Genomic DNA, 57671 nt, shown 5'->3' on the forward strand with positions numbered 1-57671 from the left:
CCTGAAAACTGGTGTCGCACCGAGGCAGGCGCGACCCCGGAGCCTGCCTCCAATTTTGGGACGGTCATGGTGGCAGCTTCGATGCTGCTGCCTGACGCTTCTACGGCGATTGCAATGGCCATCGGCGCCGATGCTGGGCTAGGTCGAATGGCCGGTGGTGGCATCATGCAAAACCGCATGAATTGGGTGTTGCGCGGGGCGGCTGGGCCAGCCAGCATTTTTGTTATGGGGATGCTCCCCAGCAAAATGGGGGACGGTACGCTGCACACTGATGAGCAACTGCGCACCATGACTCAAGCCACCACCCGTGTACGTTTCCAGTTCCGTCGTGATGCCGAGGGCGTGCTACAGGTGTATGGCATCCACACTGGCGCATCAGGTGATGATTCCGTGCGTACCGTGCAGGTCAAATGGAACGCCACCAAAACCGCAATGGAAGCCACGCTCAATGGCCTCACCATTCTCTGGACGCCTCAGCGCGGGCCATTGGGTTTGATGCCGCCGTTGACCTATCCCGACAACAGCGGCGCGCACCTGGGCACGATCCTGGTACACCCGATTGCCGATGGTATCGACAGTCAGATTGAAGGCTTGCCAGGCGAGAACATCACCACTGATGACTGCATTCTAGTGTTCCCTGTTGATACAGGCCTGAAGTCGCTGTATGTGGTGTTCGCACGACCTATTGGCGGCGACCACAGCTATCACCCAGCCCCCAAAGGGCTGACGGCTTTCCCAGATGCAGTGAGGGACAAGTCAAAAAACTCGGTAAAGGGCGGCGGCGGCCTGCGCAGACGCTGGAGAGATCGCAAGGGCCGGATCTATGAATGGGACTCCGAGAATGGAAGGGTTGAGCTATACGACAAGCAAGGCAAGCATCTCGGAGAGTTCAACCCTGAAACGGGAGAGCGAACAAAAGACGCCGAGCCTGGCCGAAAAACACCGAAGTAATTAAAGGGGAAAATCATGCATCTATGCATCACTGGTTTTTTGAAGGGCGACAGCGACGACACCGCGCTGAAGTATGAGTTAGACGTAGGGCTAGGCTCTGAACAAGCTGTACTGGAGGTAATGGGGTGGAAAAGCCTTGCAGAAAGCCCTGATGGCGAGTGGCTGCTAACGGACGAGCAATCTCAAAGAATTGCGGTTGCGGTTGATGAGCTGCTACCAAGCGATCTAGATCTATTCATCGCTGTAGAGGCTTAAGTCGCATTGCGGGCGCCTGTTGAGACCTGGATCAGTACCTCAAACAACTGCACTGATGTGCATTGAACCGGGATGAAGTGCACTGCTGTGCTCCGGCGTTCGTATGGTACTGGCGGCTGTCAAAGTGGGATGAGCCGGGATAAAACGGGATGAGGCGGGATGGCGCCTGGTGTTAATCGCTTGGCGCCACCCCAAGGATTACCCAAACCTGACGGTCAGCCAAGGAAGATTGGCGCGTCCGAAAGCACGCACCGACCAAGTTTTTGCGAAGTCCTGCACCTCTGAAAACTGGTGTCGCACCGAGGCAGGCGCGACCCCGGAGCCTGCCTCCAATTTTGGGACGGTCATGGTGGCAGCTTCGATGCTGCTGCCTGATGCTTCTACGGCGATTGCAATGGCCATCGGCGCCGACGCCGGGCTAGGTCGAATGGCCGGTGGTGGCATCATGCAAAACCGCATGAATTGGGTGTTGCGCGGGGCAGCCGGTCCGGCCAGTGTTTTTATTTTGGGCATGCTCCCCAGCAAAATGGGAGACGGCACGCTGCACACTGATGAGCAGCTGCGCACCATGACTCAAGCCACCACCCGTGTACGTTTCCAGTTCCGTCGTGATGCCGAGGGCGTGCTACAGGTGTATGGCATCCACACTGGCGCATCAGGTGATGATTCCGTGCGTACCGTGCAGGTCAAATGGAACGCCACCAAAACCGCAATGGAAGCCACGCTCAATGGCCTCACCATTCTCTGGACGCCTCAGCGCGGGCCATTGGGTTTGATGCCGCCGTTGACCTATCCCGACAACAGCGGCGCGCACCTGGGCACCATCCTAGTACACCCGATTGCTGATGGTGTTGACAGTCAGGTTGAAGGCTTGCCAGGCGAGAACATCACCACTGATGACTGCATTCTGGTGTTCCCTGTTGAGACCGGCCTGAAGTCGCTGTATGTGGTATTCGCTCGACCTATTGGCGGCGATCACAGCTATCACCCCGCGCCCAAGGGACTGACTGCGTTTCCAGACGCAACACGCGCAAAACAGATGTCGAGCGTCCAAGGTGGAGGCAAAAAACGAAGTCGTTGGAAAGATCGTAAGGGCAAAATTTATGAATGGGATTATGAAAACGGCAGGGTTGAGCTATACGACAAGCAAGGTAAGCATTTGGGAGAATTCGACCCTGACACGGGGGTGCAAACCAAAGATGCTGAACCGGGGCGCACTACATCAAAGTGATATCGGAGAGCAAAAATGTTTTTAGAGATTACGGGTTTTCTGGCGGAACACGACGAAGATGATTCCATCAAATTTGAACTCGATATAAGTCCTGAGTTTGAGCAAGCAGTTATGGCGGTGCTGGGCTGGCAGGATTTAGCGGCAGAGGCTGATGGCGAGCTTCCGCTAACCAGAACGCAAGTGCAGCAGATTGCCGTAGCAATCAATGAGCAATTGCCGACGAGTCTGGACCTATTCATCGGAGTACGAGCATAGCAACGCCGATCATGAGCGGGCATCAAGCACACTAAATGCGCTGGCCGGGATGAAATGCACCGGCTTCTGTAGTGTATTTACGGTTTTTAAAGTGGGGGGAGGCGGGATGGCTTCGGGTTGTTAGTCGCTTGGCGCCGTCCCCAGGATTACCCAAACTTGACGCTCAGACAGGGCGTACTCGAGCGCTATTCCCGTCACGATTGAACCAATTGAACGCCCCTGGGCAACGCCGTTTTCGACGGCCAGACATATGGACCTATTGCGTAACAGCTTTCTGGCAGCGGTGCGCGACGAGAGATACAGCGACGTGCCGCCGTAATGCTGCACCAGCAGCTTTGCCAGATGCATGTTTCCAACGGTCTTTGCGAATTGTTCCAGCGGGCGCTGCTGTAATCCCACGGGCACCCTGATGTGGTCCCACCCAGCCTCTCAACCAATCCAAGCGCTTTGTCGGCCCCAAGCCTGTGCACCAACCCATCAAAGCCGCTGAGTGGTTTTTGGCTGGCGTCGCTTGTCGCGTTCGGGCGATGCTCTGTATTTGTGTCGGTCATGATTGTTATCCGCGCTGATCGGAACTATTGTCGTGATGGCTGGGAGGCGTCTGTTTTTTTGCAACTGAGTTCCCAAGTGAGTACCCATTTTGTAATTGAACGATTCTGTTGTCAGCAAATATAGGGTGTTGAGTGGGTTGGTTTGGTTCCTGTCTCGGCACCAGCAACACTTGTTTTCAGATGATCCCGAATGGTTCTGAAGGCCAGACAACCGCGCTTCATACGGTTTTTTGCGTCAGAGAGATCCTTGATGATCCAGATCCATCTTCCATTCCCCAGATCAGCGAGAACGCCATGACCGTTAAAGAATTGACCCAAGAAGCCCGTCACGAAGAAGCGCTGAAAAAGTATGTGCTGGACGCGCCCGAGTTGATGGAAGAGATCAAGGACTTGCCTGCCGACGATCAGAAAGACCAGATCCAGTGGGCGTTCGAGGACGAAGCGGAGGCTCAGGGCTTGCAGCCGTGGGAGCTGACACTCAAGTACACCTCAACCCCTGAAGAGTTCGAAGCCAAACGCCTTGCTCTGCACAAGGAAGCGGCCGAAGTCCTGGGTGTCGCGTGGGAAGAGTACTGCGAGATGAACAATCTGGTGGTCTGACAAAAACGCCAGCCTCGAAAGGGCTGGCGTTTTTCATTTCGCAAGAAGCATTCAGATACTCAGGCGCATCGACAGGTCTACCGCCTTCACGTCCTTGGTCATCGCACCAATCGAGATGTAGTCCACCCCGGTCTGCGCAATCGGCAGCAACGTGCTTTCGTTGATTCCGCCGCTGGCCTCCAGTTTTGCCTTGCCTGCGTTCAAGCGTACGGCTTCGCGCATGTCATCCAGGCTCAGTTCGTCGAGCATGATGATGTCGGCACCGGCCGCCAGCGCTTCCTTCAGTTCGTCCAGGCTTTCAACTTCAATCTCTACCGGTTTGCCCGGTGCGATCTTGTGTGCGGCAGCGATGGCTTCAGGGATGCCACCGCTGGCAGCAATATGGTTTTCCTTGATCAGGAAGGCGTCATACAGGCCGATGCGGTGGTTGTGGCACCCGCCGCAGGTCACGGCGTACTTTTGCGCCAGGCGCAGCCCCGGCAGGGTCTTGCGGGTATCGAGCAGCTTGACCTGGGTTTCGGCGACGAAATCCGCCAGGTATTGCGCGCGAGTGGCCACGCCCGAGAGCATTTGCAGGAAGTTCAGGGCACTGCGTTCGCCCGTCAGCAGTGAGCGCGCCGGACCTTCGAGGTGGAACAGCACCTGATTGGGTACCACCCGTTCGCCATCAGCGACTTGCCAGTGCACCGCCACCCGAGGGTCCAGTTGCCGAAACACGGTATCTACCCAGGCAGTACCGCTGATGACGGCCGCGTCCCGGGTAATGATGGTGGCTTTAGCCAGGCGTTCGGCCGGGATCAACTGCGCGGTGATGTCGCCGCTGCCGATGTCTTCACGCAACGCACGGCGTACGTTGGCTTCGATTTCGGCGGTCAGATCGGCGAGACGTAGATTCGGCATAACGGACTCCACAAACAAAGTGGCTCGATTATAGGGGCATGGCGGGCCTCGACCCAAGACACCCGATGGGCTCAAGTTCTGCATTTGGTCGAATGCGTGACCAATCGCTTGTGGTGACAGGCCTCTCAAACACCTCAATCGCGGCAAGTGATCGCGCCCGGAGGGTCTATCGCGGCATACTGTTGCCAACACTGTCGTCGTAGAAGGAACCGGTATGCAGTTGGACCCCGCGAGCGGTTGGTGTCAGGGCGCGAAGTTATGCCCCTCGCCCAACTTCAATGCGCGCCCTGAGGGCGAAGTTTCCCTGTTGGTGATCCATAACATCAGCCTGCCGCCAGCGCAGTTCGCCACCGGCAAGGTGCAGGAGTTTTTCCAGAATCGTCTGGATGTCACGGAACATCCCTACTTTGAGGGGATTGCTGACCTGCGTGTGTCTGCGCACTTTTTGATCGAGCGTGATGGGGCCGTCACCCAGTTTGTCTCTTGCCTTGAGCGGGCATGGCACGCGGGTATCTCGTGTTTCGAAGGGCGGGAAACCTGTAACGATTTTTCGGTGGGCATCGAGCTTGAAGGCACGGATGATCTGCCATTCACCGATGCGCAATACCGCGCATTGACCGCCCTGACCCGACAACTGCAAAAGACCTACACGGCCATTACGACACAGCGCATCTGCGGGCATAGCGACATTGCACCCGGGCGCAAAACCGATCCGGGGCCGGCGTTCGACTGGGCACGCTATCGTACCGCCCTGGCACAAGAGGAAGGACAATGAGTTTTCTGGTGTTGCTGTTGGCGGTCTGGATCGAGAAGTTCTCGGCCCTGCGCCACAGGATTCAGCACGATGGTGGCTGGGTACGCGAGCTGAACAAGCTTGAAACCAACCCGCGACTGGAGAACCGCCCGTGGCTGGTATTGACGGTCTTGGTGCTGCTGCCGGTCGCGTTGCTGGGCTTGTTGCTGGTGGTACTGGAACCGGTGGCCTATGGATTGCTGGCGTTGCCGATTCACCTGCTGGTGGTTATCTACAGCCTGGGGCGGGGTGATTTGCTGGCGGATCTTGGACCGTTTCGCGATGCCTGGCGTCGAGAGGATCTGCAAGGCGCGGCTCATGTGGCCAATCGAGATCTCGGCATTTGCGCAGACAGTGCCGAGCAACTGCTGGAAAAGGTCGAGGGGCATTTGCTCTGGGAGGCGTACCAGAGCTTCTTTGCGGTGATTTTCTGGTATTTCCTGCTCGGCCCGGTGGCGGCGCTGAGTTATCGATTGCTGGCACTGGCGCAAGAGCATTCCCGGAACCCGGCCGTCGTCGAGCGTGCGGCCCAGCTGCGTCATGCGTTCGATTGGGTGCCGGTACGCCTGCTGGCGGCGAGCGTTGCCCTGGTCGGCAATTTCGTGGCGGTCAGCCGGGTGATGTTGCATGAGTTGCTGAACTGGAACATCAGCGCCGCGCAGCTGATCGAAAAGGTTGGGCTGGTAGCGGGTGAAATCCCGGCTCCGGTGGTGGGGCCTGAGGGCATCAACAACCTGGACCGGCTCTGGGAACTGCTGCTGCGTGCCGCCGTGCTGTGGTATGCCGGATTTGCGCTATGGACTGTTTTTCGGCCCTGATTTGCGCCTGGAAATAAAAGATCGCATTCATCTGGCGCTGCCGGTGTCTGCGATCTTTTGCCGTTTACCTTAAGTTACAAAACCTTCCGCCGATTTAAGTTATACAGAGATAGCGCCGCATAGTGGCTATCTGCTGTCGTTCTGCGCCTGCTTATAAAAAAAATAAGAAATCGAAGGGAGACACCCAGTGAAGAGCTTGCTCTATCCCGCTGTCGCGCTGATGAATCGGCTGAGTTTCGGCATGAAGTTCAGTCTGATCAGCGTACTGTTCCTGGTGCCGATGCTGGTGACCAACTTTTATCTGGTGCGTGACTCCTATCGCGAATTCCAGGGTACGCAGGTCGAACTGCAAAGCCTGGACCTGTTGGGCAGCAGCCTGACATTGCGTCGCGATCTGGAAACCCTGAACAATCTGGTGCAGATCAACGTCACGCTGGGTCAGTCCGGCAAGGCCAGTAACGTCGAGTCGAAAATCAGTGCCCTTGAACAAAATATTCTGACGCGCCTGCAAGGGCTGACGGCGATGACCACCGACCCCGAGCAGGTCGCGGTGTTTGATGGCAAACGCGATGAAATGATCGCCGCATTCAAGACCCAGCAAGCGGAAAGCTCCCTGCAAAGCAAAAGTGCGCTGATCGGCAAACTGGTGAGCAATGCCCAGGTTTTCAGCCAGGTCATCACCGGTCAGGCCGGTCTGAGCCGCGATAACCAGAGCGACATTCGTCAACTCAGCGAACTCGTTACCCTCGTCACCCCGCGCGTCACTCAGATTCTGGGAGAAGGTCGGGCGATGGGTTCTTATTCGCTGGGGCAGGGGTTTATCAACTCGGCTTCGAGTACCCGTTTCGATGAGTTACTGGCGCAGATTGAAAAGCTCCAGGCCGAGTATGGCCTGAAGTTGCAGGACGCTTTGAGCTCCAGCCCGGCGGCGCGCGCGACCCTGGCCGCCCAGGCCGATAGCAGCCGGGCATCCTTGAAGAAGGCCAGTGAGCTGTTCGAAGAACAGGTGGTCATGGCCGACACCCTCGATACGCCATGGCAGGGCTTTTACGATCAAGTGACGGTCTTGATCGATCAGACCTACCAGCTCAACGAAGCGACCCTGAAGTTTCTCGGCCCTCAATTGCAGCAACGGCTGGAGCAGAACCGCACGCACATGATCCTGCAGGCCGTGGCGCTGTCGGTGGTGTTCGTGTTGATTTTTTATCTCTACGGCGCGTTCTATGCCTCGACCCGCACCACGCTCAAACGCTTGGGGGCGGTGATGGACAAAGTGGCGGCGGGCGACATGACCGTGACCTTCAGTGCCAACAGTCGCGATGAACTGGGCGAGTTGGGCGAGGTGTTCAACGGCACGGTGAAAAAAATCCATGACCTGATCGAGCGGGTCGGACACACCGTCAGCGAAGTCGAGCGTCAGGCCGGGCAGGTGGAAAACGTATCCGCGCAGAGCAACCAGGCCGTCGCCGGCCAGCGCACGCAGATCGAGCAAGTAGCGACGGCGATGAACCAGATGTCGGCGACCTCCCAAGAGGTTGCGCGCAGTGCCGCCGCGGCGGTGAGCAGCGCCCACAGCGTCAATGACGAGACCATCAGCGGGCGCGGCCTGGTCGAGTCCCAGCAAGGCAGTATTGCGGCGCTCGCCAGTGAAATCGATCAATCGGTGGTGGTGATCAATCAACTGGCCAGTGACAGTCAGTCCATCAGCCGCGTGCTGGAAGTGATCAAGAGCATCGCCGAGCAGACCAACCTGTTGGCGCTCAACGCGGCGATTGAAGCCGCACGGGCCGGTGAGCAGGGCCGTGGTTTTGCGGTGGTGGCGGACGAAGTCCGGACCCTGGCCAAACGCACCCAGCAATCGACCGAAGAAATCGAGCAGATGATCACCAAGCTCCACGGTGGCGTCGGCGCAGCAGTCAAGGCCATGGGCACCAGCCATCAGATGGCCAATGGCACGGTGAGCCATTCAGAGAAGGTCCAGCAGGCGCTTGAAAATATCCTCGGTGCAGTCGGCATGATCGTCGACCAGAACCAGCAAATCGCAGCGGCGGTGGAACAGCAAACCGCTGTGGCTCACGACATCGACCAGAACATCGTCGAGATCAACCGCGCCGGCGAGCGTACTGCTGAAGGCGCGCACCAGACCGAAGATGCCAGCCGAGCGTTATCGGCGCAGGTGGTGGAGTTGAAGCAGTTGATCAGCGCGTTTAGGGTTTGAAAAGTGTCCCGGGACCCTGTGGGAGCTGGCTTGCCAGCGATGGTGGCGTGTCAGGCGACGAAGGACATGGTTAAGACAGTTGCTCCCACAGTTGGCTGGTGCTGGCAGTTATGACCAGTTAAACAACTCGCAAGCATTGGCCGTACTGGCTACGGCCAATTGCTCGGGGGTGATCGCCATGATGTCGGCCAGTGCCGCGCAGATCGCCGGCAAATGCGCCGGGCTGTTGCGTTGGCCGGGGAACATGGCGGGCGCCATGTCCGGGGCATCGGTTTCCAATACCACAGCATCCAGCGGCAGCTCGGCGAGCACGCGGTGCATGCGCAGTGCTTGAGGCCAGGTCGCGGCACCGCCGAGCCCCAGCTTGAAACCCAGCTTGATGTATTCCCGGGCTTCTTCCTTGCTGCCGGCAAAGGCGTGGATGATGCCGGCGCGTTTGAGCTTGAAGCGTTTGAGCGTGGCAATCACCGCGGCATGACTGCGCCGTACATGGATCAGTGCTGGAAGATTGAAGTCCGCCGCCAGTTGTAGCTGTGCGTCGAACAATGCCTGCTGGCGTTCGCGGTCGAGGGTTTCGATGAAATAGTCCAGACCGATTTCGCCCACAGCGCACAGTTGCCGATGGCCGGCCAGACGGGTCAGCCAATCGCCGAGTTCGCTCAAGTCTTCAGGGCGATGATCGTTCAGATACACCGGATGCAAACCGAACGCCGCATACAGGTCGGGATCGCTTTGCACCCGCTCCCAGACCCGTTGCCAATTGCCTTGATAAACCCCCAGCACCACCATTCGCCGCACCCCGAGTGCGCGGCTTTCGGCCATCAGCGCCTGGCGGTCAGCGTCAAAATCCGGAAAATCCAGATGGGTGTGGGTGTCGATCAGTTCCACGGCTCAGTCCTGACGAATCCGCTGCTTGAACGTCCGCCCGATGGCTTGCACGCCAGGCTGGTAATCGGACTGTTCGATGGCGGCCAGTGCCAGCGCGAGGGCCTTGTCGGCAATCAGCTGATGTTGTTGGGACATGGCGTTGACCGGCAGCGGCAGGAAGTCCAGCAGTTGCGTGTCACCGAACGTGCCGAGGCGTAGCGGACGGTTTTTCAGCGGGAAGTCGTGCAAGGCGTCGAACACACCCTGGAGCAGCACGTAGGAAGTCGTCACCAACGCATCGGGCAAGTGCCCCAGGCGCTGCAGCAGATCTTCCATCAGTTGCTTGCCGCACTCGCGGCTGAAGGACTCGCCTTCTTCGATCAGCACCTCACCGTTGAAACCGGCCAGAGCCTCTTTGAACCCGGCGGCGCGTTCCTGACTGATGCTCAGCTCAGGGCGGGCACCGATCAGCACGATCTGTTTGGGCAAAGGATCGAGCAGGCTGCGGGTCAATTGCAGGCTGGCCTCGCGGTCGTCGCTGATCACCGAGCAAAAGTGCTCAGGATCCATGACCCGGTCGATGGCGATGATCGGAATGCCCTTGGCTTGCAACTGACGATAGCTGTCGTCACCGGCCGGCAGGCAACTGGCGACAATCAAGGCATCGCAGCGCCGGGCACGGAACAGTTGCAGTAATTGCCGTTCGCTGTCTGGTGCATCATCGGAACTGGCGATCAGCAACTGATAGCCCCGAGCCCGTGCACCTTGTTCCAGCAATTTGGCGATGCGCGCGTAACTGGGGTTTTCCAGATCCGGCAGAATGAAGCCCAATGTTCGGGTGTGTCGGCTGCGCAAACCGGCCGCTTGAGGATTGGGCGTGAAGCCGTGTTGTTCGACGACGGCGCGCACGCGATCAACGGTGGCACGGCTGATGCGCTGCTGTTCGGCCTTGCCATTGATGACGTAGCTGGCGGTGGTAACGGACACACCGGCCAACTGGGCAATATCACTGAGTTTCAACCCGCTGTTTCCTTGTTTTTTCGAGCTAGCCTCGAGATTTTCGTCAATCCTAACCGATTCAGCCAGGCGACCCGGTTGCAATGCATCCGACAAGTTGAGCTTCAAGGATGGGTCATTATCGAGTAACGTGCCATTTATTCTAGATTAAACGTTTCAGCAAGCGTATTTTCTACGCTTTAAGCGCCTTTGGCCGGTGCTGCCGTAAAACCGCCAAATGTAACGACCAAGCGCCTAAGCTGATCCATTCAAAACAATACCTGGTGCCCCAAGGCGCCAAAAAGGAGAACGCATGCTCGAGCTCACTGTAGAGCAGATATCCATGGGCCAATCGGCTGTGGATAAGTCCGCAGCGTTGCAGTTGCTGGCCGGGCATCTGGTCGCCGACGGCCTGGTTGCCGAAGGTTATCTCGCCGGATTGCAGGCGCGGGAGGCCCAGGGCTCGACCTTTCTCGGTCAAGGCATTGCCATCCCCCACGGCACGCCACAAACCCGCGATCAGGTGTTCACCACAGGCGTGCGGCTGATGCAGTTCCCTGAAGGGGTGGATTGGGGCGATGGTCATATCGTCTATCTGGCGATTGGAATTGCCGCCAAGTCCGACGAGCACCTGCGTCTCTTGCAACTGCTGACCCGCGCGCTCGGTGAGACGGATCTGGGCCAGGCCCTGCGCCGCGCCAGCTCTGCTGAAGCGTTGCTGAAATTGCTCCAGGGCGCGCCGCAGGAACTGGCGCTGGATGCGCAGATGATCGGCCTCGGTGTGGCCGCTGAAGACTTCGAAGAGTTGGTCTGGCGTGGCGCACGTCTGTTGCGCCACGCCGACTGCGTGAGCAACGGTTTTGCCGCCGTGTTGCAGCAGGTCGAAGCGCTGCCGCTGGGCGAGGGGCTGTGGTGGTTGCACAGCGAGCAAACGGTGAAGCGTCCGGGCCTGGCTTTCGTGACGCCGGACAAACCGCTGCGCTATCTCGGCCAGCCGCTCAATGGTTTGTTCTGCCTGGCCAGCCTGGGTGAAGCCCATCAGGCGTTGCTCGAGCGTTTGTGCGCGTTGCTGATTGAAGGCCGTGGCCACGAACTGGGCCGCGCCACCAGCAGTCGCAAGGTGTTGGAAGTGCTCGGCGGTGAATTGCCGGCCGATTGGCCGAGCGCACGCATCGCGCTGGCCAACGCCCACGGTCTGCATGCACGCCCGGCGAAGATCCTCGCGCAACTGGCGAAAAGTTTTGACGGTGAAATCCGCGTGCGCATTGTCGATGGTCAGGACAGCGCCGTGTCGGTGAAGAGTTTGAGCAAGTTGCTCAGCCTCGGCGCCCGCCGCGGTCAGGTGCTGGAAATCATCGCCGAGCCGAGCATCGCTGCCGATGCATTGCCCGCATTGCTGGCCGCCATCGAAGAAGGCCTGGGTGAAGAGGTCGAGCCATTGCCGGCAGTGATTGCGCCCTCCGAAGTGCCGGCCGATATCGCCGAGGTACTGCTCGCACCGGCCTCCGGCAGCCAGGTCCAGGCCATCGCCGCCGCGCCGGGCATCGCCATCGGCCCGGCTCACATCCAAGTGCTGCAAACCATCGATTACCCGCTGCGCGGTGAGTCCGCCGCCATCGAGCGCGAGCGACTCAAGCACGCATTGGCGCAAGTACGCCAGGACATTCAGGGCTTGATCGAGCGCAGCCAGGCCAAGGCGATCCGCGAGATCTTCATCACCCACCAGGAAATGCTCGACGATCCGGAACTGACCGACGAAGTCGACACCCGTCTCAAGCAGGGCGAAAGCGCCGAAGCTGCGTGGATGGCCGTGATTGAAGCGGCCGCCAGGCAACAGGAAGCGCTGCACGATGCGTTGCTCGCCGAGCGCGCCGCTGATTTGCGCGACATCGGTCGCCGCGTGCTGGCGCAACTGTGCGGCATCGAAACTCCGAGCGAACCCGATCAGCCCTACATTCTGGTGATGGATGAAGTCGGCCCGTCCGATGTGGCACGTCTGGATCCGGCGCGTGTGGCCGGGATTCTCACGGCCCGCGGCGGTGCGACAGCGCACAGCGCGATTGTTGCCCGGGCGCTGGGGATTCCGGCGCTGGTGGGCGCCGGGCCGGCGGTGTTGCTACTGGCGCCGGGCACGCCGTTGTTGCTCGATGGACAGCGCGGTCGCCTGCATGTGGATGCCGATGCCGCGACCTTGCAACGCGCCACCGCCGAACGTGACTCACGTGAACAACGCCTGACGGCCGCCGCCGAACAACGTCATCTACCGGCGCTGACCAGCGATGGCCACGCTGTCGAAGTGTTCGCCAATCTCGGTGAAAGCGCCGGTGTCACCCGCGCGGTGGAGCAGGGCGCCGAAGGTATCGGCCTGCTGCGCACCGAACTGATTTTCATGGCGCATCCGCAAGCGCCGGACGAAGCGACCCAGGAAGCCGAGTACCGCCGTGTTCTCGATGGTTTGGCCGGGCGCCCGCTGGTGGTGCGCACCCTCGACGTCGGCGGTGACAAACCGCTGCCGTACTGGCCGATCGCCAAGGAAGAAAACCCGTTCCTCGGCGTGCGCGGCATTCGCCTGACCTTGCAGCGCCCGAAGATCATGGAAGCGCAGTTGCGCGCCTTGCTGCGGTCGGCCGACAACCGTCCATTGCGGATCATGTTCCCGATGGTCGGCAGCGTTGACGAGTGGCGGCAGGCCCGAGACATGACGGAGCGCCTGCGCCTGGAAATCCCGGTCGCCGACCTGCAACTGGGGATCATGATCGAAGTTCCGTCCGCCGCATTGCTGGCGCCTGTTTTGGCCAAAGAGGTCGACTTCTTCAGCGTCGGCACCAACGACCTGACGCAATACACCCTGGCCATCGATCGCGGCCATCCGACCCTGTCAGGCCAGGCGGATGGCTTGCATCCAGCCGTGCTGCAACTGATCGACATCACCGTGCGAGCAGCCCATGCCAATGGCAAATGGGTGGGTGTGTGCGGTGAGTTGGCGGCTGATCCGCTGGCGGTGCCGGTGCTGGTCGGGCTGGGTGTGGATGAACTCAGTGTCGGCGGTCGCAGCATCGCCGAGGTCAAGGCGCGGATTCGCGAACTCAGCTTCACTCAGACTCAAACCCTCGCCCAACAGGCCCTGGCCGTGGGCAGCGCCGATGAAGTGCGCGCATTAGTGGAGGCCCTGTAATGGCCCGGATTCTCACCCTGACCCTCAACCCGGCGCTGGACCTCACCGTCCAGCTGCCACGCCTGGACGCTGGTCAGGTCAACCGCAGCGACGTCATGCACACCCACGCGGCCGGTAAAGGCGTGAACGTGGCACAGGTGTTGGCCGACCTCGGGCATCAACTGACCGTCAGCGGTTTTCTCGGCGAAGACAACCTGCAAGCGTTCGAAACCCTGTTCGCCAAACGCGGCTTTGTCGATGCTTTCATCCGTGTTCCCGGCGAGATTCGCAGCAACATCAAACTGGCGGAAAGCGATGGACGCATCACTGACATCAACGGCCCCGGCCCACACGTCGATGCAGCGGCGCAGCAGGCGTTGATCGAAAGACTGGAGCAGATCGCACCGGGGCATGACGCGGTCGTTGTCGCCGGTAGCCTGCCGCAGGGTGTCAGCCCTGAATGGTTGCAGGCGCTGATTGTGCGATTGAAAAGCCTGGGTTTGAACGTTGCCCTCGACACCAGCGGCGATGCGCTGCGTGCCGGGCTCAACGCGGCGCCGTGGCTGATCAAGCCCAACACTGAAGAACTGGCAGAAGTGTTGGGCTGCGACGTGGTGTCGGTCGTTGCCCAGGCTGAAGCGGCGGAGCGTTTGCACGCCCAGGGCATCGAGCATGTGGTGATTTCCCACGGTGCCGAAGGTGTGAACTGGTTCAGTGTTGGCTCGGCGCTGCATGCCACGCCGCCCAAGGTCCGCGTCGCCAGCACGGTGGGCGCAGGCGATTCGTTGCTCGCGGGGATGCTTCACGGTTTGCTCAGTGCCGACACGCCCGAGCAAACCTTGCGCACGGCCACGGCGATTGCCGCGATGGCGGTGACCCAGATCGGTTTCGGCATTGACGATGCGGCGCAGCTGGCGCGGCTCGAACAGGGTGTGCGCGTGCGTCCCCTGACAGAACAATAAGAGGGTTTGTCATGAAATTAGCCATTGTTACGGCCTGCCCGAACGGCATGGTCACCAGTGTGCTGTGCGCCCGGTTGCTGGATGCCGCGGCCCAGCGTCAGGGCTGGAGCACCAGCGTCGAAGTCAGCGATGCCGCACACCCTGAACGCCAATTGTCGGCCGCGACTATCGACGATGCCGAGTGGGTATTGCTGGTGACCAGCGCGCCAGTGGACATGTCCCGATTTGTTGGCAAGCGGGTGTTCCAGAGCGCGCCGGCCCAGGCCCTGCAAGATGTTGATGCGCTGCTGCGACGCGGAGCCCAGGAAGCGCAGGTGTACGCGGCGCCCGAAGCAATTGTCGAATCCGTTGCCGTTGCCCACAGCATCCCGCGACTGGTCGCGGTCACCGCCTGCCCAACCGGCGTGGCGCACACCTTCATGGCCGCCGAAGCCTTGCAGCAAGCGGCCAAACGCTTGGGTTATGACCTGCAAGTGGAAACCCAGGGCTCGGTCGGTGCGCGCAATCCGCTGAGCGCCGCGGCGATTGCCGAGGCGGATGTGGTGTTGCTGGCGGCGGACATCGAAGTCGCCACCGAGCGATTCGCCGGCAAAAAGATTTACCGTTGCGGCACCGGGATTGCACTTAAGCAAGCCGAAGCGACCCTGAAAAAAGCCTTGGCCGAAGGCAAGCAGGAAAGCGCGTCCACTGGGACCAGCGCGCCGGCCAAGTCTGAGAAAACCGGCGTCTACAAACACCTGTTGACCGGTGTGTCGTTCATGCTGCCGATGGTGGTGGCGGGCGGTCTTATGATTGCGCTGTCGTTCGTGTTCGGCATCACGGCGTTCAAAGAGGAGGGCACGCTGGCGGCGGCGCTGATGCAGATTGGCGGCGACACCGCGTTCAAATTGATGGTGCCGTTGCTGGCGGGTTACATCGCCTATTCCATTGCCGACCGTCCGGGCCTGGCGCCGGGGATGATCGGCGGCTTGCTAGCGAGTACCCTGGGCGCCGGTTTTATCGGCGGGATCATTGCCGGTTTTCTCGCCGGTTATGCAGCCAAGGCGATCAACCGTTATGCACGGTTGCCGCAAAGCCTTGAGGCGCTGAAACCGATCCTGATCATCCCGTTGCTGGCGAGCCTGTTCACCGGTCTGGTGATGATTTACGTGGTCGGCAAACCGGTGGCCGGAATGCTCGCCGGGCTGACGCATTTTCTCGACAGCATGGGCACCACCAACGCGATCCTGCTCGGTGTGTTGCTGGGCGGCATGATGTGCGTCGACCTCGGCGGACCGATCAACAAAGCCGCGTATGCGTTTTCGGTCGGGCTGCTGGCGTCGCAGAGTTATGCACCGATGGCGGCGACCATGGCCGCTGGCATGGTGCCGCCGATTGGCCTGGGCATCGCCACCTTCATCGCCCGGCACAAGTTCGCCCAGACCGAGCGCGAGGCCGGTAAAGCGGCGTTTGTGTTGGGGCTGTGTTTCATCTCCGAAGGGGCTATTCCGTTCGCGGCGAAAGACCCGCTGCGAGTGATTCCCGCGAGCATTGCCGGCGGTGCGCTGACCGGTGCGTTGTCGATGTATTTCGGCTGCAAACTGATGGCGCCCCACGGCGGTTTGTTTGTGCTGGCGATTCCGAATGCGATCAATCATGCCTTGTTGTATTTGCTGGCGATTGTCGCGGGGAGTCTGTTGACGGCGGTGGCGTATGCCGTGGTCAAACGGCCGGAGACGGTGGAGCTGGCGCTGGAGCCTGTCAAAGCCTGATCTCTCAGGTGGAGTGATCTGTGGCGAGGGAGCTTGCTCCCGTTGGGTCGCGAAGCGGCCCCTCTTTATCAAAAGAATGGGACTGCTGCGCAGTCCAACGGGAGCAAGCTCCCTCGCCACAGAGTTCGGTTCCTGTCACCTCTACTTCATCCAGCCATGCTTTAGTTTTTCCATTTCAGGGAGAACACCATGAGCGAATTCGATCCCGGGCGTCGCCGGGTCATGCAAGCGGTTGGTGCCGGATTGCTGTTGCCGGGGCTGGCGCCGGCGGTGATTGCGTCGGTCAAGGATCGGCCGCAACTCACGGATGGCGTGCAGTCCGGTGACCTTTTGGGCGACCGGGCGATTATCTGGAGTCGCAGCGACCGTCCTGCGCGGATGGTGGTCGAGTGGGACACCCGCAGCGTGTTCACCAACCCCCGACGATTCGTCTCTCCCCTGGCCGATGCCCGCACTGATTTCACCGCCCGGGTCGAACTCACCGGGCTGCCCGCCGATCAGGCGATTTTCTATCGTGTGCAGTTTGAAGATGCCCAGACCGGCGTGACCAGTGAGCCCTGGTTCGGTCACTTGCGCAGTGTGCCGCAGACCCGCCGCGACATCCGTTTTGTCTGGAGCGGCGATACCGTCGGCCAAGGCTTCGGCATCAACCCGGACATTGGCGGCATGCGCATTTATGAAGCCATGCGTCGGCGCCTGCCGGACTTTTTTATCCACAGCGGTGACAGCATTTACGCCGACGGTCCCGTGCCAGCTCAGCTCACCACCGAAAGCGGCCGGGTGTGGCGCAACATCACCACCGAGGCCAAGAGCAAAGTGGCTGAGACCGTGGATGATTACCGTGGCAATTATCGCTACAACCTGATGGACGAAAACATCCGTCGTTTCAACGCCGAGGTCCCGCAGATCTGGCAGTGGGATGACCATGAAGTGGTGAACAACTGGTCGCCGGGAAAACAACTGGACGCGCGCTACCTGAGTAAAGATATCCACAGCCTGGTGGGCCGTGCACGTCAGGCCTGGCTCGAATATGCACCGATGCGGTTGCAGAGTGCTGATGGTGGCGGGCGGATGTATCGTCAGCTCGGTTACGGGCCGCTGCTTGATGTGTTCGTGCTCGACATGCGCAGTTATCGCGGTGCCAATGACGACAATCTCGGTGCTGCAAAACCGTTCCTTGGGCGCGAGCAACTGGACTGGCTGAAGACGTCGCTCAAAGCGTCGAAAGCCCAATGGAAAATCATCGCCGCCGACATGCCGATTGGCCTGGGTGTGGGCGACGGAGAAGTCAGCCCCGGTGTGCCGCGCTGGGAAGCGGTGGCCAATGGTGATCCCGGACCGGCCCAGGGACGAGAGCTGGAGGTCGCTGAACTGCTCGGTTTTCTGCGGGCGCAGCAAGTGCGCAATTTTGTGTTCATTACGGCGGATGTGCATTACTGCGCGGCGCATCATTACCATCCGGACAGGGCCGCGTTTCAGGATTTCGAACCGTTCTGGGAGTTCGTTGCCGGACCGCTGAATGCCGGCAGTTTCGGGCCTGATGCGCTGGATAAAACCTTCGGCCCGGAGGTCGTGTTCGAGAAGGCGGCGCCAGTGCAAAACGCCTCGCCGTTTGCCGGGTTTCAGTTTTTTGGCGAGGTGAACATTGACGGGCAAACAGGGGAGTTGAGTGTGGTGTTGCGGGATCTGGATGGGGTGTCGGTGTTCGAGCAGAAGCTACAACCGGTTTGATTAACCCTTGAATCCCTGTAGGCGCGAGCCTGCTCGCGAAGGCGTCGTGTCAGTCAACATCATCGTTGCTGACATTCCGCTTTCGCGAGCAGGCTCGCTCCTACAGTGGGATGCGGTGAATCAGTAGACGTCGCGGCGGTAGCGGCCTTGTTCTATCAGCCGTTCGACTTCGGCGGCGCCAAGTAGGTCGTTGAGCACCTGATCCACGCCTGACGCCATGCCCTGAAGGCTGCCGCAGATGTAGATCACCGCACCGTCCGCCAGCCATTGTTTCAACTCGTCGGCCGACTCGCGCAGGCGATCCTGTACGTAGATTTTTTCGGCCTGGTCGCGGGAAAACGCCAGGTCGAGGCGTTCGATGTCCCCGGCAATCAACCATTCTTCCAGCTCATCGCGGCACAGGTAATCGTGTTCGCGATGGCGCTCTCCAAACAGCAGCCACTGGCGCTGCTGACCATCGGCAATCCGCGCCTTGAGCAGGCTGCGCAACCCGGCGAGTCCGGTGCCATTGCCCAGCAGAATCATCGGCACCGGTTCGGCCGGCAGATGGAAGCCGCTGTTGCGGCGCACGCGCAGGCTGATCGCGCTGCCTACCGGAGCGTGTTCGGTCAGCCAGCCCGAGCCGACGCCGAGGTTGCCATCGGCATGCACTTCCTGACGCACGATCAACTCCAGCACACCATCGGCCGGGATCGAGGCGATTGAGTATTCGCGCATGGCCAGCGGCACCAGGGCATCGGCCAGCGCTTGCGCGTGCAGGCCGACCAGATGGGTGCGGTTTTCCGGCAGTTGGCGACTGGCCAGAGCCTGTTCGAGGGTTTCCTCCAGGCCGTTGATCCGCACCTTGGTTTCACCGTGAATGCCCAGACCATCAAGGAAGTGCTCGATGGCCCACAGGCAATTGCGCGGCATCACTTCGACGAGGTCGCCCGCCAGCCAGCTGCTGGTGGAGGGCGGTTTGAGGCCCAGCAGGTACACCGGCGAACCACTGCTGTCCGGGTTGAGCAGATCGCGGCGGGTCAGGGTCCAGTTGTCGTAGCTTGGCGCTTGCCAGGTATCCACCGGTGCCTGACCGGTCAGTTGGCCCAGTTGCTGCTGCCAGTGACGCAGGGCGTAAGGATCGCCGCTGTCGACTTCCACCGGGGCGAACAGCGTCTTGCCGCCGTGTTCACCGAGCCAGCTGTGCAAGCGTTTGGCGAAACCGCAGAAGTGCTGATATTGACGGTCGCCCAGTCCGAGGACGGCATAGTTAAGGCGGCCAAGGCTAGGCGTGCGGCCCAGCACTTTGCGTTCGAACCCGCGGGCGCTGTCCGGTGCTTCGCCGTCGCCGAAGGTGCTGACCACGAACAGCGCATTGTCCGAATCATGCAAATCCTGCTCGCTGATGTCGGCCAGTGGCTGCACCTTCACCGGTAAACCGGCGGCCTGCAATTGCCCGGCGGTTTGCCACGCCAGTTGTTCGGCAAAACCGCTCTGGCTGGCGAAACCGATCAGCCAGGCCGACCCATCGCTGCCCGTTTGCACGAGACCGCTGCGAGCGTCCTTGATCTGGCGTTTCTTGCGGCGGCGATCGAGGTACAACAGCCAGCCAGTGACGAAGAACAGCGGCATGGTCAGGGAGGTGATCATCAGGAGGATGCGCCCGACAATGCCGAAGTAGCTGCCGACGTGCAGCGCGTAGATGCTGGTCAGCAGTTGTGCCTTGAAACTCTTGTCGCTGTAGCGCTCCACTCGCTTGACCACGCCGGTGGCCGGGTCGAGGGTGATCTGGTTGAGCGCACGGTCATGAGGCGAAGTGCTCAGCAGGTAGTAAACCGTCGCAGGTTGGCCGGCCACGGGTGGCATGCGCACGTTGTAGGAACTGAGTTGCGGACCGGCGGCGCTGTAGATGCTGCTCCACATTGCTGCGTAATCGGCGGTCGGTGCCGGACCGCTTGGCCCGGGACCGCGTCCGCCGCGAACGCGTTCGTTCTGCGGCGAATCGGAGAGCAAGCGGGTCAGGCCCTTGTTGTACCACTCATAAGACCAGGTCAACCCGGTCAGCGCCGCCAGAAGGTAAAACACCAGGCACCACGTACCGGCGACCGAGTGCAGGTCCCAGTTGAAGCTGCGGCCCTTTTTCTTCCAGTCCAGGGTCAGCCAGGTGCGCCAGCTTTTCCACTGGCGCGGCCAGCGCAGGTAGAGACCGGACAGGCAGAAAAACACCAGAATCAGCGTGCAGGCACCGGTGATCTGCCGCCCGGTGTCACCCATGGCGAGGAAGCGGTGCAGGCGCAGCATCAGGCCGAAGAAGTCCTGGCCGGTGGCATCGCCCAGGAACTCGGCGGTGTACGGGTTGAAGTAGCGCATCTCGCCGCGGCGTTCACCCGGTGGCGGGGTGAAGAACACTTTGGCGGCATTGCCACTGTCGGTTTCCACCGTGAGCATCGAGACTTTCTTGCCGGAGGCGGCTTCGATTCTCTCTACCAGTTCGGCGGGCGGCAGTACGCCAGCCACCGTTTTTTCGACCTGCAACACAGAGGGGTTGAGTACGCTCAGGATTTCATCCTGAAACGACACGCTCGCCCCGGTGATACCCATCAGGGCCAGGACCAACCCGGCGCTGATGCCGAAAAACCAGTGCAACTGGAACAGGGTTTTCTTCAACACGTCACTCGCCTTGTTCGTTCGAAATTGTCATCACGGCGCGCATTATGCCGTGGGGTTGTCGAGAAGCATTCTTTTTTACGTACAAAAGCCCCGCTCATCTGGATGAACGGGGCCTGGTCCAACACCAACTATGTAGGAGCGAGCTTGCTCGCGAAAAACTCGAGAACGACGCGGGGTGTCAGGCTAGGCGCGTTATCGTTGACGACCATCGCGAGCAGGCTCGCTCCTACATTGATCAGAAGTGGAAGTTGGTGCTCAGCAGCGCGGTACGACCGGCCGCCTGGTTGGCGAAGTGAGTCGAGAACGCCTTGTCGTAGTAGGTTTCGTCGGTCAGGTTCTGCACGTTCAGTTGCAGGTCGACGTTTTTGGTCAGCTTGTAAGCCGCCATCGCGTCGTAGCGAACGTAGGATTCGACCATGGTGGTGTTGGCGGCACTGCCGAATACGTCGTCGACATAGAACGCACCGCCACCGAGGGTCAGCTTCGGCGTGACTTGATAAGTCGTCCACAGGCTGGCGCTGTTTTTCGGTGTGTTCGGCAGTTCGTTACCGTCGTTGGCTTTGTTGGCCGGCATGTCGCCGCCGTCAACTTGCTCGCTGTCCATGTAGGCGTAACCGGCGAAGACCTGCCATTTGTCGGTGAGCTTGCCGCTGGCCGACAGTTCGAAACCTTGAACGCGGGTTTTGCCGACGTTTTCGTACGTGGTGGTGTTGGTTTGCACACGAGCGTTGTCTTTCTCGGTGCGGAAGATGTCAGCGGTCAGCGACAGACGATCATTCAGCAGATCCCACTTGGTACCGATTTCGTAGTTCTTGGTGGTTTCCGGCTCCATGTCGCTGCCCAGCAAGTTGCCGTTGCGATCAGGGGTGCCGCCCAGCGGGTTGCCGTCCTGGCCTTCGCCGAGGGTTGCGCCCGGTGGCGTTGCCGACGTCGCGTAGGACGCATAGATGCTGCCGTTTTCGGCTGGTTTGTAGACCACACCGAATTGACCGGTGACGAACTCGCTGACGTCATCGCCCTTGGAGGTCGTGGTGCCTGCGGCGTTGTAGGTCTTGTAGTCGGTGTCGAAATGGTCGTAGCGCAGGCCCATGTTCACCAGCCACTGTTCGGACAAGGTCAGGGTGTCGAACACGTACAGCGCGTAGGTTTTACCCGTGGTGTCGGTGCCGGCGTAGTTGCGTGTAATCGAACCGTTCCATGGGTCGTTCGGGTTCGGGTTGGACAGCGAGGTGCAGTTGTAACCGCTTGGCGCACCGATCTGCGCCGGATTGCAGGTATTGGTCGCCGCAGCGGTTCTTGGCGTGGTGTCGGTGTTGACGGTGTACGAAGACTTCTGGCTTTCCTCGCGGCTCAACTCGATACCGGTGGCGAAGCTGTTCTTGAACCCGGCGATGTAGACGTCACCAAACAGGTCGGTCTGGTTGGTCGTCGTTTCGGTGTTGCTGACACGGGTGTTGGCCCGGCGCCAGACGCTGCCGTTGTTGACGTTGCCCTTGCTGTCGTCCGGCTGGGTCAGGATGTAGTCCTGCATGCTGTTGCCGTGACGCAGGGTGTTCTTGACGGTCAGCGCGTCGTTCAGGTCGTGCTCGACGGCGATGGTCGCGGTGTCGGTGCGGCCCTTGCGGAAATCGCGGTCGTTCAAGCCGTAGAAGTTGCTGCTGTCGCCACCGTCGTTCGGCTTGTCCGGGTTGGACTTGGTGCGCGCTGCCGAACCTGCAGTCGGGATCGAGTACGGAATGCCCGAGTCCGGGGTGTCGTTGCTCTCGAGATGGTAGTAATCGAGGTTGACGCGGGTGGCGGTGCCCAGGCCGAAGGCCAGGGATGGCGCGATGCCCCAGCGGTCGTAATCGACGCTTTCACGGCCGGCGACGTTGCTTTCGTGGCTCATCAGGTTCAGACGGCCAGCGGCGGTGTCGGTGAACTGGTAGTTGCCGTCGAAGGTGTAGCGCTGGGTCTGGTCGGAACCCCAGGTGAAGCCACCGTCAAGCGAATCGCCCAGGTGCGCTTTTTTGCTCACCAGGTTGATGCTGCCGCCAGCAGCGCCACGACCGCCGATAGCGGAGTTCGGGCCTTTGCTGACTTCGATCGATTCCACGGCGAAGATCTCGCGGCTCTGCGAACCGGTATCGCGCACGCCGTCCAGATAAGTATCGCCCTGGGCGTCGAAGCCGCGAATGAACGGACGGTCGCCCTGTGGGTTACCGCCTTCACCGGCGCCGAAGGTGATGCCTGGAATGGTGCGCAGGGCGTCCTGCATGTTCATGGCGCCGGTGTCTTTCAACACTTGTTGCGGAATGACAGTGACCGAGCGCGGTGTGTCCACCAGCGGTGCGGTGTACTTGGGCGAGGAGGCTTTCTCAACGTTGTAGGAAGTCTCGTCCTGAGCTTCGCCGGTGATGGCGGTAGCGCCCAGGGAAATCACGTTATCCGGAGCTTTTTCGTCGGCCTTTTCCGCCGCGAAAACCATGTGTCCCGCCGAACCGGCAGTAATTGCCATGCCGATGGCCGATGCGAGCAAACGTGGTGAACTGACCGGTACTTGTGGTTGTGAACGTGACATTTGGACTTCCCCTCCCCAAGGATTTGAGGCGGCGGAATATAGGGTAAACACGTATTTGTATCAATTGCGAAACATTACTATTCGTACTGAATTTACATTCTTTACAATTTACCCTTACGGTTTTTACTACTTCATTCGTCTGGCGGGTTTTACACGGGCAATAAGAATCAATACCATTGCCGTCCCTTTGCCATCTGGTGTCGTTGTCATGTTGCTGCACATACCCGGCCTGTTCGAAAAAGACGAAGTACAGCGCATTCGCGAAGCGCTGGAGCAGGCTGATTGGGCGGATGGCAAGATCACGGCGGGCTTTCAGTCGGCCAAGGCCAAGCACAATCTCCAGTTGCCGGAAAACCACCCTCTGGCCAAGGAAATCGGTGCGGCCATGCTGGAGCGGCTGTGGAAAAGTCCGCTGTTCATGTCAGCGGCGCTGCCACACAAAGTCTTTCCTCCGTTGCTGAACTGTTACACAGCCGGCGGCAGTTTCGACTTCCACATCGATAACGCCGTGCGTCAGCCCAAGGGCAGTATGGAGCGGGTGCGCACCGACCTCTCGGCCACGTTGTTCTTCAGCGAGCCCGAGGACTACGACGGCGGCGAACTGGAAATCCAGGACACTTTCGGCACCCAGCGGGTGAAGTTGCCGGCGGGTGACATGGTTCTGTACCCCGGCACCAGTCTGCACAAGGTCAATGCCGTCACGCACGGAACGCGATACGCCTCGTTCTTCTGGACCCAAAGCCTGGTGCGTGAAGACAGCCAGCGTGCACTGTTGTTCGAGATGGACGGCGCGATCCAGCAACTGACCCGGGACCTGCCGGATCACCCCTCGCTGATCCGCCTCACCGGCACTTATCACAACCTGTTGCGTCGCTGGGTCGAGGTGTAAGTGGCGGACTTTCGGTTACGCCGCGAGGAAGTGCTCGACGGTGAGCGGCTCAAATCCATGCTCGACGAAAGCCCGGCGCGTGCAGCCCAGGCGATTCTGATCGCGGCTCGCGAAGACGTCCTCGATGCCCAGGCGCTGCTCGGGCAGATTCTGCTGGACGGGCAGGGCATCGCTCAGGATCAGCCGCTGGCGGTGCGCTGGTTCGACATCGCTGCGCGTCGTGGGCATGTGATGGCGCGCAACATGCTCGGCCGTTGTCATGAGCATGGTTGGGGCTGTGCGGCTGATGTATCGTCAGCGGCCAGGCATTATCGACTGGCCGTCACCGCCGGGCTGGATTGGGCGATGTACAACTACGCCAATCTGCTGGCGACCGGGCGCGGGGTGGTTGAGGATCAGCTTCAAGCGCTGAGTCTCTATCGCCGCGCTGCCGAGTTGGGCCATGCAAAATCGATGAATCTGTTGGGACGGTATCTGGAAGAAGGGCGGGTCTGCCCGAAGGATTTGAAAGCCGCGCATGACTGGTATCGGCGTTCGGCCGAGGGTGGTGACTTTCGTGGCCAGTTCAGTTTTGCAGCAGTGTTGGCGGATCAAGGGAATATCGACGAGGCATTGCAATGGCTGCGCAGGGCGCTGACCGGCGGCAATCTGAATTTCCTGCGGGTCGCGAGCAAAGCGTTGTTAAACGCAACCGATCCGCAAATTCGAGCGTTGGCACCGGCGTACGCCCAGCGCTCCGCCGAACTCGAACAGGGCATCAAACCTCTGTAGGTGCCGGCTTGCTGGCGATTAACGGTCACGCGGCGCGGTGCATCTGGTTAACGGCGGTGCCTGGATCGCCAGCAAACCGGCTCCTACAGGGTCACCCACAAAAAAGCCCATGACAGGTCATGGGCTTTTTGTTTTCTACGCAGTTTTTACACGTAGAACGACTTCAGCGGCGGGAAGCCGTTGAATTCAACAGCGCTGTAGCTGGTGGTGTAGGCACCGGTCGACAGCCAGTACAGGCGATCACCGATGGCCAGGTTCAGCGGCAGGCCGTACTTGTAGTTTTCGTACATGATGTCGGCGCTGTCGCAGGTCGGGCCGGCGATGACCACTTCTTCCATCTCGCCTTTCTTCTCGGTCCAGATCGGGAACTTGATGGCTTCGTCCATGGTTTCGATCAGGCCGGAGAACTTGCCCACATCCGTGTACACCCAACGCTCGACGGCCGTACGGGATTTACGTGCAACCAGTACCACTTCGCTGACCAGGATGCCGGCGTTGGCGATCAGCGAACGGCCTGGTTCCAGGATGATTTCCGGCAGGTCGTCACCGAAGTCTTCCTTGAGGAAGCGGATGATTTCTTCGGCGTAGGTTTCCAGGCTGTTGGTGCGGGTGATGTAGTTGGCCGGGAAGCCGCCGCCCATGTTGATCAGCTTCAGGTGGATGCCGTCTTCTTCCTTCAGGCGTTCGAAGATCACTTTGACCTTGGCAATCGCCGCGTCCCAGACGCTGATGTCGCGCTGCTGCGAGCCAACGTGGAACGAGATGCCGTAAGGCACCAGGCCCAGGTCGCGGGCGAGGATCAGCAGGTCCATGGCCATGTCGGTCTGGCAACCGAATTTGCGCGACAACGGCCAGTCAGCGGTGGTCGAGCCTTCGGTCAGGATGCGCACGTAGACTTTCGAGCCCGGCGCGGCCTTGGCGATGTTGCGCAGGTCGGCTTCGGAGTCGGTGGAAAACAGGCGCACGCCCTTCTCGTAGAAGTAGCGAATGTCCTTGGATTTCTTGATGGTGTTGCCGTAGCTGATACGGTCGGCGCTGACGCCGCGATCCATTACTTTGTCCAGCTCATAGATCGAGGCGATGTCGAAGCTCGAGCCTTTCTCTTTGAGCAGGTCGATGATTTCAACGGCCGGGTTGGCCTTGACCGCGTAGTAGACCTTGGCGAATTCGAAACCGGCGCGCAGGTCGTCGTAGGCCTGGCTGATCATCGCGGTGTCGATCACCACGAACGGGGTTTCGTGCTTGTCGGCGAACGCCTTCATTTTGTCAAAAGTGGCGCGCGCGAAATAATCTTCGACCTGAATCGACATACTTGGGACTCCTAGTGGCAAACGTCGTTAATCAATGGGTGCAAATGAACGTCCTCCGTATCCCCACTTTGGTTCGCCTACTTCCCAAGGCATGTCGCCGAAAGCAAAAAGGCCATGGGAAGTGCTGCTTTTCCCTTGGCCTTGCTGTCTCGTCGTCAGTACTTGAGCCGGATGGATCGTTTCCAGCATGGACGTTCGGCGCGAACTTTAGGGCGTGAGGGGCTTGAGATCAACAAAAAATGTCGCGTTTTTGCACGCTTCTGACGTGCGTCGTGCGCATCACTCTTTGTAGCCGACCGAGATGACGGACAGATGTTCCCTTGAAATTTTGAAGTGTTAAAAATACCTGCACGTTCGACGCTTTTGTGCGCCAAGTCCCTTGGAAGTACGATAGCGTCAACATCGGCGACGTTGGCTGCGAAAAGGTTTGTTGTGGGGGATTTTGGCTGTTGCAGTAGGTGTTTTTGAGGCGCTGTTACAGGCGCAGCTGTTGATATTTTTTTCCGGCCTTGAAAGTATTCAGCTTTCGCACCGAACCTGTGGGAGCCAGCCTGCTGGCGATGACAATTTCATCATCACCACAGTGTTGACTGGTATTTCCCTATCGCTAGCAGGCTAGCTGCCACAGGGTTTTGCGTTTTTACCGGGCGATTGGTGTGATCAGGCGACCACTGCCTCGGCAGGCGAAACGATGCTGGTCTTCATCCCCCGCGAACGACCCGAACTCAAATAAGCCGCAATCGACTCCTGCGTCACCTCGCCCAGAAACACCCGCTCGGCATCCATCACCGGCAGCCACGCCCGGTTGAACTCGTACATCCGCGACAGCAGGATACGCAAATGCTCGTCGTACGCCGCGGTGGCGTTGAACTCGCGAAGGTACTGCGCGCAGGTGCCGGTCTGACGGTGCAGGTCGCGACGTCTTACATAACCCAGGGCTTTATTCTCGGTACAAGTGACCACCACATAGCGGCGGTCATGCTCGTCCATCAATTCCAGCGCATCGGCCACCGACGTTTCCGGGCTTGCGGATGGCGCGTTGTCCGCTGCATCTTCGGCCTTCACCAGCAGCAGACGCTTGAGCGTGCTGTCCTGGCCGACGAAGTTGCTGACAAACTCATCCGCCGGGTGCGCGAGCAACGTGTCCGGGTGATCGATCTGCAACAGCTTGCCGGCGCGGAAGATCGCGATCTTGTCGCCGAGCTTGATCGCCTCGTCGATGTCGTGGCTGACCATGATCACCGTCTTGTTCAGCGCCCGCTGCATTTCGAAAAATTCGTTCTGGATCATTTCGCGGTTGATCGGGTCGACCGCGCCGAAGGGTTCGTCCATCAGCAGCAACGGCGCATCCGCCGCGAGTGCGCGAATTACGCCGATCCGCTGTTGTTGGCCACCGGACAATTCCCGTGGATAACGATGCAGGTATTGCTTGGGTTCAAGCTTGATCATGCTCATCAATTCGCGGGCACGGTCGTGGCATTTCTGCTTGTCCCAGCCGAGCAGTTTCGGTACGACCACGATGTTCTCTTCGATGGTCATGTTGGGGAACAGGCCGATCTGCTGGATGACGTAGCCAATGTTGCGACGCAGGGTCACTTCGTCGAGCTCGGTGGTGTCTTCGCCGTTGATCAGGATCTTGCCCGAGGTCGGTTTGATCAGGCGGTTGATCATTTTCAGCGTGGTGCTTTTGCCGCAACCCGATGGCCCGAGGAACACGCAGATTTCGCCTTCATTGACGGTCAGGCTTACCGAGTCCACGGCTTTGACGTCTTTGCCGTTGCTTTGGAAGGTCTTGCTGAGGTTTTGAAGTTCGATCATTTGAGTAATCCTTTTGGAGTCAGCGAACGTTGCAGCCATTGCAAAAGCAGGTCGGCGAAGATGGCCAGCACACTGACCACCACAGCGCCGACGATCAGCATCGACATGTCGCTGCGGCTGATGGAAGCGAGGATGAGCACACCGAGGCCACCGGCGCCGATGGTGGCGGCGATGGTCATGACGCCGATGTTCATCACCACGGCGGTGCGCACGCCGGCGAGGATCACCGGTACGGCGATGGGCAACTCGACCATGCGCAGGCGCTGGCCGAAGGTCATGCCGATACCGCGTGCGGCTTCGCGAATGCCCGGTTCGACGTTGGTCAGCGCCAGGTAGGTGTTACGCATGATCGGCAGCAGCGAGTACAGGAACACCGCAGTAATCGCCGGCATCGGCCCCAGACCCTGGCCGAACTTGGAGTAGAGCGGCAGCAGCAGGCCGAACAGGGCAATCGACGGCACGGTCAGCAATACGGTGGCGCTGGCTTGCAACGGACCGGCGAGGCTCGGGAAGCGTGTCATCAGGATACCCAGCGGCACGCCAACCAGAATCGCCAGGGTCACGGCGACACCGACCAGCGTGATGTGTTGCCAGGTCAGGTGAAGCACTTGGGCCCAGTCGAGATGGGAAAAGGCATTGAGAAAATCCATGTCGTCTCCTTCTCAGTTCAGTGGGTGTTGGCGCAGGAAATCGGCGGCAACGGATGAAGGACTTTGGTGATCGACATCGACCCGTGCATTGAGCTGGCGCATGGTTTCGTCATCGAACAGGTCGGCTAGCGGCTTGAGTTGCGCGGCCAGTTGCGGGTGCGCGTCGAGATACTCTTGGCGCACCACCGGTGCGGCGGTGTAGTCGGGGAAGTAGTGTTTGTCGTCTTCCAGCAACTTGAGCTTGAAGGCGCTCAAGCGTCCGTCGGTTGTGTAGACCAGACCGGCAAACACCTGGCCATTGCGCAGGGCGGTGTAGACCAGTCCCGCGTCCATTTGACGGATATTGCGGCGGGTCAGGTCCATGTCGTAGAGCTTGACCATGCCGGCCAGGCCGTCGGAACGGTTGGCGAACTCGGTGTCCAGCGCCACCAGTGGATTGTCTTTGGCTTCGTCGCGCAAGGCCCGGTCAAGGTCACTGATGGTTTGGATCTGCGGGTACTTGGCTGCGATTTTTTCCGGCAGTGCCAAGGCGTAGGTGTTGCTGAATTTCGACGGTGAGAGCCAGGTCAGGCCTTTCTTCGCATCCAGCTCGGTGACTCGTGCCAGTGACTGCTGGCTGTCGAGTTTTTCCGTGACGTGGTTGTAGGAAACCAGCGATACGCCGGTGTACTCCCAGACCATGTCCAGTTGTCCGCTTTCCTGGGCACTACGGGCCAGGTTACTGCCCAAGCCACCGGTGACCTTGGCGTCGTAGCCTTTGGTGCGCAGGTATTGAGCGGTGATTTCCGCGAGCAGGGTTTGTTCGGTGAACACCCGGGCGCCGATGCGGATCAAGGGTTTTTCCGCGGCTTGGGCAAATCCTGCGAACAGCAGGACGCAGCCTAGTAAAAAGCTAGAAGTTTTCATGACGATTCCTTTGCCGAGGCTTAAGACGGGCGCAAGCCGCGTTCGAGCCAGAGGCGGCTGGCGAGTGTCACCAGGCCGTCGAGCAACAAGGCCAGCAGGGCGGTGCAAGCGGCGCCGAGCAGCAATTGCGGCTGATTGTTCAAGGCGATGCCGGGGAAGATCAGGCTGCCGAGACTGTTGGCGCCGATCAGGAACGCCAGCGGCGCCGTCCCGACATTGATCGCCAGGGCCACGCGCACACCGCCGATGATGATCGGCACGGCGTTGGGCAACTCGACTTTCCACAGCACCTGGCGCGGGGTCATGCCGATGCCGACGGCGGCTTCCTTGAGCGAGCCCTGAACGTTTTTCAGGCCTTCGTAGGTGTTGCGCACGATGGGCAGCAGCGAGGCGAGGAACAGGGCGAAGATGGCAGGGCCGCTGCCGATGCCGAGGAAGCCGAGGGCGATGGCCAGGACGGCGAGGGGCGGAACGGTGTTGCCGATGTTGAAGAACTGCATGAAGCGTTCGGCGCGGCCGACCATGGACGGGCGGCTGAGGAGGATACCGGCAGGAATGCCCACGACAAGGGCGGCCAGCATGGAAGCGAGGACGAGAATCAGATGAGCTTGCAGGTAAAACAATAAATCGTCGCGGTAAAGTTCGATCGTATTGATGCCGATCCAGTGGATCAGCAGGGCCAGAAGGGCGATTACCAGCGCGCCTCCTATCAGCCCTTTGCCATAGTGGATAGCCACAGGCGGACTCCTTTTTTCAGTCGGCGAACACTTTCTCGTGTGGCAACGCCATTCCTGGCTGCCGAAAAAATGATCGCGATAAGCAGCTCATGCCGAGCGCGTTCCACTGTAGGAGCGAGCCTGCTCGCGAAAAACGTCCAGACAACGCGTACCTTCAGGTACCCAGCGTTATTGTTGACGTCCATCGCGAGCAGGCTCGCTCCTACAGGGGTTAGGCGCGCAGCAATCGAGCCATGAGCACAGCCTCGTCAGGCCGATTTGCAGGTGTTTCTGGCCCCCGACGAGTGGTCGTAACGGGGGAGTGGACGTCTCCGTGCTTTAAAAGGTTCCCACGTTCGACACCATTTTGCCACCCGTAGGAGCTGCCGAAGGCTGCGATCCTTTGATCTTTGGCGTGGTTTGAATCGCCAAAATATCGCAGCCTTCGGCAGTTCCTGCAGGTGCTCACCCCCTACGGACGGTGGTCCGTCGGTTACTTTTTAAGCTATACTCGCCGCCCTTTTTTGAATCACCTGCCAGGCGATTTCCCATGACCAAACAGGCCGCCGAAGTCGCGAAACGCCGCACTTTCGCCATTATTTCCCACCCCGATGCCGGTAAGACCACCATCACCGAAAAGCTCTTGCTGATGGGCAAGGCGATTGCGGTGGCCGGCACGGTGAAATCGCGTAAATCCGACCGCCATGCCACCTCCGACTGGATGGAAATGGAAAAGCAGCGTGGTATTTCCATTACCACGTCGGTCATGCAGTTCCCGTATCGCGAGCACATGATCAACCTGCTCGACACCCCGGGCCACGAAGACTTCTCCGAAGATACCTACCGTACCCTGACGGCGGTCGACTCGGCCTTGATGGTCCTCGATGGCGGTAAGGGTGTAGAGCCACGGACCATCGCCCTGATGGACGTCTGCCGTCTGCGTGACACGCCGATTGTCAGCTTCATCAACAAACTCGACCGTGACATCCGCGACCCGATCGAACTGCTCGACGAAATCGAAGCCGTCCTGAAGATCAAGGCAGCGCCGATCACCTGGCCGATTGGTTGCTACCGTGATTTCAAAGGCGTGTATCACCTCGCCGATGACTACATCATCGTGTACACCGCCGGTCACGGCCACGAGCGCACCGAAACCAAGATCATCGAGAAGCTCGATTCCGATGAGGCGCGTGCGCACCTGGGCGACGAGTACGAGCGCTTCATCGAACAGCTGGAACTGGTGCAGGGCGCCTGCCACGAGTTCAATCAGCAGGAGTTCCTCGACGGTCAGCTGACCCCGGTGTTCTTCGGTACGGCACTGGGCAACTTCGGTGTCGATCACGTGCTCGACGCCGTCGTCGATTGGGCACCGCGCCCACTGGCCCGCGTGGCCAACGAGCGCACCGTGGAGCCGGTGGAAGAGAAGTTCTCGGGCTTCATCTTCAAGATCCAGGCAAACATGGACCCGAAACACCGCGACCGCATCGCCTTCATGCGTATCTGCTCCGGCAAGTACGAAAAAGGCATGAAGATGCGCCACGTGCGCACCGGTAAGGACGTGCGAATCGGCGACGCGCTGACCTTCTTCTCCTCCGAACGTGAGCAACTGGAAGAAGCCTTCGCTGGCGACATCATCGGTCTGCACAACCACGGCACCATCCAGATCGGCGACACCTTCACCGAAGGCGAAGTCCTGGGCTTCACCGGTATCCCGCACTTCGCCCCGGAACTGTTCCGCCGCGTTCGCCTGAAGGATCCGCTGAAATCCAAGCAACTGCGTCAGGGCCTGCAACAGCTCGCCGAAGAAGGCGCGACCCAGGTGTTCTTCCCGGAACGCAGCAACGACATCATCCTCGGCGCCGTTGGTGTGCTGCAGTTCGATGTGGTCGCCAGCCGCCTGAAAGAGGAATACAAGGTCGAGTGCTCCTACGAGCCGATCACTGTGTATTCGGCACGCTGGATCGAATGCGGCGACAAGAAGAAGCTTGAGGAATTCTCCAACAAGGCTGTGGAAAACCTGGCACTGGACGGCGGTGGTCACCTGACCTACCTCGCGCCTACGCGGGTCAACCTGGCACTGATGGAAGAGCGCTGGCCGGACGTGAAATTCCGTGCGACGCGTGAGCATCATTAAGCGCTGAGCTGAAAGGCCAGAAACCCCGTCGCGAAAGCTGCGGGGTTTTTTGTTGCCTGACGCAACCCTCTGTAGGCGCGAGCCTGCTCCGGGCGGCGTTCCGACGGTGATTTCAAGCGCACCGCGTTTATCCAGGCTGCGCACGTCATCGTTGACGTCCATCGCGAGCAGGCTCGCTCCTACAGTAATCCGGGACGTTCACAACATTCTCTGACTCGCCGCGGGCACTGTAGGAGCGAGCTTGCTCGCGAGGGATCCGGATTCGCCATGAATGCCTGCGTCATTGTTCACTGGGAATCAATGTCCCCTGGTGGAAAACCATCTGCCACTGCTCGCCCCGATTACGCCAGATGGAACTGCGCAGACTGTGGACTGCGCCGGGATGGTCGTGGCTGTCGACGTAACAATGATAAGTCACCAAGGCGGTCTCTTCTGACAATGGCTTGATGGCAAAGTGGCTGATGCTCCGTTGGATAAACGACTCATGGGGCAACTGCTCGACCACTTCGGCCTTGCTCCAGATGCCGCCACTGGCGCTGAACTCGATAAAGTCATCCGCGAGTAGGCGTGAGATTTCTTCAGCATTCCGTCGAGTCGTGTGTGACAGGAGGCGTCGTTCAAGTTGCAGCAGTGTTTGCGACAGATCCATGGCGCTTGTCCTTTCCTGAGTTATGCCGGTTCAGTGCTCCTGGCGTATCAGCCAATCCCGATCTCTTCCTTGAACTGTTCCAGAAACCCCTTCAAACGCTCATGACGAACCTGTGCCAGACGTTGCCCTGTCGCAGTCTGGAAGCCGTCTGCCAAGTGCAGCAGCTTGGTCTGGAAATGGTCGATGCAGAAGCGAGTGTCGTCATAGTCGCGGTCATTGGCCTGCGGGTCCTGCGGGTCGTAGAGGGCGCTGCCCATGCGCCCGGCAACGTAAAAGGTGCGGGCGACGCCGAGCATACCCAGGGAGTCGAGGCGGTCGGCGTCCTGCACGATTTTCGCTTCCAGCGAGGTCGGCGAGATGTTGGCGGAAAAGCTATGGGCTTCGATGGCGTGGGCGACGGCGGCGATTTTTGTCTCGCGCCAATCCAACTTCGCCAATACCCCTGACGCTTTGCGCGCTGCCAATTGCGATGCCTGCGAGCGCAACGGCGAGTTCTTTTCCACTGCTACACAATCATGCAACAACACCGCCGCCAGCAGCACCTCTAGATCGCCACCTTCCTGTGCCTGAATCAAGTGGGCGTTGTGCCAAACCCGTTGCAGGTGCGAAAGGTCGTGAGCGCCGTCTTCCGAGGGTTCCAGGGCGTGAGGTAGCAGGGTGGTGGCGAGTGATTGCATCGGTGCGAAGGCGTTGCTGATCATGCTGTGTCCTTTGATTAAACGTGTCGATCACGGGAAGTCCTGTCCTGCGTACATCCCGCGAATCCCGCGAATCCTGCGAGGGATTCTGTGGGTGCACAAGCGTTCTGGAAGGCGGAACACGCTTTGACCTTTTCGGCATAACTATTATTCAAAACCAATCTGCCAGGCATTGGCATTTTCTCTCATCTGTTAGCGTCCTATCTGGAGAACCCGGCTGATCGGAACTAGATTTTAATCAGCGCCAGAAAGGCACTCTATGAAGGAGGGATTCGACTATGAACAGATGGCTACGCGTTTTATTGATGTTGAAGGTGCTGGTGATGTTGACCTTGGGCAGTTCGGCGGTTTGGGCTGAGTGTGAGGAGCACGAGACACAGGCATCGAGCGGGCAGGGGGCGCATGGCGAGCTGATGATCGCCAAGTCCGAGTCCGAACCGGGCGATCAGGGGCAGGGTGGTGCTGCGAGCGATGACGATTCGACCACCGACGAGCCGGACTCCGATGAAGAGGAAGAGGGCGACAGCCAGACGTAAATCACAGACAAAATAAAACCCCTTCCAGTGAAGTGGAAGGGGTTTGGTCAACAGAAACCCTGTGGGAGCTAGCCTGCTGGCGATAGCGGCATACCAGTCAACATTTGTGGTTACTGGCACACCGCAATCGCTAGCAGGCTAGCTCCCGCATTTTTTACGCCGCGCCGTCGAGGAATTGCTCGGCGTAATGGCAAGCCACCTGCCGGCTGTCGAGCAGGCGCAGGGCCGGTTCTTCAGTGCTGCAACGCTCGGTGGCGTACGGGCAGCGCTTGTGGAAAGCACAGCCGGACGGTGGGTTCAGCGGGTTGGGCAGTTCGCCGACGATCTTGATTTTCGGCTTGTCCGGATCCGGGTGGATGGTCGGCGTGGCCGACAACAGGGCTTGGGTGTACGGGTGCAGAGGGCGGGTGTAGATGTCCTCTTTCGGGCCCATTTCCACGGGGCGGCCGAGGTACATCACCATCACGTGATCGGCGACGTGACGCACCACCGCCAGGTTGTGCGAGATGAACACGTAGGCCGTGTTGAATTCCTGCTGCAAATCCATGAACAGGTTCAGCACCTGTGCCTGAATCGACACGTCGAGCGCCGAGGTCGGTTCGTCCGCCACCAGCACTTTCGGTTGCAGCATCATCGCCCGGGCGAGCGCAATCCGCTGGCGCTGACCGCCGGAGAACATGTGCGGATAGCGCTGGTAATGCTCAGGCCGCAAACCCACCTGCTTCATCATCGCCTGGACTTTGTCGCGGCGTTCCGAGGCGCTGAGGTTGGTGTTGATCAGCAATGGCTCGGCCAATTGATCACCGACTTTCTGCCGCGGGTTCAACGAGGCGTACGGGCTCTGGAACACCATCTGCACGTCTTTGCGCAGTTGCTTGCGCTGGGCCTTATCGGCGCCGGCGACTTCCTGTCCGGCGATTTTCAAGGAACCGGAGGACGGCTCTTCGATCAGGGTCAGGGCACGGGCGAGGGTGGACTTGCCGCAGCCCGATTCACCGACGACGGCGAGGGTCTTGCCGGCTTCCAGTTCGAACGACACACCGTTGAGGGCGCGTACGGTCGCGTGTCCCTTGAACAGGCCACGGGACACTTCGTAGTGACGGGTCAGGTCGCGGGCGGTAAGAACGACGGCCATTACGCCACCTCCTGGTTCAGCGGGTAGAAGCAGCGGGCGAGGCTGTGGCTTTTCGGATCAAGGCTCGGACGCTGCGCACGGCAGTTGTCCTGCACATACGGGCAGCGCGGCGACAGCAGGCAACCCTGCGGACGGTCGTAGCGACCGGGCACGATGCCTGGCAACGTCGACAAGCGCGCGGCGCCGAGGCTGTGTTCCGGAATCGCCTTGAGCAGCGCTTCGCTGTACGGGTGTGCCGGGATGTCGAACAGTTGCGGCACCTGGCCGACTTCGACGGCTTGACCGGCGTACATCACACACACGCGCTGGGCGGTTTCAGCCACGACGGCGAGGTCGTGGGTGATCAGCACCAGGCCCATGTCCTGCTCTTTCTGCAACGCCAGCAGCAGGTCCATGATCTGCGCCTGGATGGTCACGTCGAGGGCGGTGGTCGGTTCGTCGGCGATCAGCAGTTTCGGTTCACCGGCAATCGCCATGGCAATGGCGACACGCTGGCTCATACCGCCGGAGAGTTGATGCGGGTAAGCGTCCATGCGGCTCGCGGCACCCGGGATTTCAACTTTTTCCAGCAGTTCGATGGCGCGTTTGCGGGCGGCCTTGCCGGACATTTTCAGGTGCAGGCGCAGCACTTCTTCGATCTGGAAACCCACGGTGTAGCTCGGGTTCAGCGCGGTCATCGGGTCCTGGAAAACCATCGACAGGTCTTTGCCGACGATTTGCCGACGCTGACGGTTGCTCAACTTGAGCATGTCCTTGCCGTCAAAGCTGAGCGAGTCGGCGGTGACGATGCCGGGATGCTCGATCAGGCCCATCAGCGCCATCATGGTCACGGACTTGCCCGAACCCGACTCGCCAACGATGGCCAGCACTTCGCCCTTGTCCACTTTCAGGTCGAGACCGTCGACCACCGGCACGGCGTTCTTGTCGCCGAAGCGAACGTTGAGATTCTTGATTTCTAGCAGTGACATGGGAATCTCCTCAGGCGGCGTTCTTGAGTTTCGGGTCCAGCGCATCGCGCAGGCCGTCACCCATCAAGTTGATTGCCAGCACGCTGAGCAAAATGGTCAAACCCGGCAGGCTCACGACCCACCACGCGCGTTCGATGTAGTCGCGGGCCGAAGCCAGCATGGTGCCCCACTCAGGGGTTGGCGGTTGTACGCCAAGGCCGAGGAAGCCCAGGGCGGCGGCATCGAGAATCGCCGAGGAGAAGCTCAGGGTCGCTTGAACGATCAGCGGTGCCATGCAGTTGGGCAGCACGGTGATGAACATCAGGCGCGGCAGACCGGCACCGGCCAAGCGGGCGGCAGTCACGTAGTCGCGGTTCAGTTCGCCCATCACCGCCGCGCGGGTCAGACGAACGTAGGACGGCAGGGACACCACGGCGATGGCGATTACGGTGTTGATCAGGCCAGGGCCGAGGATGGCGACGATCGCCACAGCCAGCAGCAAGGAGGGCAGGGCCAGCATGATGTCCATCAAACGCATGATGGTCGGGCCGAGTACGCGCGGGAAGAACCCGGCGAGCAAGCCCATCAGGATGCCCGGGATCAGCGACATGACCACCGAGGACAAGCCGATCATCAAGGACAACCGCGAACCCTGGATCAGGCGCGACAGCAAATCGCGGCCCAGCTCATCGGTGCCGAGCAGGAACTGGATCTGCCCACCTTCCAGCCAGGCCGGCGGGGTCAGCAGGAAGTCGCGGTATTGCTCGCTCGGATCATGGGGCGCAACCCACGGGGCGAAGATGGCGCAGAAAATCACCAGCAGCATGAACATCAGGCCGGCGACGGCGCCCTTGTTCTTGGAGAACGCTTGCCAGAATTCTTTGTACGGCGACGGGTACAGCAGGCTCTGATCCACGACGGGCGTGGCGGTGGCTACTGAGGATGTTGGAGTGCTCATGGTATTGACCTCAGCGCTGATGACGGATGCGTGGGTTGGCAAAGCCGTAGAGGATGTCCACCACGAAATTGACCAGAATCACCAGGCAGGCGATTAACAGGATGCCGTTTTGTACGACCGGGTAGTCCCGGGCGCCAATGGCTTCGATCAGCCATTTGCCGATGCCGGGCCAGGAGAAGATGGTTTCGGTCAGGACCGCACCGGCCAGCAGGGTGCCGACTTGCAGGCCGACCACGGTCAGCACCGGAATCAGCGCGTTGCGCAGGCCGTGCACGAACACCACGCGCGACGGCGACAGGCCTTTGGCGCGGGCGGTACGGATGTAGTCCTCGCGCAGCACTTCGAGCATCGAGGAACGGGTCATCCGCGCAATCACCGCCAGCGGAATGGTACCCAGCACGATGGCCGGCAGGATCAGGTGATGCAGGGCATCGAGGAACGCGCCGACGTCATCGGCCAGCAGCGTATCGATCAGCATGAAACCGGTGCGCGGCTCGATGTCGTACAGCAGGTCGATCCGCCCGGACACCGGGGTCCAGCCCAGGCTCACCGAGAAGAACATGATCAGGATCAGGCCCCACCAGAAGATCGGCATCGAGTATCCCGCCAGGGAGATGCCCATCACCCCATGGTCGAACAAGGACCCTCGCTTGAGGGCCGCGATCACCCCGGCCAGCAGGCCCAGGATGCCGGCGAACAGCAGCGCGGCCATGGACAGTTCCAGGGTCGCGGGGAACAGGGAGGTGAACTCGGTCCACACGCTTTCACGGGTGCGCAAGGACTCGCCGAGGTCGCCGTGGACCAGCTTGCCGATGTAATCCAGGTACTGGGCATACAGGGGTTTGTTCAGACCTAGGCGTTCCATTGCCTGAGCGTGCATTTCCGGGTCGACTCTGCGTTCGCCCATCATGACTTCCACGGGGTCGCCAGGGATCATGCGAATCAACGCGAAGGTCAGCAAGGTGATGCCGAAGAACGTGGGGATCAGTAACCCCAGTCGGCGGGCAATAAAACTAAACATCGTAAGGTGTACCTCATCAGCCGGTTAGGCGTGCCCGGCATGCCTGGGTCGGGTATGCCGGGAGTTTTCTTATTTACTTCACCTGGGTGGTGGCGAAGTTATTCGTGGTGAGGGGGCTAATGTGATAGCCCTCTACGTTGTTGCGCATTGCGGTGAACATTCTAGTGTGTGCCATGCTGATCCAAGGCTGGTCCTGATTAAAAATAACCTGGGCCTGCTCGTAGAGTGCTGCGCGTTCGGCCGGATCGGTCTTTTCCCGGGCCTGATCGAGCAGCGCCTGGAACTTGTCATTGCACCAGCGTGCATAGTTTTCGCCGTTCTTGGCGGCTTCGCAACTGAGCATAGGCGTCAGGAAGTTATCCGGGTCGCCGTTATCGCCCGCCCATCCGGCGGAAACCATGTCGTGCTCGCCGTTTTTGGCGCGCTTGAGCATTTCGCCCCATTCCATCACGCGGATGTCGATCTTGATCCCGACCTTGGCCAGGTCGGCCTGCATCATCTGCGCGCCGAGCATCGGGTTGGGGTTGGTCGGACCGCCACCGTTGCGGGTGAACAGGGTGAACGTGGTGCCTTCCGGTACGCCGGCTTCCTTGAGCAGGGCACGGGCCTTGTCGAGGTCACGGACGGGGTTCTTCAGGCTGTGGTTGTAACCCAGCAGGGTGTCCGGGTACGGGTTGACCGCTGCTGTCGCATTGCCTTTGCCGAACAGGGCATTGACGTAGGCTTCCTTGTCGAACGCGATGTCGATGGCTTTGCGCACCCGCACATCACTCATGTATTTGTGCGTAGTGTTCATCGCGACGTAGGACACGGTCATCGCGTTCAGTTCGTCGACTTTCAGGTTCGGGTCTTTCTTGATGCTCGGGATATCGTCCGGCTTCGGATACAGCGCCACCTGACATTCGTTGGCCTTGAGCTTTTGCAGGCGCACGTTGTTGTCGGTGGCGATGGCCAGGATCAGCGCTTCGGCCGGTGGCTTGCCACGGAAATAATCCGGGTTGGCCTTGAAGCGGACCTGGGCGTCCTTGTTGTAACGCTGGAACACGAACGGACCGGTGCCGATCGGCTTGTTGTTCAGATCGCCAGTCTTGTTGGCCTTGAGCAACTGGTCAGCGTACTCGGCGGAGTAGATCGACGAGAAGGCCATGGCGATGTCGGCCAGGAACGGCGCTTCGCGACGGGTCAGGGTGAACTTGACCGTGTTGTCGTCGACTTTCTCGACGCTTTTTAGCAGTTCCTTGAAACCCATGCTTTCAAAGTACGGGAAGCCCACGCTCGACAGCTTGTGCCACGGGTGATTCGGGTCCAGCTGACGCTGGAAGCTCCAGACCACGTCGTCGGCATTCATGTCGCGGGTCGGCTTGAAGTAATCGGTGGTGTGAAACTTGACGCCTTTGCGCAGGTGAAAGGTGTAGCTCAAACCGTCTTCGCTGATGTCCCAGGAGTCGGCCAGGGCCGGAATCACGTCAGTGGTGCCGGGCTTGAAGTCTGCCAGGCGATTGAAGATGGTTTCGGCCACGGCGTCGGCGGTGACTGCAGTCGTGTACTGGACCATGTCGAAGCCTTCGGGGCTGGCTTCGGTGCAGACCACCAGCGGCTTGGCCGAGACACCGACAGCGACACTCAGCAAGGCGGCTGCGATGGCCGCACGTAGGGGAAGCATTTTCATCTATAACCCTCTGCAATCGATTGGAAGGACAAAAGCCGAACGGCCGGTTCATTGCTGAATCAGCCGTTCGGCAGGTGCATTACAAAATGTTGAACGGGATGGTGGTCACGAGACGGAACTCGTTGATGCTGCCATCAGCCTGGTTTTCGCTGGCGCGGTGAGCGGTGTAGGTGCCACGGATCGTGGTGGCCTTGAGCGGACCGCTCTGCACGGCGTATGTGGTACCGATGCCGTATTCATAGTGGTGTTCACCGTCCATGGACTGCACGCTGGCGTAAGCGCCGCCATTGTTATGAGTACCGTCGATGCCCCAGCCGCGGGCCTGATAGATGTTGAACTTCAGCCCCGGCACACCGTATTCGGCCATGTTCAGGCCATAGGCCACCTGGAAGGATTTCTCGTTCGGGCCGTTGAAGTCCGACAGCAGGGAGTTGGCCAGGTAGATGCCGTTGGTTTCGTGCAGGTAATCGAAGTACTCGTTGCCGTTCACTTCCTGGTACGAGAAGGTCAGGGTATGGGCCTGATGGGTCAATCCGAACGACAGGGAATAGGTGTCGTTGTCGATGTCGCCCAGCAGTTTTTTGCCTTCGTCGACCGTCTTGTAGTAGTTCAGTCCGGTGGTCAGGCTCAGTACCGAGCTGTCCCCCAGCACGTGACTCGCGCCGAAGTAGTACTGGTTCCACAGGTCTTCGGCCTGGGTACCCCACAAACTGGTGGTCAGGCTGGCGAACGGCTGGTAGGTGATCCCCGCAGTGTTCACGTGGTCGGCTTCGATGACCGTGTCGGCGTATTCGGCGCGGAATTTACGCAGGCTTTCTTCGGTTCGCGGTGAGTTGCGATCGAACGTGGCCAGGTCGAATGACAGGTTTTCCAGCTCTTCGCTGTGCAGGCTCACACCCTGGAAACTCGAGGGCAGGGCACGGTTGCCGATCACGTCGACCATCGGGCTGCTGAAGTTCTGGCGGCCGGCGGTCAGTGTGGTGTTGGAGAGACGAGCCTTGACGTTAGCCAGACCCAGTTTGCTCCACTGGTCTTCCGCCTCGCCGCCGTTTTCAGTCAGGGTCCGGTTGTTACCCAGACCGGGAACGCCATTGAGCGGTGCTCCGCCATTGGCAGAGGCGAGGTTCTTGCGATCACGCTCAAGGGCGACGGCGTTGTAGGCAGCGACTTCAGTGCTGAAACCGACGGTGCCCTCGGTGAAGCCCGAGTTGTACTTGATGATGGTGCCTTGTACCCAGTTGATGCGGCGGTCCGTGTTGGTCAGTACACCGTTCTTGTTGTACTTGAAATGGGCACCACGTTTCAGTTGTTCGTTGGCGTACCAGTTGCGCGTGGTCCCGCCGATCGACTGGCCTTCGACAAAGCCGCTGGCTTCGCTCTGGGCACTTTTCTCTTTCACGGTCACGGGCGTGAAAGCCTGGCTCTGGGTTTCAGCGTACGCCGTGGCGGTTACGCTGCTGATGGCCAAGGCCAGTATCGTTGTGCTGCTCAGTTTCATGGGTAAAGCTCCTTGCTTTCTATTTTTATGACCGGTCTTTTTTCTGTGATCCGGTTTGGTTTGGAACTCATTTACGTCATCGCAAACGTTTGCTTGATGCCAGGATGGCGAAAAAAGGCAACACGCCTGCGTGGGGATGGAAAATCCACCCCCTGGCGTTTTTGGCTAATCGGTTATTTTTCTAGGCCGACACCCGAGAACACGTTGCGGCCGAAGGGGCTTACTTTGAACCCTTCGATTTTGGTGCTCAGCGGTTGGTTGACCGTTGAGTGGGCGACTGGCGTGATCGGCACCTGCTGTTTGAGCAACTGCTGCGCCTGTTTGTAGAGCACGGTGCGCTGGTCGCGGTCGGTGACGACCTTGGCCTGCTTGATCAACTTGTCGTAAGCCGGATCACACCACATCGAGTAGTTGTTGCCGCCAATGGCGTCACAGCTGTACAGCGTGCCCAGCCAGTTGTCCGGATCACCGTTGTCACCGGTCCAGCCGATCAGGCTGATGTCGTGCTCGCCATTCTTGGTGCGCTTGATGTACTCGCCCCATTCATAGCTGACGATCTTGACCTTGAGGCCGATCTTCGCCCAGTCGGCCTGGAGCATCTCGGCCATCAACTTGGCGTTGGGGTTGTACGGGCGCTGCACAGGCATGGCCCACAGGGTGATTTCGGTGCCTTCCTTCACACCGGCCGCCTTGAGCAATTCCTTGGCTTTTTCCGGGTTGTAGGCGGCGTCCTTGATGGTTTCATCGTAGGACCATTGGGTTGGCGGCATGGCGTTGACGGCCAGTTGCCCCGCACCCTGGTAAACGGCATTGAGAATGCCTTGCTTGTTCACCGCCATGTCCAGCGCCTGGCGCACTTCGAGCTGGTCGAAGGGTTTGTGGCGCACGTTGTAGGCGATGTAGCCGAGGTTGAAACCGGGCTTCTCGATCAGTTGCAGTTTCGGGTCATTCTTCAGCGCGGGCACATCGGCAGGGCGAGGGTGCAGCGTGATCTGGCATTCGTTGGCCTTGAGTTTCTGCACCCGCACCGACGCATCGGTGTTGATGGCGAAAATCAGGTTGTCGAGCTTCACGCGGCTCGGGTCCCAGTATTGCTTGTTACCGGTGTAGCGGATGTTCGAGTCTTTCTGGTAGCTCTTGAACACGAACGGCCCGGTGCCGATCGGCTTCTGGTTGATGTCGCTCGGTTTGCCTTCGGCCAGCAGTTTGTCGGCGTACTCGGCGGACAGGATGGCGGCGAAGCTCATGGCGATGTTCTGGATGAACGCGGCGTCCACGCTGTTGAGCGTCATGACCACGGTCAGCGGCCCGGTCTTTTCGACCTTGGCGATGTTCTTGTTCAGGCTCATGCCGTTGAAGTATGGGAACTCGGTCGGATAAGCCTTACGGAAAGGTTGTTGCGGGTCGAGCATGCGATTGAACGTGAACAGCACGTCATCGGCGTTGAAATCACGGGTCGGCGTGAAGTACTTCGTTGTATGAAATTTCACCCCTTCGCGCAGGTGAAAGGTGTAAGTGAGGCCGTCCTCGGAAATATCCCAGCTAGTGGCCAGGCCCGGTACGACATTGGTCGCGCCTTTTTCGAACTCTGCCAAACGGTTGTACAGCGGCTCGGCGGCGTCATTGTCGGTCGCCGTGGTGTACTGCGCCGTGTCGAAACCGGCGGGGCTGCCCTCGGAGCAGAACACCAGGCTGCTGGCGGCCTGGCTCATGGAGGTGGCGGCCAACAGGCCGCTGCCCAGCAATGCGGATAAAACCAAGGTATGGCGCATAACGCTCCCTTTTCTCAAAGTGTGGTCAATGAGTCGCCATCTCGTCCAGGACGTGGCGGCAGCACTGAGTTCAAGCCATACAGGCAGCAAAACCGATCAGCCACAGATGCACGGGTCGGTACCCGACGGTAGGGACCGTGGGACCGGCAGTAAATGCGTAGAGTCCTAAAGACTCGTAGGAAATGGCAACGCGTCCGACTCGAATGCTGTAGTCAGCTTCGGATTCGGATGTAGGCAAATTCCTGCTTTCTCGGTAGATAAAGCAACGGCGACGTCAGAAACGTCGCCGTTGCAACACCTTACTTGCTGACGCTGACGCCGTAGAAGGAGTTCAAGCCAAATGGGCTGATCTTGAAGTCCTGCACGTTGGCGCGCATGGGTTGGAACACCGTCGAGTGAGCGATAGGTGTCATCGGGACGGCGTCTTTGAGGACGTGTTGCGCTTGTTTGTACAGCTCAGTGCGCTTGCCTTGGTCCGAAGTGCGCTTGGCTTGTTTGACGATGTCGTCGAACTTCTTGTCGCACCACTTGGAGAAGTTGTTGCCTTCCAGGGAGTCGCAACCGAACAGCACGTTGAGCCAGTTGTCCGGGTCACCGTTGTCGCCGCTCCAGCCAATCAGCATCGCGCCGTTCTCGCCGCCCTTGGAGCGCTTGATGTACTCGCCCCACTCGTAGCTCTGGATCTTGACCTTGAGGCCGATCTTCGCCCAGTCGGACTGCAGCATTTCAGCCATCAGCTTGGCGTTCGGGTTGTACGGACGCTGAACCGGCATCGCCCACAGGACGATCTCGGTACCTTCCTTGACGCCGGCTTCCTTGAGCAGCTCTTTGGCTTTCTCAGGATCGTACTTGGCGTCCTTGATGGTGGTGTCGTAGGACCACTGGGTCGGCGGCATGGCGTTGACCGCCAGTTGGCCGGCGCCCTGGTACACGGAGTCAATGATCTGCTGCTTGTTGACGGCCATGTCCATCGCCTGGCGCACTTTCAACTGCGACATCGGGTTCGGCTTGTCGTCGCCCTTGATCTTGTCCATCACGTTGTAGGCGATGTAGCCCAGGTTGAAGCCCGCCTGCTCAGGCATCTTCAGGGATTTATCTTCCTTGAGCGCCTTCAGGTCGGCCGGACGAGGGAACAGGGTGACCTGGCACTCGTTCTTCTTCAGCTTCTGGATACGTACCGACGGGTCGGTGGTGATGGCGAAGATCAGGTTGTCGATCTTCACGTCATCCGGCTTCCAGTAGTCCTTGTTCCCGGTGTAGCGGATGTTGGAGTCTTTCTGGTAGCTCTTGAACACGAACGGCCCGGTGCCGACCGGTTTCTGGTTGATGTCGGCAGCCTTGCCGTCCTTGAGCAGCTGGGCAGCGTACTCGGCGGACTGGACCGAGGCGAAACTCATTGCCATGTTCTGGATGAACGCGGCATCGACGTCTTTGAGGGTGAACTTGACGGTGTGATCGTCGACTTTATCGATCTTGGTGATGTTGGTATCCATCCCCATGTCGGTGAAGTACGGGAATTCGGTCGGGTACGCTTTGCGGAACGGGTCATCCTTGTTAATCATGCGATTAAAGGTGAACAGCACGTCGTCGGCGTTGAACTCACGAGTTGGCTTGAAGTACGGGGTGGTGTGGAACTTGACGCCTTCACGCAGGTGGAAGGTGTAAGTCAGGCCGTCATCGGATACGTCCCAGCTGGTCGCCAGGCCAGGAATCACGGCGGTGCCGCCGCGCTCGAACTGGGTCAGGCGGTTGAACATGGTTTCTGCAGAGGCGTCGAAGTCGGTTCCGGTGGTGTATTGACCTGGATCGAAACCGGCCGGGCTCCCTTCGGAGCAGAACACCAGGTTGGTCGCTGCTTGGGCGAATGGTGCGCTGGCTAACAAGCTTGCGCCAACTAAGAACGGAATGACCGCGTTTTTAAGCATGGTGGCCTCATGATTTGTTGTCATTTTTGGAATGTGAGGACGACCTCGTGAGTCGTTCCTGCGGATACTTATGCAGGGGCCATACCCAATGCAAGATCCAGAGTGACTACAAGCCTTAAACGGTGGCACGAACGTACCTTAATGTCGCATCGGTGTAACTTCTGGCGCATTTGACCGTTTGCGCGACGTTTTTTCGGTGCAAATGCCGCACTTTGACGGTGCGCCCGGTGCTTGGGTTGCACCCGGTCAGGGCGGGGTGTTACTTATTCATACCCCGATTTTAAGGGTGGGTATGGCGTGAATAAGAGTGGTTATTGTTGCACCGATAGTGGCCAATCGACCGCTTTTTCGGGTAGACCTACCATTTATAGCTCATGCCTGAAAACTGCCAATAAAAAACGGCGATCATTTTTAATGATCGCCGTTTTTGTTGTCGGGTTATCGAATCAAGGCATCAGCACTTCAATCGACCCGTCTGCGGTCATGCTCACCTGGCTGGTTCCGGCTTCGACTTCCGGCGTGACCGGTGCACTGTCCATGGCCGCTGCTTTCATCATCATCGGCGCGCGCATGTACGGTTGTGGATAACCATTGCTGTTGAGGTTCAGGTTGACGATCTTGTAGCCCTTGCCGCCCAGCGCATCGGTGGCCAGTTGGGCGCGGGCCTTGAACGCGGTCACGGCGTCTTTTAGCAGGGCGTCTTCGCTGGCCTTGCGGGTCGGCGTGGCGATGGCGAAGTCCATGCCGCCCATTTTCATGTCGGTGAGCAATTCGCCGGTCAGCTTCGACAGCGCGGCGAAGTCCGAGCTTTCCAGGCGCAACTCGGCGCGTTCACGCCAGCCGGTGATCTTCTGGCCCTTGGTGTCGTAGATCGGATAGCTGTTGCGGCTGCCCTGGCGCAGGGAAATGTCCTTGACCTGCTTGGCCTGGGCCAGTGCCTTGTTCATGGTGGTGCTGACCTCGGCGGCGAGTTTGGCCGGGTCGGTGTTCTGTGCTTCGGTGTAGAGCGTCACGATCATCAGATCGCGGGCCACTTCCTGACTGACTTCGGCGCGCAGGGAAATCTGGTTGTAATGAAGCTCGTCGGCGGCCAGGGCCGGGAGGCTGGCGAGGGTGCCGGCACTCAGGGCGAGAAGGGCGGCGCTGCGGCGGAATGTGTGCATGAAGGCTCCTTGAAAGGTGCGCAGGTGTATGGTCCGGGCCTGCGTGAAACCATCAGACTCTATGGAGCAGCCGCAAGTTTCAAGCTGCAAGCCACAAGTAAAAGCTTGCAGCTTGAAGCTTATAGCTTGCAGCTGCTTCACTGTGGCCGTTTGCCGCACTTTTGCCTGTCAGCCCCCGCGCTTGGTTATACTCCCGGTGATCCGCCTGGAGCGCTCATCAGGAGAGCTCATGCTCGCCCCCGTTCAAATCACTTCCGCCACTCGCCAGAACCTCTGGCGGCTGACGTTCATCCGCACGTTGGTGCTGGCCGCCCAGGCCGGTTCCGTGGGCCTGGCCTACTGGTTCGAATTGCTGCCGCTGCCCTGGTTCCAGCTGGCCGCGACGCTCGCGTGTTCAATGCTGCTGTGCGTGTTCACGGCCATTCGCCTGCGCACTTCGTGGCCGGTGACCGAGCTTGAGTACGCCGTGCAACTGGCTTGCGACCTTTTTATCCACAGCGCGTTGCTGTATTTCTCCGGCGGTTCGACCAACCCCTTCGTCTCTTATTACCTGGTGCCGCTGACCATCGCTGCGGTGACGCTGCCATGGCGTTATTCGGTGATTCTGTCGGGTATCGCGCTGACGATGTACACGTTGTTGCTGGCGCAGTTCTACCCATTGCAGACCTTCCCGATTGCCCGGGAAAACCTGCAGGTGTACGGGATGTGGCTGAGCTTCGCCCTCGCTGCGGCGGTCATCACGTTCTTCGCCGCACGCATGGCTGAAGAGCTGCGACGCCAGGAAGAATTGCGCGCTATCCGCCGCGAAGAAGGCCTGCGCGATCAGCAGTTACTGGCCGTCGCCACCCAGGCCGCGGGCGCTGCCCATGAGTTGGGCACGCCGCTGGCGACCATGAGCGTGCTGCTCAAGGAAATGCGTCAGGACCATCACGACCCGATGCTGCAAGACGACCTGAGCGTGCTGCAGGATCAGGTCAAGCTGTGCAAGGAAACCTTGCAGCAGCTTGTTCGGGCAGCGGAGGCCAATCGCCGTTTGGCGGTGGAGATGCAGGACGTCACCGATTGGCTCGACGAAGCCCTCAATCGCTGGCACCTGATGCGCCCCGAAGCCAGTTATCGCTTCCAGCGCCTCGGCCAGGGCGCGGTGCCGCGCATGGCGCCGCCGCCGGACCTGACCCAGGCGCTGCTGAATTTGCTGAACAACGCCGCCGATGCCTGTCCCGAAGGTCTGCAAGTGACCCTGGACTGGGATTGGGAAAACCTGACCATCAGCATTCGCGACCACGGCGCCGGTGTGCCGCTGGCCATTGCCGAACAGATCGGCAAACCGTTTTTTACCACCAAGGGCAAAGGCTTCGGTCTGGGCCTGTTTTTGAGTAAGGCGAGCGTGACACGCGCTGGCGGCTCAGTGAAACTCTACAGTCATGAGGAAGGTGGCACGCTCACCGAGCTGCGCCTGCCCCGTGTCGCCCGAGGAAACGAACATGAGTGAAGAGATCCAAGTCGAAGGCGAAGAACTGCCGCATTTGTTGCTGGTCGATGACGATGCAACGTTTACCCGCGTCATGGCCCGCGCCATGGCCCGCCGTGGTTTTCGCGTCAGCACTGCTGGCTCTGCTGAAGAAGGCCTGACCATCGCCCAGGCCGACCTGCCGGATTACGCCGCCCTGGACCTGAAAATGGACGGCGACTCGGGTCTGGTGCTGTTGCCGAAGTTGCTGGAGCTGGACCCGGAAATGCGCGTGGTGATCCTCACCGGTTACTCGAGCATTGCCACGGCGGTCGAAGCGATCAAGCGTGGCGCCTGCAACTACCTGTGCAAACCGGCCGACGCCGACGACGTGCTGGCAGCGTTGCTGTCCGAGCATGCCGACCTCGACAGCCTGGTGCCGGAAAACCCGATGTCCGTGGACCGCTTGCAGTGGGAACACATCCAACGCGTGCTGACCGAGCACGAAGGCAACATTTCCGCCACTGCCCGCGCCCTGGGCATGCACCGCCGCACGCTGCAGCGCAAACTGCAGAAGCGTCCCGTTCGTCGCTGAACCTGCGCTGAACGAATGCGGGCCGCTCCTCGCGACAAACCGAACCGATCATCTATGATCGGTTCGAACGTGTTCATTTCTTTATCGAGCCTTTTCCATGAATCAGAACGCTGAGTACTCCGCGGTCAATGATGCTGTGCGCGGGCAGTTTTTTCGCAAAGTGTGGGCGATGATCACGCCTTACTGGCGCAGTGAAGAGAAGGCCAAGGCCTGGACGCTACTGATCGCGGTGATCGCGCTGTCGCTGATCAGCGTGGGGATCTCGGTGTGGTTCAACACCTGGTACAAGGATTTCTACAACGCCTTGCAACAGAAGGATGAAGCCGCGTTCTGGCGGTTGATTCTGTACTTCTGTGCGATTGCCACCGTGGCGATTATCGGCGCGGTGTACCGACTCTACCTGACCCAGATGCTGACGATCCGCTGGCGCGCCTGGCTCACCGAAAAGCATTTCTCGCGTTGGCTCGCCGACAAGAATTACTACAAGCTGGAGCAGGGTGGCTACACCGATAACCCGGACCAGCGGATTTCCGAAGACCTCAACAACTTCACCTCCGATACCTTGAGCCTGGGCATTGGCTTGCTGCGCAATGTCGTCAGCCTGGTGTCGTTCTCGATCATCCTGTGGGGCGTGTCGGGCAGCATCGAAGTGTTCGGTGTGACCATTCCCGGCTACATGTTCTGGTGCGTGCTGGTTTACGCCGTGGTGGGTAGCTGGCTGACGCATTTGATCGGTCGTCGCCTGATCGGCCTGAACAACCGGCAACAGCGCTTCGAAGCCGACCTGCGTTTCTCCATGGTGCGGGTTCGCGAGAATGCCGAAAGTATTGCGTTGTACAACGGCGAGCCCAACGAAAACCGCCGCCTGAGCAGTCGCTTTTCGATGGTCTGGCACAACTTCTGGGACATCATGAAGGTGTCCAAGCGCCTGACCTTCTTCACGTCCGGTTACGAGCAAGCGGCAATCATTTTCCCTTTCATTGTCGCCGCACCACGTTACCTCTCCGGCAAGATCGAATTGGGCGAGCTGATGCAAATCAGCTCGGCATTCGGCAATGTCCAGGACAGTTTCAGCTGGTTCATCACTGCATACCAGAGCCTCGCCTCGTGGCGCGCCACCTGCGATCGTCTGCTCAGCTTCCGTCAGGCCATGACCGACAACGAACAACGCGCGCCGGCCATCGATGTGCAAACCACGGGCTCCGCGTTGAAGGTGCACGACCTCGGCCTCGATCTGGCAGACGGTCGTCATTTGTTGACCAGTGCCGACATGATCGTGGAGGAAGGCGAGCGCGTGATGCTCAGCGGTCGTTCCGGCAGCGGCAAGTCGACCTTGCTGCGGGCGATGGGGCACCTGTGGCCAACGGGGCACGGCAGCATTCGTTTGCCGTCGGCGCGCTATCTGTTCCTGCCGCAGAAACCCTATCTGCCGATTGGCACGTTGCGTGAGGCGCTGAGTTATCCACAGGTCGCCGACACCTATCCCAACGAGCGCTACGTGCACGTGCTGGAAACTTGCCGTCTGCCGCATCTGGTGGCGCGTCTGGATGAAGCCAACCACTGGCAGCGCCTGTTATCGCCGGGTGAACAACAGCGCCTGGCCTTTGCCCGCGCTCTGCTTTACGCGCCGCAATGGCTGTACATGGACGAAGCGACATCGGCGATGGATGAAGAGGACGAGGCGTCGTTGTATCAGGCGTTGATCGATGAGTTGCCGGGGTTGAGCATCGTCAGCGTCGGCCATCGCAGCAGCCTCAAGCGCTTCCATCCGCGGCACATTCGTATCGAGAATGGCCACCTGGTGGACCAGACTGTGACCGCCTGAACACCACGCCCCTGTAGGAGCTGGCTTGCCAGCGATGAACGATAACGCAGTTTCACAGACGGACCGCGTGATGGCCATCGCTGGCAAGCCAGCTCCTACAGAGGGCGGGGTGATCGTACAACCGCGTTGCGCTATGATGCGCTTTCAACAGCCGAATCTTTTCGAGACAGATGTTCACCATGGAAAACCCGAACGCCACACCACGTCTCCCTCGCAAGCGGCGCAGCCTCGCTCAGGAACTGGTGACGGTGCTGTCCGAGCAGATCCGCGACGGTCAGCTCAAGCGTGGCGACAAATTGCCCACCGAGTCGGCGATCATGGATGCCCATGGCGTCAGCCGCACCGTGGTGCGCGAAGCGATTTCCCGTTTGCAGGCGGCGGGGCAGGTCGAAACCCGGCATGGCATCGGCACCTTCGTGCTCGACACGCCGAGCCCGAGCGGTTTTCGTATCGACCCGGCGACCGTGGTGACCTTGCGTGACGTGCTGGCGATTCTTGAATTGCGCATCAGCCTGGAAGTGGAATCCGCCGGCCTGGCCGCGCAACGCCGCAGCCCGGAACAACTGGCGACCATGCGTGCCGCTCTGGATGCTTTGAACGAAAGCGCGGCCCACGCCAGTGACGCGGTGGCGTCGGACTTCGCCTTTCACCTTGAAATCGCCTTGTCCACCGGTAACCGCTATTTCACCGACATCATGACCCATCTGGGCACCAGCATCATTCCCCGCACCCGGCTCAACTCCGCGCGACTGGCCCACGATGACCAGCAGCACTACATGAGTCGCCTGAGCCGCGAGCACGAAGAAATCTACGATGCCATTGCCCGTCAGGATTCCGATGCGGCACGGGCCGCCATGCGCCTGCACCTGACCAACAGCCGTGAGCGGTTGCGTCATGCGCATGAAGAGGCTGAGGCGCAGCGGGGTTAAAACCTCTGCCAGCGACTCATCGCCTGATAAGCCGTCATCGCGAGCAGGCTCACTCCCACCGTGTTTTGTGTACCGGACCCCTGTAGGAGCGAGCCTGCTCGCGATAGGGCCGCAAGCCATAAAATAAAACCCGTGCCTAAAATCTTCCGACAACGTATCTCTCAAACGACCGTTCATCACGGCGCTCGCAACTGTCCTCCCTCCGTTGAATCCCTCTAAAAATCTAGCTCGTAGCTTATTTTGTCGAACAATTTCCCCCCGTCGCGATGAAATGCAGTTGACGATTATCTTTTAAGTTGTACGATGACCTACAACTTCGGCGCAGGCTGAACGGTTTTCTCACACACAACGTCGCAATCCAGGGTGTTCGAATAATGAATCCACAAGAACTGAAGTCCATCCTCTCTTCCGGTCTGCTGTCTTTCCCGGTCACCGATTTCAATGCCCAGGGCGATTTCAACCGCGCTGGCTACATCAAACGTCTGGAATGGCTGGCCCCATACGGCGCCTCGGCTCTGTTCGCCGCGGGCGGCACCGGTGAGTTCTTCTCTCTGGCGGCCAGCGAATATTCGGAAATCATCAAGACTGCCGTCGACACCTGCGCTACCAGCGTGCCGATTCTGGCCGGTGTCGGTGGTTCGACCCGCCAGGCCATCGAGTACGCTCAGGAAGCCGAGCGTCTGGGCGCCAAAGGTCTGTTGCTGCTGCCGCACTACCTGACCGAAGCCAGCCAGGACGGCGTTGCCGCCCACGTTGAAGCCGTGTGCAAATCGGTCAACATCGGCGTCGTGGTCTACAACCGTAACGTCTGCCGCCTGACCGCACCGCTGCTGGAACGTCTGGCCGAGCGCTGCCCGAACCTGATCGGCTACAAGGATGGCCTGGGCGATATCGAGTTGATGGTGTCGATCCGTCGCCGCCTCGGTGATCGCTTCACCTACCTGGGTGGTCTGCCGACCGCCGAAGTCTACGCCGCTGCCTACAAGGCTCTCGGCGTGCCGGTCTACTCCTCGGCGGTGTTCAACTTCATCCCGAAAACCGCGATGGATTTCTACCACGCGATCACTCGTGAAGATCACGCCACCGTTGGCAAGATCATCGATGACTTCTTCCTGCCGTATCTGGACATCCGTAACCGCAAGTCCGGTTACGCCGTGAGCATCGTCAAGGCCGGGGCAAAAATTGCCGGCTATGACGCAGGTCCTGTGCGTGCACCGCTGACCGATCTGACGGGCGAAGAGTACGAAATGCTCGCCGCGCTGATCGACAAGCAGGGTGCGCAGTAACACATCCGATTAAGTAAGGCCGCTGAGCAATCAGCGGCCTTTTGCGTGAGGAGATCTCAAGTGGCAGATGCAAAGCGTTTTGATAACTACATCAACGGCGAATGGGTTGCCGGTGGCGATTATTCGACCAACATCAACCCGTCCGAACTGAGCGATGCCATCGGCGATTACGCCAAGGCTGACCTGACTCAAGTCCACGCCGCCATCGACGCCGCCCGCGCCGCGTTCCCGGCCTGGTCCACGTCCGGCATTCAGGCACGTCACGATTCTCTCGATAAAGTCGGTACCGAAATCCTCGCCCGGCGCGAAGAGCTCGGCAACCTGCTGGCCCGGGAAGAGGGCAAGACCCTGCCTGAGGCCATCGGCGAAGTGACTCGCGCCGGTAACATCTTCAAGTTCTTCGCCGGTGAATGTCTGCGCTTGTCCGGCGACTACTTGCCGTCGGTGCGTCCGGGCGTCAACGTTGAAGTCACTCGCGAAGCCTTGGGCGTGGTCGGTCTGATCACCCCGTGGAACTTCCCGATTGCCATTCCGGCGTGGAAAATCGCCCCGGCCCTGGCCTACGGCAACTGCGTCGTGCTCAAGCCTGCTGACCTGGTTCCGGGTTGCGCCTGGGCGCTGGCCGAAATCATCTCCCGCGCAGGCTTCCCGGCCGGTGTGTTCAACCTGGTGATGGGCAGCGGTCGCGTGGTGGGCGATGCACTGGTCCACAGCCCGAAAGTCGACGGCATCAGCTTCACCGGTTCCGTGGGCGTCGGTCGTCAGATCGCGGTCAGCTGCGTATCGCGCCAAGCCAAGGTCCAGTTGGAAATGGGCGGCAAGAACCCGCAGATCATTCTCGACGACGCCGACCTCAAGCAAGCGGTCGAGCTGTCGGTGCAGAGCGCGTTCTACTCCACTGGCCAGCGTTGCACGGCCTCGAGCCGCTTTATCGTCACCGCTGGCATCCACGACCAGTTCGTCGAAGCCATGGCCGAGCGCATGAAGTCGATCAAAGTCGGCCACGCACTGAAAGCCGGCACCGACATCGGCCCGGTGGTCTCGCAAGCCCAGCTTGAACAGGACATGAAGTACATCGACATCGGCCAATCCGAAGGTGCGCGTCTGGTCAGCGGCGGTGGTCTGGTGACGTGCGACACCGAGGGTTACTTCCTCGCGCCAACGCTGTTTGCCGACAGCGAAGCGTCGATGCGCATCAGCCGTGAAGAGATCTTCGGCCCAGTGGCCAACATCGTCCGTGTGGCTGATTACGAAGCTGCGCTGGCCATGGCCAACGACACCGAATTCGGTCTGTCGGCGGGCATTGCCACCACGTCGCTGAAATACGCCAACCACTTCAAGCGCCACTCCCAGGCCGGGATGGTGATGGTCAACCTGCCGACCGCCGGTGTGGATTACCACGTTCCTTTCGGTGGGCGTAAAGGTTCATCCTATGGATCACGTGAGCAAGGTCGCTATGCGCAAGAGTTCTACACGGTCGTGAAGACCAGCTACATCGGTTCGTAAACGCAATACCCCTGTAGGAGCGAGCTTGCTCGCGATGGTCTTGAGTACGCGGCGCTCAACCTGATGCCCCGCGTCATCGTTGACCACCATCGCGAGCAAGCTCGCTCCTACAGGGGAGAAACAACAGATTCACCCGCGCATAAAAATAATCAGTGGGAGTACATCTACATGCAATCGACCCAGAAGCCGACTCACGTCCGCTATTTGATTCTGCTCATGCTTTTCATCGTGACCACGATCAACTACGCCGACCGGGCTACCATCGCAATCGCCGGCTCCAGCCTGCAAAAAGACCTCGGCATTGACGCGGTCACCCTCGGCTATATCTTCTCCGCATTCGGTTGGGCCTATGTGGCCGGGCAAATCCCCGGTGGCTGGCTGCTGGACCGTTTCGGTTCGAAAAAAATCTACGCACTGAGCATCTTCACCTGGTCGCTGTTCACCGTGCTGCAGGGTTATGTCGGCGAGTTCGGCATGTCCACCGCAGTGGTTGCGCTGTTCATGCTGCGCTTTTTGGTGGGCCTGGCTGAAGCGCCATCCTTCCCCGGCAACGCACGCATCGTGGCCGCCTGGTTCCCGACCGCTGAACGCGGCACCGCCTCGGCGATTTTCAACTCGGCGCAATACTTTGCCACCGTGTTGTTTGCACCGCTGATGGGCTGGATCGTCTACAGCTTCGGCTGGCAGCACGTGTTCATCGTCATGGGCGTGATCGGCATCATCTTCTCCGGGATCTGGCTGAAAGTGATCTACAGCCCGCGCCAGCACCCGCTGATCAACGAGGCCGAGTTCAAGCACATCGCCGACAACGGCGGCATGGTCGACATGGACCAGGACAAGGGCAAAGGCAAAAAGGGCGACGGTCCGAAGTGGGACTACATACGCCAACTGTTGACCAACCGCATGATGCTCGGCGTGTATCTGGGCCAGTACTGCATCAACGGCATCACCTACTTCTTCCTGACCTGGTTCCCGGTGTACCTGGTGCAGGAGCGCGGCATGACCATCCTCAAGGCCGGTTTCATCGCGTCCTTGCCGGCGATCTGCGGCTTCATTGGTGGTGTACTCGGCGGGGTGATTTCCGATTACCTGCTGCGTAAAGGTCATTCCCTGACCTTCGCCCGCAAGGCGCCGATTATCGCTGGCCTGTTGGTTTCCAGCAGCATCGTGGCGTGCAACTACGTGGACGTTGAATGGATGGTCGTCGGCTTCATGGCCCTGGCATTCTTCGGCAAAGGCGTGGGCGCATTGGGCTGGGCGGTGGTGTCCGACACCTCGCCGAAGCAGATCGCCGGTCTCAGCGGTGGCTTGTTCAACACCTTCGGCAACATTGCTTCGATCACCACGCCAATCGTGATCGGCTACATCATCAGCTCCACCGGTTCGTTCAAATGGGCGCTGGTGTTTGTTGGTTGCAACGCACTGGTCGCGGTGTTCAGCTATCTGGTGATCGTGGGCCCGATCAAACGTGTGGTGCTCAAAGAGCCGCCTGCGAACGGTACTGAAGCCCCTGGCAAATTGTCTCAAGCGCATTCCTGAGGAGCGGCGTCATGCAGTTGATTGAACATTCCGATTCGCCGCGCTACATCCGTCTGCACGAGCGGGACAACGTGGTGATCGTGGTCAATGATCAGGGTGTACCGGCCGGCACCGAGTTTGCCGATGGCCTGGTTACCGTGGACTTCGTGCCGCAGAGCCATAAGGTCACTCTGGAAGACATTCCCTCGGGTGGCCAGGTGATTCGTTACGGCCAGGTCATTGGCTACGCCTTGCAGCCGATTCCGCGCGGCAGTTGGGTCAAGGAAGATCAACTGCGCATGCCGACCGCGCCACCGCTGGACAGCCTGCCGCTGTCCACCGAAGTGCCGGCCGCGCAGGCACCGCTGGAAGGGTTTACTTTCGAGGGTTATCGCAACGCCGACGGCACCGTCGGCACGCGTAACATCCTCGGTATCACCACCACGGTTCAGTGCGTAACGGGTGTGCTAGACCATGCGGTAAAACGCATCAAGGACGAGTTGCTGCCCAAGTATCCGCACGTCGATGACGTGGTGGCGCTGACCCACAGTTACGGCTGTGGCGTGGCCATCACAGCCACCGACGCCTACATCCCGATTCGTACCGTGCGCAACCTGGCGCGCAACCCGAACCTGGGTGGCGAAGCCTTGGTGATCAGCCTGGGTTGCGAGAAATTGCAGGCCGGGCAGGTGATGCACGAGAACGACAGTTCGGTGGATCTCAGCGAGCCGTGGTTGTATCGGCTACAGGATTCCAGTCACGGCTTCACCGAGATGATCGAGCAGATCATGGAGCTGGCCGAGACGCGTTTGAAGAAGCTCGATCAGCGCCGCCGGGAAACCGTGCCGGCGTCCGAGCTGATTCTTGGCATGCAGTGCGGCGGCAGTGATGCGTTTTCCGGCATCACCGCTAACCCCGCATTGGGCTATGCCTCGGACTTGTTGCTGCGGGCTGGCGCGACGGTGATGTTTTCCGAAGTCACCGAAGTGCGCGATGCGATTTATCTGCTGACTTCTCGGGCGCAAACCAAGGAAGTCGCGCAGGAACTGGTGCGCGAAATGGACTGGTACGACCGTTACCTGGCCAAGGGCGAGGCGGACCGCAGCGCCAACACTACGCCGGGCAACAAGAAGGGCGGGTTGTCGAACATTGTCGAGAAGTCCCTGGGGTCGATCGTCAAGTCCGGCAGCAGCGCGATCACTGGCGTGCTTGGCCCTGGCGAGCGCTTCAAGGAAAAAGGCCTGATCTTCTGCGCGACCCCGGCCAGTGACTTTGTCTGCGGGACGTTGCAGCTGGCGGCAGGGATGAACCTGCACGTGTTCACGACCGGTCGTGGTACGCCGTACGGTTTGGCGATGGCGCCGGTGGTGAAGGTCTCGACCCGGACGGAACTGGCCCAGCGCTGGCCGGACCTGATCGACATTGACGCCGGACGGATCGCTACTGGACGCGCTTCCATCGAAGACCTCGGTTGGGAGTTGTTCCACTACTATCTGGACGTGGCCAGCGGCAAGAAGCAGACGTGGGCGGAGCAGCACAAACTGCATAACGACATCACCTTGTTCAACCCGGCGCCGATCACGTAAGACCGCGTCGCCTGCATCGCTGGCAAGCCAGCTCCTACAAGGATTGCGCTGAACCTTTAGGAGCTGGCTTGCCAGCGATAGCGATCTACCAGACGCCAACGTCTGCGGTGGCTTATCATTAGCCACCTAACGACGCCCACCAAGGTTACCCCCGGCATGCTGGCAATTTTCCTCGAAACCCTGAACATCACCGCACCGGTGTTCGCCATGCTGTTTCTGGGGGTGTTGCTCAAGCGCGTCGGCTGGATCAATGACAACTTCATCCACACCGCGTCGGCCCTGGTGTTCAACGTCACCATGCCGGCGTTGCTGTTTCTGGGCATCCTGCATGCCGACCTGCACGCCGCACTGCAACCGGCGCTGCTGATCTACTTCTCCCTCGCGACCCTGGTGTGTTTTGCCATTGCCTGGGGGTGGGCGATCTTCAAGTGCCCGCGTGAAGACCGGGGGATTTACACCCAGGGCGCGTTTCGCGGCAACAACGGCGTCATTGGCCTCGCGCTGGCCGCGAGCATGTATGGCGACTACGGGATTTCCCTTGGGGCGATTCTCGCGGCGCTGGTGATTCT

46 protein-coding genes and 1 pseudogene (1 of these 47 cut by a window edge) are annotated in these 57671 nt (G+C 59.8%); 25 read left to right on the top strand and 22 right to left on the bottom strand.

Annotated features, from left to right (window positions below):
- From CKW19_RS14090 to CKW19_RS14105, 4 genes are all read left to right on the top strand, one after another.
- A partial coding sequence (locus CKW19_RS14090) for an S-type pyocin domain-containing protein (protein ID WP_095058378.1) occupies nucleotides 1-951 on the top strand: 951 nt, incomplete at its 5' end.
- A gap of 15 nt (nucleotides 952-966) precedes the next feature.
- Complete coding sequence (locus CKW19_RS14095; RefSeq protein WP_095058379.1) at nucleotides 967-1206, top strand: pyocin S6 family toxin immunity protein; 240 nt, start codon at nucleotides 967-969, stop codon at nucleotides 1204-1206.
- Nucleotides 1207-1375: 169 nt separating this feature from the next.
- The gene (locus CKW19_RS14100; RefSeq protein ID WP_095058380.1) at nucleotides 1376-2437 is read left to right on the top strand and encodes an S-type pyocin domain-containing protein; all 1062 of its coding nucleotides are present in this window, start codon (nucleotides 1376-1378) and stop codon (nucleotides 2435-2437) included.
- Between the two features lie 15 nt (nucleotides 2438-2452).
- A complete protein-coding gene (locus tag CKW19_RS14105) occupies nucleotides 2453-2692 on the top strand; it encodes a pyocin S6 family toxin immunity protein (RefSeq protein ID WP_095058381.1) in 240 nt (79 codons plus the stop codon).
- A 120-nt stretch (nucleotides 2693-2812) separates the two neighbouring features.
- Here the strand turns inward: CKW19_RS14105 and CKW19_RS14110 are convergent, their stop codons facing one another.
- Entirely contained in the window at nucleotides 2813-3040 is a 228-nt protein-coding gene (locus CKW19_RS14110; RefSeq protein WP_095058382.1) for a Mor transcription activator family protein, read from the bottom strand.
- Between the two features lie 497 nt (nucleotides 3041-3537).
- Between CKW19_RS14110 and CKW19_RS14115 the strand changes: the two genes are divergently transcribed.
- On the top strand, nucleotides 3538-3843 hold the full coding sequence (locus tag CKW19_RS14115; protein WP_095058383.1) for a DUF6388 family protein: 306 nt from the start codon (nucleotides 3538-3540) through the stop codon (nucleotides 3841-3843).
- Nucleotides 3844-3894: 51 nt separating this feature from the next.
- On the opposite strand, the gene nadC is transcribed toward CKW19_RS14115, so the two are convergent.
- A complete protein-coding gene (gene nadC, locus CKW19_RS14120) occupies nucleotides 3895-4743 on the bottom strand; it encodes a carboxylating nicotinate-nucleotide diphosphorylase (protein ID WP_095058384.1) in 849 nt (282 codons plus the stop codon).
- A gap of 214 nt (nucleotides 4744-4957) precedes the next feature.
- Here nadC and ampD point away from each other — a divergent pair, with 214 nt between their 5' ends.
- From ampD to CKW19_RS29535, 3 genes are all read left to right on the top strand, one after another.
- Nucleotides 4958-5518, top strand: coding sequence for a 1,6-anhydro-N-acetylmuramyl-L-alanine amidase AmpD (ampD, locus tag CKW19_RS14125; protein ID WP_095058385.1), 561 nt, complete (start codon nucleotides 4958-4960; stop codon nucleotides 5516-5518).
- Complete coding sequence (gene ampE / locus CKW19_RS14130; RefSeq protein WP_095058386.1) at nucleotides 5515-6354, top strand: regulatory signaling modulator protein AmpE; 840 nt, start codon at nucleotides 5515-5517, stop codon at nucleotides 6352-6354. Before ampD ends, ampE begins: the two co-directional genes overlap by 4 nt.
- Nucleotides 6355-7867: 1513 nt before the next feature.
- Entirely contained in the window at nucleotides 7868-8572 is a 705-nt protein-coding gene (locus tag CKW19_RS29535) for a methyl-accepting chemotaxis protein (RefSeq protein WP_371856349.1), read from the top strand.
- Nucleotides 8573-8680: 108 nt separating this feature from the next.
- On the opposite strand, the gene CKW19_RS14140 is transcribed toward CKW19_RS29535, so the two are convergent.
- Both CKW19_RS14140 and cra read right to left on the bottom strand, forming a co-directional pair.
- Nucleotides 8681-9460, bottom strand: a complete 780-nt coding sequence (locus CKW19_RS14140) for a TatD family hydrolase (protein ID WP_095058388.1) — start codon at nucleotides 9458-9460, stop codon at nucleotides 8681-8683.
- 3 nt (nucleotides 9461-9463) lie between these two features.
- Nucleotides 9464-10459 carry a catabolite repressor/activator gene (cra, locus tag CKW19_RS14145; RefSeq protein WP_095058389.1) on the bottom strand — a complete coding sequence of 332 codons (996 nt, stop codon included), beginning with the start codon at nucleotides 10457-10459 and terminating at the stop codon, nucleotides 9464-9466.
- Nucleotides 10460-10748: 289 nt separating this feature from the next.
- On the opposite strand from cra, the gene ptsP reads away from it, so the two are divergent.
- The 4 genes from ptsP (at nucleotide 10749) to CKW19_RS14165 (ending at nucleotide 18033) form a co-directional block, all read left to right on the top strand.
- Entirely contained in the window at nucleotides 10749-13610 is a 2862-nt protein-coding gene (ptsP, locus tag CKW19_RS14150) for a phosphoenolpyruvate--protein phosphotransferase (RefSeq protein ID WP_095058390.1), read from the top strand.
- Nucleotides 13610-14551: a 1-phosphofructokinase gene (gene pfkB, locus CKW19_RS14155; RefSeq protein ID WP_095058391.1), complete on the top strand. Its 942-nt coding sequence runs from the start codon at nucleotides 13610-13612 to the stop codon at nucleotides 14549-14551. The genes ptsP and pfkB overlap by 1 nt, the downstream gene beginning before the upstream one ends.
- Before the next feature lie 11 nt (nucleotides 14552-14562).
- The gene (locus CKW19_RS14160) at nucleotides 14563-16302 is read left to right on the top strand and encodes a PTS fructose-like transporter subunit IIB (protein ID WP_095058392.1); all 1740 of its coding nucleotides are present in this window, start codon (nucleotides 14563-14565) and stop codon (nucleotides 16300-16302) included.
- Between the two features lie 189 nt (nucleotides 16303-16491).
- The gene (locus tag CKW19_RS14165; protein ID WP_095058393.1) at nucleotides 16492-18033 is read left to right on the top strand and encodes an alkaline phosphatase; all 1542 of its coding nucleotides are present in this window, start codon (nucleotides 16492-16494) and stop codon (nucleotides 18031-18033) included.
- Between the two features lie 120 nt (nucleotides 18034-18153).
- Here CKW19_RS14165 and CKW19_RS14170 read toward each other — a convergent pair whose 3' ends face one another.
- On the bottom strand, nucleotides 18154-20682 hold the full coding sequence (locus tag CKW19_RS14170; protein WP_095058394.1) for a sulfite reductase flavoprotein subunit alpha: 2529 nt from the start codon (nucleotides 20680-20682) through the stop codon (nucleotides 18154-18156).
- Between the two features lie 235 nt (nucleotides 20683-20917).
- Nucleotides 20918-23242: a TonB-dependent siderophore receptor gene (locus tag CKW19_RS14175; protein WP_095058395.1), complete on the bottom strand. Its 2325-nt coding sequence runs from the start codon at nucleotides 23240-23242 to the stop codon at nucleotides 20918-20920.
- A 208-nt stretch (nucleotides 23243-23450) separates the two neighbouring features.
- Here CKW19_RS14175 and CKW19_RS14180 point away from each other — a divergent pair, with 208 nt between their 5' ends.
- Together CKW19_RS14180 and CKW19_RS14185 are read left to right on the top strand one after the other, a co-directional pair.
- Nucleotides 23451-24131 (top strand): Fe2+-dependent dioxygenase, encoded by a 681-nt coding sequence (locus tag CKW19_RS14180; RefSeq protein ID WP_095058396.1) that lies wholly within the window; start codon nucleotides 23451-23453, stop codon nucleotides 24129-24131.
- A 57-nt stretch (nucleotides 24132-24188) separates the two neighbouring features.
- Nucleotides 24189-24902, top strand: a complete 714-nt coding sequence (locus CKW19_RS14185) for a tetratricopeptide repeat protein (protein WP_095058454.1) — start codon at nucleotides 24189-24191, stop codon at nucleotides 24900-24902.
- Nucleotides 24903-25048: 146 nt separating this feature from the next.
- Here CKW19_RS14185 and CKW19_RS14190 read toward each other — a convergent pair whose 3' ends face one another.
- The 5 genes from CKW19_RS14190 to CKW19_RS14210 form a co-directional block, all read right to left on the bottom strand.
- On the bottom strand, nucleotides 25049-26212 hold the full coding sequence (locus CKW19_RS14190) for a type III PLP-dependent enzyme (RefSeq protein WP_053154457.1): 1164 nt from the start codon (nucleotides 26210-26212) through the stop codon (nucleotides 25049-25051).
- Between the two features lie 660 nt (nucleotides 26213-26872).
- Nucleotides 26873-28030, bottom strand: coding sequence for a betaine/proline/choline family ABC transporter ATP-binding protein (locus CKW19_RS14195; protein ID WP_095058397.1), 1158 nt, complete (start codon nucleotides 28028-28030; stop codon nucleotides 26873-26875).
- Nucleotides 28027-28680, bottom strand: coding sequence for an ABC transporter permease (locus tag CKW19_RS14200; RefSeq protein WP_095058398.1), 654 nt, complete (start codon nucleotides 28678-28680; stop codon nucleotides 28027-28029). Before CKW19_RS14200 ends, CKW19_RS14195 begins: the two co-directional genes overlap by 4 nt.
- Nucleotides 28681-28692: 12 nt before the next feature.
- Nucleotides 28693-29586, bottom strand: coding sequence for a glycine betaine ABC transporter substrate-binding protein (locus CKW19_RS14205; protein ID WP_095058399.1), 894 nt, complete (start codon nucleotides 29584-29586; stop codon nucleotides 28693-28695).
- Nucleotides 29587-29606: 20 nt separating this feature from the next.
- Nucleotides 29607-30323, bottom strand: coding sequence for an ABC transporter permease (locus CKW19_RS14210; RefSeq protein WP_095058400.1), 717 nt, complete (start codon nucleotides 30321-30323; stop codon nucleotides 29607-29609).
- Nucleotides 30324-30852: 529 nt separating this feature from the next.
- On the opposite strand from CKW19_RS14210, the gene CKW19_RS14215 reads away from it, so the two are divergent.
- Nucleotides 30853-32436, top strand: a complete 1584-nt coding sequence (locus CKW19_RS14215; protein ID WP_053154472.1) for a peptide chain release factor 3 — start codon at nucleotides 30853-30855, stop codon at nucleotides 32434-32436.
- A gap of 280 nt (nucleotides 32437-32716) precedes the next feature.
- Here the strand turns inward: CKW19_RS14215 and CKW19_RS14220 are convergent, their stop codons facing one another.
- Complete coding sequence (locus CKW19_RS14220) at nucleotides 32717-33085, bottom strand: DUF4440 domain-containing protein (protein WP_095058401.1); 369 nt, start codon at nucleotides 33083-33085, stop codon at nucleotides 32717-32719.
- A gap of 47 nt (nucleotides 33086-33132) precedes the next feature.
- Entirely contained in the window at nucleotides 33133-33786 is a 654-nt protein-coding gene (locus CKW19_RS14225) for an HD domain-containing protein (protein WP_095058402.1), read from the bottom strand.
- Nucleotides 33787-34061: 275 nt separating this feature from the next.
- Here CKW19_RS14225 and CKW19_RS14230 point away from each other — a divergent pair, with 275 nt between their 5' ends.
- On the top strand, nucleotides 34062-34319 hold the full coding sequence (locus CKW19_RS14230) for a hypothetical protein (protein WP_095058403.1): 258 nt from the start codon (nucleotides 34062-34064) through the stop codon (nucleotides 34317-34319).
- A 154-nt stretch (nucleotides 34320-34473) separates the two neighbouring features.
- Here CKW19_RS14230 and CKW19_RS14235 read toward each other — a convergent pair whose 3' ends face one another.
- The 9 genes from CKW19_RS14235 to CKW19_RS14275 all read right to left on the bottom strand — a co-directional run bounded on the left by CKW19_RS14235 (nucleotide 34474) and on the right by CKW19_RS14275 (nucleotide 46407).
- Entirely contained in the window at nucleotides 34474-35454 is a 981-nt protein-coding gene (locus tag CKW19_RS14235) for a peptide ABC transporter ATP-binding protein (RefSeq protein WP_095058404.1), read from the bottom strand.
- Nucleotides 35454-36422, bottom strand: a complete 969-nt coding sequence (locus CKW19_RS14240; protein ID WP_095058405.1) for an ABC transporter ATP-binding protein — start codon at nucleotides 36420-36422, stop codon at nucleotides 35454-35456. The genes CKW19_RS14235 and CKW19_RS14240 overlap by 1 nt, the downstream gene beginning before the upstream one ends.
- 10 nt (nucleotides 36423-36432) lie before the next feature.
- Nucleotides 36433-37359: an ABC transporter permease subunit gene (locus CKW19_RS14245; protein WP_095058406.1), complete on the bottom strand. Its 927-nt coding sequence runs from the start codon at nucleotides 37357-37359 to the stop codon at nucleotides 36433-36435.
- A gap of 10 nt (nucleotides 37360-37369) precedes the next feature.
- Nucleotides 37370-38380, bottom strand: a complete 1011-nt coding sequence (locus CKW19_RS14250) for an ABC transporter permease subunit (RefSeq protein ID WP_095058407.1) — start codon at nucleotides 38378-38380, stop codon at nucleotides 37370-37372.
- 73 nt (nucleotides 38381-38453) lie between these two features.
- Complete coding sequence (locus CKW19_RS14255; protein ID WP_095058408.1) at nucleotides 38454-40049, bottom strand: ABC transporter substrate-binding protein; 1596 nt, start codon at nucleotides 40047-40049, stop codon at nucleotides 38454-38456.
- Nucleotides 40050-40128: 79 nt separating this feature from the next.
- Nucleotides 40129-41547, bottom strand: coding sequence for an OprD family porin (locus tag CKW19_RS14260; RefSeq protein WP_095058409.1), 1419 nt, complete (start codon nucleotides 41545-41547; stop codon nucleotides 40129-40131).
- A gap of 173 nt (nucleotides 41548-41720) precedes the next feature.
- The gene (locus CKW19_RS14265) at nucleotides 41721-43319 is read right to left on the bottom strand and encodes an ABC transporter substrate-binding protein (protein WP_095058410.1); all 1599 of its coding nucleotides are present in this window, start codon (nucleotides 43317-43319) and stop codon (nucleotides 41721-41723) included.
- 299 nt (nucleotides 43320-43618) lie between these two features.
- The gene (locus CKW19_RS14270) at nucleotides 43619-45244 is read right to left on the bottom strand and encodes an ABC transporter substrate-binding protein (RefSeq protein ID WP_095058411.1); all 1626 of its coding nucleotides are present in this window, start codon (nucleotides 45242-45244) and stop codon (nucleotides 43619-43621) included.
- A 446-nt stretch (nucleotides 45245-45690) separates the two neighbouring features.
- A complete protein-coding gene (locus CKW19_RS14275) occupies nucleotides 45691-46407 on the bottom strand; it encodes an SIMPL domain-containing protein (RefSeq protein WP_095058412.1) in 717 nt (238 codons plus the stop codon).
- Between the two features lie 229 nt (nucleotides 46408-46636).
- On the opposite strand from CKW19_RS14275, the gene CKW19_RS14280 reads away from it, so the two are divergent.
- The 9 genes and pseudogenes from CKW19_RS14280 to CKW19_RS14320 all read left to right on the top strand — a co-directional run.
- Nucleotides 46637-47899 (top strand): ATP-binding protein, encoded by a 1263-nt coding sequence (locus CKW19_RS14280; RefSeq protein WP_095058413.1) that lies wholly within the window; start codon nucleotides 46637-46639, stop codon nucleotides 47897-47899.
- On the top strand, nucleotides 47892-48452 hold the full coding sequence (locus tag CKW19_RS14285; RefSeq protein WP_085611319.1) for a response regulator transcription factor: 561 nt from the start codon (nucleotides 47892-47894) through the stop codon (nucleotides 48450-48452). The genes CKW19_RS14280 and CKW19_RS14285 overlap by 8 nt, the downstream gene beginning before the upstream one ends.
- Nucleotides 48453-48549: 97 nt before the next feature.
- Nucleotides 48550-50277 (top strand): ABC transporter ATP-binding protein/permease, encoded by a 1728-nt coding sequence (locus CKW19_RS14290; RefSeq protein WP_095058414.1) that lies wholly within the window; start codon nucleotides 48550-48552, stop codon nucleotides 50275-50277.
- 179 nt (nucleotides 50278-50456) lie between these two features.
- Nucleotides 50457-51206: a FadR/GntR family transcriptional regulator gene (locus CKW19_RS14295; RefSeq protein ID WP_095058455.1), complete on the top strand. Its 750-nt coding sequence runs from the start codon at nucleotides 50457-50459 to the stop codon at nucleotides 51204-51206.
- Nucleotides 51207-51580: 374 nt separating this feature from the next.
- Nucleotides 51581-52492: a 5-dehydro-4-deoxyglucarate dehydratase gene (gene kdgD, locus CKW19_RS14300; RefSeq protein ID WP_095058415.1), complete on the top strand. Its 912-nt coding sequence runs from the start codon at nucleotides 51581-51583 to the stop codon at nucleotides 52490-52492.
- A gap of 60 nt (nucleotides 52493-52552) precedes the next feature.
- The gene (locus CKW19_RS14305; RefSeq protein WP_095058416.1) at nucleotides 52553-53998 is read left to right on the top strand and encodes an aldehyde dehydrogenase family protein; all 1446 of its coding nucleotides are present in this window, start codon (nucleotides 52553-52555) and stop codon (nucleotides 53996-53998) included.
- 138 nt (nucleotides 53999-54136) lie between these two features.
- Nucleotides 54137-55537, top strand: a pseudogene (locus CKW19_RS14310) (MFS transporter); the annotation flags it as partial.
- Nucleotides 55538-55548: 11 nt separating this feature from the next.
- The gene (gene garD, locus CKW19_RS14315; RefSeq protein ID WP_095058418.1) at nucleotides 55549-57102 is read left to right on the top strand and encodes a galactarate dehydratase; all 1554 of its coding nucleotides are present in this window, start codon (nucleotides 55549-55551) and stop codon (nucleotides 57100-57102) included.
- Nucleotides 57103-57258: 156 nt separating this feature from the next.
- A protein-coding gene (locus tag CKW19_RS14320; protein ID WP_095058419.1) for an AEC family transporter crosses the window boundary here: on the top strand, nucleotides 57259-57671 show its beginning. The gene runs 529 nt beyond the window's last position; 413 of the gene's 942 nt are visible here — the first part of the coding sequence; its start codon is at nucleotides 57259-57261; the stop codon falls past the right edge of the window.

Origin of the sequence: Pseudomonas sp. Irchel s3f7, from assembly GCF_900187615.1 — a bacterium.
Classification (GTDB): domain Bacteria; phylum Pseudomonadota; class Gammaproteobacteria; order Pseudomonadales; family Pseudomonadaceae; genus Aquipseudomonas.

Bases quoted from the DNA above. Each gene is read 5' to 3' on its own strand.
- CKW19_RS14095 (WP_095058379.1), top strand. From the start codon at position 967: ATGCATCTATGCATCACTGGTTTTTTGAAGGGCGACAGCGACGACACC.
- CKW19_RS14105 (WP_095058381.1), top strand. From the start codon at position 2,453: ATGTTTTTAGAGATTACGGGTTTTCTGGCGGAACACGACGAAGATGAT.
- CKW19_RS14110 (WP_095058382.1), bottom strand. From the start codon at position 3,040: ATGCATCTGGCAAAGCTGCTGGTGCAGCATTACGGCGGCACGTCGCTG.
- CKW19_RS14115 (WP_095058383.1), top strand. From the start codon at position 3,538: ATGACCGTTAAAGAATTGACCCAAGAAGCCCGTCACGAAGAAGCGCTG.
- nadC (WP_095058384.1), bottom strand. From the start codon at position 4,743: ATGCCGAATCTACGTCTCGCCGATCTGACCGCCGAAATCGAAGCCAAC.
- ampD (WP_095058385.1), top strand. From the start codon at position 4,958: ATGCAGTTGGACCCCGCGAGCGGTTGGTGTCAGGGCGCGAAGTTATGC.
- ampE (WP_095058386.1), top strand. From the start codon at position 5,515: ATGAGTTTTCTGGTGTTGCTGTTGGCGGTCTGGATCGAGAAGTTCTCG.
- CKW19_RS29535 (WP_371856349.1), top strand. From the start codon at position 7,868: ATGTCGGCGACCTCCCAAGAGGTTGCGCGCAGTGCCGCCGCGGCGGTG.
- ptsP (WP_095058390.1), top strand. From the start codon at position 10,749: ATGCTCGAGCTCACTGTAGAGCAGATATCCATGGGCCAATCGGCTGTG.
- pfkB (WP_095058391.1), top strand. From the start codon at position 13,610: ATGGCCCGGATTCTCACCCTGACCCTCAACCCGGCGCTGGACCTCACC.
- CKW19_RS14160 (WP_095058392.1), top strand. From the start codon at position 14,563: ATGAAATTAGCCATTGTTACGGCCTGCCCGAACGGCATGGTCACCAGT.
- CKW19_RS14165 (WP_095058393.1), top strand. From the start codon at position 16,492: ATGAGCGAATTCGATCCCGGGCGTCGCCGGGTCATGCAAGCGGTTGGT.
- CKW19_RS14175 (WP_095058395.1), bottom strand. From the start codon at position 23,242: ATGTCACGTTCACAACCACAAGTACCGGTCAGTTCACCACGTTTGCTC.
- CKW19_RS14180 (WP_095058396.1), top strand. From the start codon at position 23,451: ATGTTGCTGCACATACCCGGCCTGTTCGAAAAAGACGAAGTACAGCGC.
- CKW19_RS14185 (WP_095058454.1), top strand. From the start codon at position 24,189: ATGCTCGACGAAAGCCCGGCGCGTGCAGCCCAGGCGATTCTGATCGCG.
- CKW19_RS14190 (WP_053154457.1), bottom strand. From the start codon at position 26,212: ATGTCGATTCAGGTCGAAGATTATTTCGCGCGCGCCACTTTTGACAAA.
- CKW19_RS14195 (WP_095058397.1), bottom strand. From the start codon at position 28,030: ATGATCGAACTTCAAAACCTCAGCAAGACCTTCCAAAGCAACGGCAAA.
- CKW19_RS14200 (WP_095058398.1), bottom strand. From the start codon at position 28,680: ATGGATTTTCTCAATGCCTTTTCCCATCTCGACTGGGCCCAAGTGCTT.
- CKW19_RS14205 (WP_095058399.1), bottom strand. From the start codon at position 29,586: ATGAAAACTTCTAGCTTTTTACTAGGCTGCGTCCTGCTGTTCGCAGGA.
- CKW19_RS14215 (WP_053154472.1), top strand. From the start codon at position 30,853: ATGACCAAACAGGCCGCCGAAGTCGCGAAACGCCGCACTTTCGCCATT.
- CKW19_RS14220 (WP_095058401.1), bottom strand. From the start codon at position 33,085: ATGGATCTGTCGCAAACACTGCTGCAACTTGAACGACGCCTCCTGTCA.
- CKW19_RS14225 (WP_095058402.1), bottom strand. From the start codon at position 33,786: ATGATCAGCAACGCCTTCGCACCGATGCAATCACTCGCCACCACCCTG.
- CKW19_RS14230 (WP_095058403.1), top strand. From the start codon at position 34,062: ATGAACAGATGGCTACGCGTTTTATTGATGTTGAAGGTGCTGGTGATG.
- CKW19_RS14235 (WP_095058404.1), bottom strand. From the start codon at position 35,454: ATGGCCGTCGTTCTTACCGCCCGCGACCTGACCCGTCACTACGAAGTG.
- CKW19_RS14240 (WP_095058405.1), bottom strand. From the start codon at position 36,422: ATGTCACTGCTAGAAATCAAGAATCTCAACGTTCGCTTCGGCGACAAG.
- CKW19_RS14245 (WP_095058406.1), bottom strand. From the start codon at position 37,359: ATGAGCACTCCAACATCCTCAGTAGCCACCGCCACGCCCGTCGTGGAT.
- CKW19_RS14250 (WP_095058407.1), bottom strand. From the start codon at position 38,380: ATGTTTAGTTTTATTGCCCGCCGACTGGGGTTACTGATCCCCACGTTC.
- CKW19_RS14255 (WP_095058408.1), bottom strand. From the start codon at position 40,049: ATGAAAATGCTTCCCCTACGTGCGGCCATCGCAGCCGCCTTGCTGAGT.
- CKW19_RS14260 (WP_095058409.1), bottom strand. From the start codon at position 41,547: ATGAAACTGAGCAGCACAACGATACTGGCCTTGGCCATCAGCAGCGTA.
- CKW19_RS14265 (WP_095058410.1), bottom strand. From the start codon at position 43,319: ATGCGCCATACCTTGGTTTTATCCGCATTGCTGGGCAGCGGCCTGTTG.
- CKW19_RS14270 (WP_095058411.1), bottom strand. From the start codon at position 45,244: ATGCTTAAAAACGCGGTCATTCCGTTCTTAGTTGGCGCAAGCTTGTTA.
- CKW19_RS14275 (WP_095058412.1), bottom strand. From the start codon at position 46,407: ATGCACACATTCCGCCGCAGCGCCGCCCTTCTCGCCCTGAGTGCCGGC.
- CKW19_RS14280 (WP_095058413.1), top strand. From the start codon at position 46,637: ATGCTCGCCCCCGTTCAAATCACTTCCGCCACTCGCCAGAACCTCTGG.
- CKW19_RS14285 (WP_085611319.1), top strand. From the start codon at position 47,892: ATGAGTGAAGAGATCCAAGTCGAAGGCGAAGAACTGCCGCATTTGTTG.
- CKW19_RS14290 (WP_095058414.1), top strand. From the start codon at position 48,550: ATGAATCAGAACGCTGAGTACTCCGCGGTCAATGATGCTGTGCGCGGG.
- CKW19_RS14295 (WP_095058455.1), top strand. From the start codon at position 50,457: ATGGAAAACCCGAACGCCACACCACGTCTCCCTCGCAAGCGGCGCAGC.
- kdgD (WP_095058415.1), top strand. From the start codon at position 51,581: ATGAATCCACAAGAACTGAAGTCCATCCTCTCTTCCGGTCTGCTGTCT.
- garD (WP_095058418.1), top strand. From the start codon at position 55,549: ATGCAGTTGATTGAACATTCCGATTCGCCGCGCTACATCCGTCTGCAC.